The organism is Ornithinimicrobium humiphilum (assembly GCF_006716885.1).
Taxonomy (GTDB): Bacteria; Actinomycetota; Actinomycetes; order Actinomycetales; family Dermatophilaceae; genus Ornithinicoccus; species Ornithinicoccus humiphilus.
The window spans coordinates 461374-516853 of the sequence record NZ_VFPU01000001.1 but is presented as its reverse complement, the minus strand read 5'-3'; the positions used below and the strand labels follow the sequence as shown (position 1 = coordinate 516853).

At 74.0% G+C, this 55480-nt stretch carries 58 protein-coding genes (2 of these 58 running past the window's edge); 17 read left to right on the top strand and 41 right to left on the bottom strand.

Going from position 1 to position 55480, the window contains the following annotated elements; translation table 11 throughout:
- The 3 genes from FB476_RS02350 to FB476_RS02340 form a co-directional block, all read right to left on the bottom strand.
- Window positions 1-86: the 5' end (the start) of an MFS transporter gene (locus FB476_RS02350; RefSeq protein WP_238329516.1), read on the bottom strand. Its footprint begins 1210 nt before the window's first position; only the first 86 of its 1296 coding nucleotides appear in the window; the start codon lies at window positions 84-86; the stop codon falls past the left edge of the window.
- Entirely contained in the window at window positions 83-523 is a 441-nt protein-coding gene (locus tag FB476_RS02345; protein WP_141817355.1) for a MarR family winged helix-turn-helix transcriptional regulator, read from the bottom strand. The genes FB476_RS02350 and FB476_RS02345 overlap by 4 nt, the downstream gene beginning before the upstream one ends.
- Before the next feature lie 122 nt (window positions 524-645).
- On the bottom strand, window positions 646-2112 hold the full coding sequence (locus FB476_RS02340) for an NCS2 family permease (RefSeq protein WP_141817354.1): 1467 nt from the start codon (window positions 2110-2112) through the stop codon (window positions 646-648).
- An 18-nt stretch (window positions 2113-2130) separates the two neighbouring features.
- Between FB476_RS02340 and FB476_RS02335 the strand changes: the two genes are divergently transcribed.
- Window positions 2131-2394, top strand: coding sequence for a DUF2530 domain-containing protein (locus FB476_RS02335; protein WP_141817353.1), 264 nt, complete (start codon window positions 2131-2133; stop codon window positions 2392-2394).
- A gap of 27 nt (window positions 2395-2421) precedes the next feature.
- Here the strand turns inward: FB476_RS02335 and FB476_RS02330 are convergent, their stop codons facing one another.
- The 4 genes from FB476_RS02330 to FB476_RS02315 form a co-directional block, all read right to left on the bottom strand.
- Window positions 2422-3168 (bottom strand): DUF3027 domain-containing protein, encoded by a 747-nt coding sequence (locus FB476_RS02330; RefSeq protein ID WP_141817352.1) that lies wholly within the window; start codon window positions 3166-3168, stop codon window positions 2422-2424.
- A gap of 5 nt (window positions 3169-3173) precedes the next feature.
- Window positions 3174-3575: a cold-shock protein gene (locus tag FB476_RS02325; protein WP_141819751.1), complete on the bottom strand. Its 402-nt coding sequence runs from the start codon at window positions 3573-3575 to the stop codon at window positions 3174-3176.
- Between the two features lie 130 nt (window positions 3576-3705).
- Window positions 3706-4497 (bottom strand): helix-hairpin-helix domain-containing protein, encoded by a 792-nt coding sequence (locus tag FB476_RS02320; RefSeq protein ID WP_170233630.1) that lies wholly within the window; start codon window positions 4495-4497, stop codon window positions 3706-3708.
- Window positions 4498-4556: 59 nt separating this feature from the next.
- Entirely contained in the window at window positions 4557-6449 is a 1893-nt protein-coding gene (locus tag FB476_RS02315; protein ID WP_141817350.1) for an ABC transporter ATP-binding protein, read from the bottom strand.
- A 113-nt stretch (window positions 6450-6562) separates the two neighbouring features.
- Here FB476_RS02315 and FB476_RS02310 point away from each other — a divergent pair, with 113 nt between their 5' ends.
- Window positions 6563-7081: a MarR family transcriptional regulator gene (locus tag FB476_RS02310; RefSeq protein WP_141817349.1), complete on the top strand. Its 519-nt coding sequence runs from the start codon at window positions 6563-6565 to the stop codon at window positions 7079-7081.
- 230 nt (window positions 7082-7311) lie between these two features.
- Here FB476_RS02310 and FB476_RS02305 read toward each other — a convergent pair whose 3' ends face one another.
- Together FB476_RS02305 and FB476_RS02300 are read right to left on the bottom strand one after the other, a co-directional pair.
- On the bottom strand, window positions 7312-8583 hold the full coding sequence (locus tag FB476_RS02305) for an ammonium transporter (protein WP_141817348.1): 1272 nt from the start codon (window positions 8581-8583) through the stop codon (window positions 7312-7314).
- Between the two features lie 150 nt (window positions 8584-8733).
- Window positions 8734-9738 (bottom strand): o-succinylbenzoate synthase, encoded by a 1005-nt coding sequence (locus tag FB476_RS02300; protein WP_141817347.1) that lies wholly within the window; start codon window positions 9736-9738, stop codon window positions 8734-8736.
- Between the two features lie 98 nt (window positions 9739-9836).
- On the opposite strand from FB476_RS02300, the gene FB476_RS02295 reads away from it, so the two are divergent.
- From FB476_RS02295 to FB476_RS02270, 6 genes are all read left to right on the top strand, one after another.
- Window positions 9837-10247: a VOC family protein gene (locus FB476_RS02295; RefSeq protein ID WP_141817346.1), complete on the top strand. Its 411-nt coding sequence runs from the start codon at window positions 9837-9839 to the stop codon at window positions 10245-10247.
- Window positions 10248-10310: 63 nt separating this feature from the next.
- Window positions 10311-11249, top strand: coding sequence for a 1,4-dihydroxy-2-naphthoyl-CoA synthase (locus FB476_RS02290; RefSeq protein ID WP_141817345.1), 939 nt, complete (start codon window positions 10311-10313; stop codon window positions 11247-11249).
- Window positions 11250-11322: 73 nt separating this feature from the next.
- Entirely contained in the window at window positions 11323-11970 is a 648-nt protein-coding gene (locus FB476_RS16335) for a hypothetical protein (RefSeq protein WP_170233503.1), read from the top strand.
- Complete coding sequence (locus FB476_RS02280; protein ID WP_238329515.1) at window positions 11967-13088, top strand: AMP-binding protein; 1122 nt, start codon at window positions 11967-11969, stop codon at window positions 13086-13088. Before FB476_RS16335 ends, FB476_RS02280 begins: the two co-directional genes overlap by 4 nt.
- A gap of 115 nt (window positions 13089-13203) precedes the next feature.
- The gene (locus FB476_RS02275; RefSeq protein WP_141817344.1) at window positions 13204-13476 is read left to right on the top strand and encodes a PLDc N-terminal domain-containing protein; all 273 of its coding nucleotides are present in this window, start codon (window positions 13204-13206) and stop codon (window positions 13474-13476) included.
- A 12-nt stretch (window positions 13477-13488) separates the two neighbouring features.
- Complete coding sequence (locus FB476_RS02270; protein ID WP_141817343.1) at window positions 13489-14373, top strand: 1,4-dihydroxy-2-naphthoate polyprenyltransferase; 885 nt, start codon at window positions 13489-13491, stop codon at window positions 14371-14373.
- 9 nt (window positions 14374-14382) lie between these two features.
- Here the strand turns inward: FB476_RS02270 and FB476_RS02265 are convergent, their stop codons facing one another.
- The 7 genes from FB476_RS02265 to hemL form a co-directional block, all read right to left on the bottom strand.
- A complete protein-coding gene (locus tag FB476_RS02265) occupies window positions 14383-14631 on the bottom strand; it encodes a DUF4229 domain-containing protein (protein ID WP_202876875.1) in 249 nt (82 codons plus the stop codon).
- A complete protein-coding gene (ccsB, locus tag FB476_RS02260) occupies window positions 14628-15602 on the bottom strand; it encodes a c-type cytochrome biogenesis protein CcsB (protein WP_141817342.1) in 975 nt (324 codons plus the stop codon). Before ccsB ends, FB476_RS02265 begins: the two co-directional genes overlap by 4 nt.
- Window positions 15599-17245: a cytochrome c biogenesis protein ResB gene (resB, locus tag FB476_RS02255; protein ID WP_141817341.1), complete on the bottom strand. Its 1647-nt coding sequence runs from the start codon at window positions 17243-17245 to the stop codon at window positions 15599-15601. The genes ccsB and resB overlap by 4 nt, the downstream gene beginning before the upstream one ends.
- A gap of 1 nt (window position 17246) precedes the next feature.
- Window positions 17247-17981: a cytochrome c biogenesis CcdA family protein gene (locus FB476_RS02250; RefSeq protein ID WP_141817340.1), complete on the bottom strand. Its 735-nt coding sequence runs from the start codon at window positions 17979-17981 to the stop codon at window positions 17247-17249.
- Window positions 17978-18583 (bottom strand): TlpA family protein disulfide reductase, encoded by a 606-nt coding sequence (locus FB476_RS02245; protein ID WP_141817339.1) that lies wholly within the window; start codon window positions 18581-18583, stop codon window positions 17978-17980. Before FB476_RS02245 ends, FB476_RS02250 begins: the two co-directional genes overlap by 4 nt.
- Window positions 18580-19275, bottom strand: a complete 696-nt coding sequence (locus tag FB476_RS02240; RefSeq protein ID WP_141817338.1) for a histidine phosphatase family protein — start codon at window positions 19273-19275, stop codon at window positions 18580-18582. Before FB476_RS02240 ends, FB476_RS02245 begins: the two co-directional genes overlap by 4 nt.
- Before the next feature lie 63 nt (window positions 19276-19338).
- Window positions 19339-20664 (bottom strand): glutamate-1-semialdehyde 2,1-aminomutase, encoded by a 1326-nt coding sequence (gene hemL / locus FB476_RS02235; protein ID WP_141817337.1) that lies wholly within the window; start codon window positions 20662-20664, stop codon window positions 19339-19341.
- A 183-nt stretch (window positions 20665-20847) separates the two neighbouring features.
- On the opposite strand from hemL, the gene FB476_RS02230 reads away from it, so the two are divergent.
- Window positions 20848-21474, top strand: coding sequence for a hemerythrin domain-containing protein (locus FB476_RS02230; RefSeq protein WP_238329514.1), 627 nt, complete (start codon window positions 20848-20850; stop codon window positions 21472-21474).
- A 3-nt stretch (window positions 21475-21477) separates the two neighbouring features.
- On the opposite strand, the gene FB476_RS02225 is transcribed toward FB476_RS02230, so the two are convergent.
- The 15 genes from FB476_RS02225 to FB476_RS02155 all read right to left on the bottom strand — a co-directional run bounded on the left by FB476_RS02225 (window position 21478) and on the right by FB476_RS02155 (window position 34621).
- Complete coding sequence (locus FB476_RS02225) at window positions 21478-21960, bottom strand: MarR family winged helix-turn-helix transcriptional regulator (protein WP_141817335.1); 483 nt, start codon at window positions 21958-21960, stop codon at window positions 21478-21480.
- Window positions 21957-22976 (bottom strand): porphobilinogen synthase, encoded by a 1020-nt coding sequence (gene hemB, locus FB476_RS02220; protein ID WP_141817334.1) that lies wholly within the window; start codon window positions 22974-22976, stop codon window positions 21957-21959. The genes FB476_RS02225 and hemB overlap by 4 nt, the downstream gene beginning before the upstream one ends.
- Window positions 22973-24616, bottom strand: a complete 1644-nt coding sequence (locus FB476_RS02215) for a bifunctional uroporphyrinogen-III C-methyltransferase/uroporphyrinogen-III synthase (protein WP_141817333.1) — start codon at window positions 24614-24616, stop codon at window positions 22973-22975. The genes hemB and FB476_RS02215 overlap by 4 nt, the downstream gene beginning before the upstream one ends.
- Window positions 24617-24621: 5 nt before the next feature.
- A complete protein-coding gene (gene hemC / locus FB476_RS02210; protein WP_141819745.1) occupies window positions 24622-25668 on the bottom strand; it encodes a hydroxymethylbilane synthase in 1047 nt (348 codons plus the stop codon).
- 38 nt (window positions 25669-25706) lie between these two features.
- Window positions 25707-27098, bottom strand: coding sequence for a glutamyl-tRNA reductase (locus tag FB476_RS02205; RefSeq protein WP_141817332.1), 1392 nt, complete (start codon window positions 27096-27098; stop codon window positions 25707-25709).
- Window positions 27095-27757 carry a redox-sensing transcriptional repressor Rex gene (locus FB476_RS02200; RefSeq protein WP_141819743.1) on the bottom strand — a complete coding sequence of 221 codons (663 nt, stop codon included), beginning with the start codon at window positions 27755-27757 and terminating at the stop codon, window positions 27095-27097. Before FB476_RS02200 ends, FB476_RS02205 begins: the two co-directional genes overlap by 4 nt.
- A gap of 175 nt (window positions 27758-27932) precedes the next feature.
- Window positions 27933-28244, bottom strand: a complete 312-nt coding sequence (locus tag FB476_RS02195; protein ID WP_141817331.1) for a glutaredoxin family protein — start codon at window positions 28242-28244, stop codon at window positions 27933-27935.
- A gap of 120 nt (window positions 28245-28364) precedes the next feature.
- Window positions 28365-28463 carry a 30S ribosomal protein bS22 gene (locus tag FB476_RS02190; RefSeq protein WP_003792170.1) on the bottom strand — a complete coding sequence of 33 codons (99 nt, stop codon included), beginning with the start codon at window positions 28461-28463 and terminating at the stop codon, window positions 28365-28367.
- A 231-nt stretch (window positions 28464-28694) separates the two neighbouring features.
- Window positions 28695-28895: a helix-turn-helix domain-containing protein gene (locus FB476_RS02185; protein WP_022920885.1), complete on the bottom strand. Its 201-nt coding sequence runs from the start codon at window positions 28893-28895 to the stop codon at window positions 28695-28697.
- 220 nt (window positions 28896-29115) lie between these two features.
- A complete protein-coding gene (locus FB476_RS02180) occupies window positions 29116-30303 on the bottom strand; it encodes an acetoin utilization protein AcuC (RefSeq protein WP_141817330.1) in 1188 nt (395 codons plus the stop codon).
- 91 nt (window positions 30304-30394) lie between these two features.
- The gene (locus FB476_RS02175; protein ID WP_141817329.1) at window positions 30395-30934 is read right to left on the bottom strand and encodes a GNAT family N-acetyltransferase; all 540 of its coding nucleotides are present in this window, start codon (window positions 30932-30934) and stop codon (window positions 30395-30397) included.
- A 92-nt stretch (window positions 30935-31026) separates the two neighbouring features.
- The gene (gene proC / locus FB476_RS02170) at window positions 31027-31830 is read right to left on the bottom strand and encodes a pyrroline-5-carboxylate reductase (RefSeq protein ID WP_141817328.1); all 804 of its coding nucleotides are present in this window, start codon (window positions 31828-31830) and stop codon (window positions 31027-31029) included.
- Between the two features lie 5 nt (window positions 31831-31835).
- Window positions 31836-32801: a proline dehydrogenase family protein gene (locus tag FB476_RS02165; RefSeq protein WP_141817327.1), complete on the bottom strand. Its 966-nt coding sequence runs from the start codon at window positions 32799-32801 to the stop codon at window positions 31836-31838.
- Between the two features lie 78 nt (window positions 32802-32879).
- Window positions 32880-33698 (bottom strand): sugar phosphate isomerase/epimerase family protein, encoded by an 819-nt coding sequence (locus FB476_RS02160; RefSeq protein ID WP_141817326.1) that lies wholly within the window; start codon window positions 33696-33698, stop codon window positions 32880-32882.
- Window positions 33695-34621, bottom strand: coding sequence for a Ppx/GppA family phosphatase (locus FB476_RS02155; RefSeq protein ID WP_141817325.1), 927 nt, complete (start codon window positions 34619-34621; stop codon window positions 33695-33697). The genes FB476_RS02160 and FB476_RS02155 overlap by 4 nt, the downstream gene beginning before the upstream one ends.
- 31 nt (window positions 34622-34652) lie before the next feature.
- On the opposite strand from FB476_RS02155, the gene FB476_RS02150 reads away from it, so the two are divergent.
- The 4 genes from FB476_RS02150 to FB476_RS02135 all read left to right on the top strand — a co-directional run bounded on the left by FB476_RS02150 (window position 34653) and on the right by FB476_RS02135 (window position 39015).
- Window positions 34653-35465 (top strand): DUF3109 family protein, encoded by an 813-nt coding sequence (locus tag FB476_RS02150; RefSeq protein ID WP_141817324.1) that lies wholly within the window; start codon window positions 34653-34655, stop codon window positions 35463-35465.
- A gap of 72 nt (window positions 35466-35537) precedes the next feature.
- A complete protein-coding gene (gene radA, locus FB476_RS02145) occupies window positions 35538-36941 on the top strand; it encodes a DNA repair protein RadA (protein WP_141817323.1) in 1404 nt (467 codons plus the stop codon).
- Window positions 36942-37069: 128 nt separating this feature from the next.
- Window positions 37070-38128: a DNA integrity scanning diadenylate cyclase DisA gene (gene disA / locus FB476_RS02140; protein WP_141819741.1), complete on the top strand. Its 1059-nt coding sequence runs from the start codon at window positions 37070-37072 to the stop codon at window positions 38126-38128.
- Window positions 38128-39015, top strand: coding sequence for an HhH-GPD family protein (locus FB476_RS02135; protein WP_141817322.1), 888 nt, complete (start codon window positions 38128-38130; stop codon window positions 39013-39015). The genes disA and FB476_RS02135 overlap by 1 nt, the downstream gene beginning before the upstream one ends.
- 45 nt (window positions 39016-39060) lie before the next feature.
- On the opposite strand, the gene FB476_RS02130 is transcribed toward FB476_RS02135, so the two are convergent.
- Both FB476_RS02130 and FB476_RS02125 read right to left on the bottom strand, forming a co-directional pair.
- Window positions 39061-40164, bottom strand: coding sequence for a lipid II:glycine glycyltransferase FemX (locus tag FB476_RS02130; RefSeq protein ID WP_141817321.1), 1104 nt, complete (start codon window positions 40162-40164; stop codon window positions 39061-39063).
- A 19-nt stretch (window positions 40165-40183) separates the two neighbouring features.
- Window positions 40184-41371, bottom strand: coding sequence for a DegT/DnrJ/EryC1/StrS family aminotransferase (locus tag FB476_RS02125; protein ID WP_170233500.1), 1188 nt, complete (start codon window positions 41369-41371; stop codon window positions 40184-40186).
- 63 nt (window positions 41372-41434) lie between these two features.
- Between FB476_RS02125 and FB476_RS02120 the strand changes: the two genes are divergently transcribed.
- Complete coding sequence (locus FB476_RS02120) at window positions 41435-42481, top strand: lipid II:glycine glycyltransferase FemX (protein ID WP_141817319.1); 1047 nt, start codon at window positions 41435-41437, stop codon at window positions 42479-42481.
- Between the two features lie 7 nt (window positions 42482-42488).
- Here the strand turns inward: FB476_RS02120 and hrpB are convergent, their stop codons facing one another.
- From hrpB to FB476_RS02105, 3 genes are all read right to left on the bottom strand, one after another.
- Window positions 42489-45086 (bottom strand): ATP-dependent helicase HrpB, encoded by a 2598-nt coding sequence (gene hrpB, locus FB476_RS02115; RefSeq protein WP_141817318.1) that lies wholly within the window; start codon window positions 45084-45086, stop codon window positions 42489-42491.
- A gap of 28 nt (window positions 45087-45114) precedes the next feature.
- A complete protein-coding gene (locus tag FB476_RS02110) occupies window positions 45115-46161 on the bottom strand; it encodes a lipid II:glycine glycyltransferase FemX (RefSeq protein ID WP_141817317.1) in 1047 nt (348 codons plus the stop codon).
- A gap of 84 nt (window positions 46162-46245) precedes the next feature.
- Window positions 46246-48807 carry an ATP-dependent Clp protease ATP-binding subunit gene (locus FB476_RS02105; protein ID WP_141817316.1) on the bottom strand — a complete coding sequence of 854 codons (2562 nt, stop codon included), beginning with the start codon at window positions 48805-48807 and terminating at the stop codon, window positions 46246-46248.
- A gap of 275 nt (window positions 48808-49082) precedes the next feature.
- Between FB476_RS02105 and FB476_RS02100 the strand changes: the two genes are divergently transcribed.
- Complete coding sequence (locus FB476_RS02100; RefSeq protein WP_141817315.1) at window positions 49083-49727, top strand: hypothetical protein; 645 nt, start codon at window positions 49083-49085, stop codon at window positions 49725-49727.
- A 29-nt stretch (window positions 49728-49756) separates the two neighbouring features.
- On the opposite strand, the gene ku is transcribed toward FB476_RS02100, so the two are convergent.
- On the bottom strand, window positions 49757-50740 hold the full coding sequence (gene ku / locus FB476_RS02095; protein ID WP_141817314.1) for a non-homologous end joining protein Ku: 984 nt from the start codon (window positions 50738-50740) through the stop codon (window positions 49757-49759).
- Window positions 50741-50757: 17 nt separating this feature from the next.
- Here ku and FB476_RS02090 point away from each other — a divergent pair, with 17 nt between their 5' ends.
- Window positions 50758-51738 (top strand): ATP-dependent DNA ligase, encoded by a 981-nt coding sequence (locus FB476_RS02090; protein ID WP_141817313.1) that lies wholly within the window; start codon window positions 50758-50760, stop codon window positions 51736-51738.
- A gap of 11 nt (window positions 51739-51749) precedes the next feature.
- Complete coding sequence (gene ligD, locus FB476_RS02085; protein WP_238329513.1) at window positions 51750-52583, top strand: non-homologous end-joining DNA ligase; 834 nt, start codon at window positions 51750-51752, stop codon at window positions 52581-52583.
- 60 nt (window positions 52584-52643) lie between these two features.
- Here ligD and FB476_RS02080 read toward each other — a convergent pair whose 3' ends face one another.
- The 4 genes from FB476_RS02080 to FB476_RS02065 form a co-directional block, all read right to left on the bottom strand.
- Window positions 52644-52994 (bottom strand): histone-like nucleoid-structuring protein Lsr2, encoded by a 351-nt coding sequence (locus FB476_RS02080; RefSeq protein WP_141817311.1) that lies wholly within the window; start codon window positions 52992-52994, stop codon window positions 52644-52646.
- A gap of 190 nt (window positions 52995-53184) precedes the next feature.
- A complete protein-coding gene (locus FB476_RS02075; protein WP_238329512.1) occupies window positions 53185-53415 on the bottom strand; it encodes a hypothetical protein in 231 nt (76 codons plus the stop codon).
- Window positions 53415-54944 (bottom strand): lysine--tRNA ligase, encoded by a 1530-nt coding sequence (lysS, locus tag FB476_RS02070; protein ID WP_141817310.1) that lies wholly within the window; start codon window positions 54942-54944, stop codon window positions 53415-53417. The genes FB476_RS02075 and lysS overlap by 1 nt, the downstream gene beginning before the upstream one ends.
- Before the next feature lie 103 nt (window positions 54945-55047).
- Window positions 55048-55480: the 3' portion of a methylated-DNA--[protein]-cysteine S-methyltransferase gene (locus FB476_RS02065; RefSeq protein WP_141817309.1), read on the bottom strand. Its footprint extends 89 nt past the window's final position; the window shows 433 of its 522 coding nt (coding positions 90-522); its start codon lies beyond the right edge, outside the window — the gene reads right to left on this strand; the stop codon is at window positions 55048-55050.

Here is a 55480-nt window from a genome sequence, read left to right as displayed (position 1 = left end):
ATCCAGGTGCCGGTGTTGGAGACCAGGGCACCCGCCGCGTAGATCCGGTAGTTCTTGACCGAGAGCGCGCTGAACATCGCGCTCATCGGGCGACCAGCTCCTCGAGGAGCTCGGCGGCCCGGGCCAGCAGGACCTGGTCCTCGTCGGACAGCTTCTCCAGGCGCTCGGTGAACCAGCGGTCGCGGCGCTCCCGCTCGCCCCGCACGGTCTGCTCGCCCAGCTCGGTGATGGCCAGACGCACCAGCCGGCCGTCGTGCTCGTCGGCCATGCGGGTGACGTAGCCGCCCTCGCAGAGCTGGGCCACGGTGCGGCTCATGCTCGGCGCGCTGACCTGCTCGATGGTCGCCAGCTCGCCGACGGTCCGGGCCTCGGAGCCGAGCTGGGCGAGCACGCTGAACAGGTGGGGGGCGACCGTGCCGCCCGACTCGTAGCGGACGCGGCGCGCGACGCGCATGCACGCCATACGGAGGGTGTGCGCGAGCTCGGGGACGGGGATCTGAGGGGCGGAGGCTGGTGCAGGCATCGGTCGTTAGTCTATCTCATTACCTTGGCTAACGACTTTCCGGAAGCGCCCCCGCCCGGGGCACGTCGACGGCCCGCCCCCGGTCGGGGACGGGCCGTCGTGCGAGGTCTGCCGTGGCGAGGTCAGGAGGCGCCCAGCCACCCCTTGATCGGGTCGATCGCGAAGTAGATGACGAAGAGCACGGCGACGATCCACAGCAGCAGGTGGATCTCACGGGCCTTGCCCCGCACGATCTTGAGGGCGACGTAGGCGACGAAGCCCGCGCCGATGCCCGCGGCGATCGAGTAGGTGAACGGCATGACGACGATCGTGAGGAATGCCGGGATGCCGATCTCGAGGTCCTCCCAGTCGATGCCGGTGACCTGCTGCATCATCAGGAAGCCGACGATGATGAGCGCCGGGGTCGCCGCCTCGTGGGGCACGATCGCCACGAGCGGGGCGAGGAAGGTCGCCAGCAGGAACATGACGCCGGTGACGACCGAGGCCAGACCGGTGCGCGCACCCTCGCCGACACCGGCGGTCGACTCGATGTAGGAGGTGTTGCTGCTGACGCCCGCGGCGCCACCGGCGGCGGCCGCGATGGAGTCGACGACGAGGATGCGGCGGGTGTTGGGCGGGTTGCCCTCCTCGTCGAGCAGGCCGGCCTCGGCACCGACGGCGACCATGGTGCCCATGGTGTCGAAGAAGTCGGCCAGCATGAGCGTGAAGATCAGCAGGAAGACGGCGGTGGCGCCGATCGCGCTGAAGGAGCCCAGCAGGTTGAAGTGGCCCAGCAGCCCGAAGTCGGGGACCTGGACGACCTGGTCGGGCAGCGCCGGGACGTTGAGGCCCCAGCCGGTCGGGTTGGAGCCGTCCTGCGCCTGCGGGCCGATCTTGAAGATCGCCTCCACGATGATGGCCAGGACGGTCGCGCTGATGATGCCGTAGAGGATCGCGCCCTTGACGCGCAGCGTGAGCAGCGCGGCGATGAGGAACAGGCCGATCACGAAGACGAGCGTCGGCCAGCCGGCGAGGAAGCCGCCGACACCGAGCTCCACGGGCACCGGACCGGAGGCCGGGCGGCGGACGACGCCCGCGTCGACGAGACCGATGATCGTGATGAAGAGGCCGATTCCGACGCTGATGGCGGTCTTGAGCTGGGCCGGGATCGCCCTGAAGACCGCCTCGCGGAAGCCGGTGAGGACGAGCACGAGGATGATGAGGCCCTCGAGGACCACGAGACCCATCGCGTCGGCCCACGTCATGCCGGGGAGGCTGGCGATGCCGTAGGCGACGAAGGCGTTGAGGCCGAGGCCGGTCGCCAGCGCCAGCGGGTAGTTGGCGACGGCACCCATGAGGATCGTCATCAGACCGGCGACGAGCGCGGTGCAGGCGGCGATCACCTGGAGGTTGCCGTCGGCGAGGAAGCCACCGGTGCCGTCGGGGACGGTGCCGATGATCAGGGGGTTGAGGACCACGATGTAGGCCATCGTGAAGAAGGTGGCCAGACCACCACGGATCTCCTGGGTCACCGTCGACCCACGCTCGGTGATCCGGAAGTAGCGGTCCACGGCGGTCAGGTCACCACGGGACGGGGCAGGTGCGGACATGCGCGGTAGCGTAGCGGCGTGCCCAGCGATGCCCGCCCCGACCCGCAGGAACCGGCCGAACCGGCTCCCGTGAGCGTGCCGGACCCCGGCCTGCGCACCATCGGCCTGGTGCGCTGGGGCGTCGTCGCCTGGCTGGTCGTGCTGGCCGTGGTCCTCGCCGTGCCCTCGCTGCGCACCGGGGACCGCGCCTGGTGGGTCTGGGTGCCGGTGGCCGGGGCGCTGCTGGGGGCGCTGGGCCACGGCTACCTCGCGCGGGGTCGCGGCAACGCCCGCGACGCCTAGGGACGCCCGCCCGGTGGCGAGGGACCGTCAGCGGTCGACGAACTCGATCTCGGCCTCGTCGTCGAGCACCGGCGGGTCCACCCGCTCGGGAGCCCGACGCTCGACGTCGACCTCGCTGTGCGCGCCGCAGCCGAAGTCCAGCGCGACGACGGAGCCGTCGGCCGGCGACCACTCGTTGGCGCAGACGCCGAAGACCGAGCGCAGCGCACCGGCCATCGGCACGAAGTAGCCGCAGGTCGAGCACGGGGCGGGAGCCTTGCGCGCGATCTCGCTGCGCGGACCGTGGTCGCCGTCGTGCCAACGCCTGGCGGCCGCGTCCCGGCCCTCGGCCGAGAGCACGCGTGGGCGGCCCAGACCGAGCTCCCAGATCGCGAGACGGTCGACCTCCTCCTCGCCCGTGGCCTCGAAGCCGGGCTCGAGGTTGGGGTCGTCCTCGACGTAGGGGGTGCGGTCCTCGGGACCGATGTCGCCGGGGGCGAGCCGCTCGGCGTAGGGGACCCACTCCGGGGAGAGCAGCGCGCCCTCGCCGGGCAGCAGGTGCACCTCGCTGACGGTGGCGCGACGGGCCCGGGGCGCGCGGGAGAGCGTGACGGCCCAGCGCCAGCCCGGGTAGGCGGGCGCGGTGCACGCGAAGCTGTGGGTCGTCAGCCGGTCGGCCTCGGTGACGGCACCGAGGTGCTCGCCGACCGTGCCGGGCTCGGCGATCTCCATCGCGGCAGCACGCGCCACCTCGACCGCGGGGGTGAGGACGGCGTCGGGCTTGAGGGTCGCCACCGGGGTCAGCTCCCCGCCTCGAACTGGTCGGCGACGGCGCGCAGGGCCTTGGCCACGGCGGCACCCTGGCGACGGTCGGGGTAGTGCCCCTTGCGCAGCGAGGTGGAGGCGCTGTCGAGCAGGGCGATGAGGTCCTCGACCACGACCACCATCTCCTCGGCCGGCTTGCGGTCGCGCAGCGAGAGGCCGCGGCTGACCGACGGAGGCGGGTCGAGCAGGCGCACCGAGAGGGCCTGGTCGCCGCGCTTGCCGGCCACGATGTCGAACTCCACACGGGTGCCGCGCTTGAGCGACTCGACGCCCTGGGGCAGGGCGGAGCGCGGGACGTAGACGTCGTGTCCCTCGTCGCTGGACAGGAAGCCGAAGCCCTTGTCCTCGTCGTAGAACCTGACCTTGCCGGTCGGCACGCGGCACCTCACGAAGTAGTAGGGGTAGTGCGGTCCGACGAGGATATCGTCCCGCACCGACGGCGCCTAACGCGTTCTTCCCGCGCAGGTATGCGGTTCGCCGGGGGGCGCCCGGCTCCCGGCGGGGGCCTCACCCCGGGCGGAACGCCATACCCCGCTCGGCGAGGGCCTCGCCCAGGCGCTCGACGGCGATCGGGCCGACACCGTGCAGCGCGCGCAGCTCCTCGGGGGTCCGCTCCGCGACCTGCTCCAGGGTGGTGATGCCCTCGGCCAGCAGGCCCCGGGTGGCGGGTGCCCCGATGGTGCGCGGCAGGGCGGTCCCGGAAGGGCGTGGCGCCCGCTCGCGGGGCGGTCCGCCCGCGTCGACCACGGCTTCGCCGCGCGGCGAGAGCCGGTAGCCGATCGCCAGCGACTCGGTCAGGCCCTTCTCCTTGAGCTTGCGCACGTCGGCCTTCCACGAGAGGGTCTCGCGGCCCAGCTCGGCGGCGAGCTCGGGCGCCCGCACGCCGGGCGAGCGGTCGATCAGCGCCAGTGTTGCGCGGGTCCACGGGCCGTGCGGGGAGGCGGCGTCGAGGCGGTCCAGCCAGGCCCGGATCCGCGCGATCTCGGCGGCGTCGGGGATCTGCTCGCGCAGCTGCTCGCGGGGGTCCGGGCCGGCCCAGCGCAGCCCGACCCGGTAGACGGCCCGGCCGGGGCGGCCCGACAGGACCTCCCGCAGCGCCTGGACCGAGGCCGCCCCGGCCCGCCGGGCGTCCTGGGCGCGCAGGGCCGAGAGCGCGACCCGCTCGACCTCGGTGACCTCGACGAGACCCACCGCGGTGCGCATGCGGGTGCCGACCCGCACGCGAGGCCGGTCCCAGGCCCGGAACGCGAGATCGAGCTCGCCGCGACGGATGGCGGCGAGCTCGTGCGGTCGGATCATCACGGGGCCAGTCCACCACGGGAGGACCGGCCCCTGCACGGGTCGGTGGGGGCCGCGGCTCAGGCGGCGAGCGCCACCCGGGCGTCGGCCTGCACGTCGACCGGGGCCCGGTCACCGGCGGCGACGAGCTCGGCGTAGCGACCACCGCGGGCGAGCAGCTCGGCGTGCGAGCCCTGCTCGACGACGCGGCCCTGGTCCATCACGACGATGAGGTCGGCGTGGCGGACGGTGGAGAGGCGGTGGGCGATCGTCACGACCGTCCGACCCTCCCCGACCCGTTCGAGGGCCTGCTGGATGGCGGCCTCGGTGCGGGTGTCGAGGGCGCTGGTCGCCTCGTCGAGGACGAGCACCCGGGGGTCGCGCAGCAGCGTGCGGGCCAGGGCCAGGCGCTGCTGCTCGCCACCGGAGAAGCGGTGGCCGCGGGCGCCGACCATGGTGTCGTAGCCGTCGGGCAGCGAGGCGACGAGGTCGTGGATCTGCGCGTCACGGGCCGCCTGCTCGATCTGGGCGTCGGTGGCGTCCGGGTTGGCGAAGCGCAGGTTCTCGCGGATCGTCGCGTGCAGCAGGTAGGTCTCCTGGGAGACGACCCCGATGACCGCGGCGCGCTCGGCCGAGGGCAGCTCGCGCAGGTCGATCCCGTCGAGGGTGACACGACCCCGGGTGGGGTCGTCGAGGCGGGTCAGGAGCGAGGCCAGGGTGCTCTTGCCGGAGCCGGTGGAACCGACGAGCGCGACGGTGGCACCCGCGGGGATCTCGAGGTCGACCTCGCTCAGGGCGTCGCGGTCGGCGTCGGGGTAGCGGTAGCTCACACCCTCGAGCCGCAGCTCGCCACGGGCGGTGGCGGGGTCGAGGTGGCGCGCCCGCTCCGGCTCGGGCTCGGCGACCTCGACCGGCAGGTCGAGGTACTCGAAGATCCGGCTGAAGAGCGCCATCGAGGCCGTGACCTGGACGCCGACGGAGAGCAGGCCCATGACCGGGCGGAAGATACCGGCCTGCAGGGCGGTGAAGGCGACGAGCGTGCCGATCGAGATGCCGGCGCCGGTGACGGGCAGGCCCGCGACGAGGTAGAGGGCGGCCGGGACGATCGCGAAGACGATGCCCATCGTGGCGGTGCGCCAGCGACCGGCGATCTGGGCGGCGACCTCGAGGTCGAGCAGGCCGGCGCTGGAGCCGGTGAACCGGTCGGCCAGCTGCTGGCTCGCGCCGAGCGTCTTGCTCAGCCGGGCGCCGCTGACGGACAGCGACTCCTCGACCTGGGCGTGGAGGCCGGCGAGCGCCTTCTGGCGCTTGTCGGTGGCGTCGCGGCGCAGGCGGGCGACGGAGCGGGTCACGAGGACCGCCGGCGGGATGACCACCAGCGAGAGCAGGGCGAGCGTCGGGCTCAGGGCGAGCATCGCGACGAGCGTGCCGATGACGGTGGCGACGTTGCCCGCGAGCGAGGTCGCGGTCGAGGTGACCACGCCCTGCAGGCCGGAGACGTCGTGGGTCAGGCGGGACTGCACCTCGCCGGAGCGGGTGCGGGTGAAGAAGGACAGCGGCTGGCGCTGCAGGTGGGTGAAGAGGTCGGTCCGGAGCCGGTGCATGATGCGCTGGCCCATGGCGGTGCTGATCCAGGTCTGGACCACGCCGAGGACCGCGCTCACCACCGCGACGCCGACCATGGCGCCGACGAGCATCAGCAGCAGGCGGACGTCCTGGTCGGGGATCGCCACGTCGACGATCTCGCGGACGAGGAAGGGCGACACCAGGCCGAGGGCCGAGCTGGTGACGATGAGCGCCAGCACGGTCGCGATGGACCAGCGGTGCGCGCGGAAGAGCGCGAGCACGCGGCGGGCGCTGACGGGGTGGGCGGCGAGCTGGGCGCGGTCCTTGGGGTCCGGCCGGGCGCCGGCGCCGCGGGACCCGCGGTCGCCACGGTCGCCGCCGTGCGAGAGGTTCGAGAAGCCGTCCATGCGGTTCTCCTTCCAGGGGGCGGCCGGTCGAGCCGGCCGAAGTCTTGTGTCTGTCGAACGCTTCAACTTGCGGAGGTTACCTCTTTATTCCGGCACCTCGCTAAGATGGGGGTATGACGTCTCCCGCCACCCCCGCGCCCGGCACCGGCGACGGGGCCACCGAGGTCGACCTGCTGCTCCGCCTGGCGCGCCGCTGGCGCTCCCTCGGGGCCGACGAGGAGGGCGACCCGCCGCTGTCGCCCCACCAACAGCGGGCGCTGCTCGCCGTCGCCCGGTTGTCCCGCGGGGTCGGCCAGCGAGTCACGGCCGGCGCCGCCGGGGGTCCCACCGGCACGGACGACGCCACCGGGCCCTCGGGCGTCCGCGTCTCCGCGCTGGCCGCCCATCTCGGTATCGCGCCCCGCTCGGCGACCGAGGTCGCCGACGCCCTGGAGGCGGCCGGCCTGCTCACCCGGGCGCCCGACCCGACCGACCGCCGGGCGGTGCTGCTCTCACTGACCGAGCGCGGACGCCATACCGTCGCCGCCGTGCGCGAGCGTCGTCGCGCCGCCGCGGACGCCGCGGTCCGCACCCTCTCCCCCGCCGACCGCGCCGAGCTGCGCCGGCTGCTCGAGCTGCTGCTCGACGCCTGACCCGGCCGGGCCGCGCGGCCCCGGCACGGCAGAACGCCCCGGGAGACGGGTCTCCGTCTCCCGGGGCGCTTTCCTCCCCTGCCAGGGCCGTGGGACGACGGCCCTGAGCTCTTCGTGCTGCTGTTGGGGCGGGGCACCTCCCGTGGACCGTCCTGGGAGGCACCCCGCCCCTGCTCGCGTTGGCTCTCGTCCGGCCGCGCCACGGGCAGCCGGCCACCGAGCCGACCAGCTCAGACGCGAGCGTCCTCGGCGAGGGATTCGTAGGAGGCAGACTCCTCGCCGAAGGTGTAGGCGGACTCGCTGTGCTCCGAGAGGTCGACGCCGCGCGCCTCGTCCTCGGGGCTGACCCGGAAGCCCAGGGTCTTGTGGATCGCGAGCCCGATGAGGGCGGTCATGACGCCGGTGAAGATCACGGTGAAGACCGTCGCCGCGATCTGGGCGACCAGCTGGGAGAAGCCGCCGCCGTAGAAGAGGCCGCCACCCTCGCCGTCGACCGGCAGGGCCAGGAAACCCAGGGCGACGGTGCCGATGATGCCGGCGACCAGGTGGACACCGACCACGTCGAGGGCGTCGTCGTAGCCGAACTTGTACTTCCAGCCCACCGCGACGGCGGAGCCGAGACCGGCGAGGACACCGATGACCAGGGCGCCGATCGGCGAGACGTTGGCGCAGGCCGGGGTGATCGCGACCAGACCGGCGACGACGCCGGAGGCGGCACCGATGGAGGTCGGGCGGCCGTCACGGATGCGCTCGACGAGCATCCAGGCCAGCATCGCGGCGGCCGGGGCGGCCAGGGTGTTGACCCAGATCAGGCCACCCTCCTCGACGGAGCCGGCGGCGCCGCCGTTGAAGCCGAACCAGCCGAACCACAGCATCGCGGTGCCCAGCATGACCAGCGGCACGTTGTGCGGGCGGTGGTAGCCCTTGGTCTTACCGAAGTCGGCGCGGGAGCCGATGATGTAGACGAGCACCAGGGCGGCGAGGCCGGCATTGATGTGCACGACCGTGCCACCGGCGAAGTCGATCGCCTCGCCGAAGACCTTGCCGATCGCGCCGTCCGCGGAGAGGAGGCCGCCGCCCCACACCATGAAGGCCAGGGGGCAGTAGACCAGGGTCACCCAGATCGTGACGAAGAGCGTCCAGGCGCCGAACTTGGTGCGGTCGGCGACCGCGCCCGAGATGAGCGCCACGGTGATGATCGCGAAGGTGGCGCCGAAGCCGATGCCGACCAGGTCGCCGGAGCCCACGTGCTCCATCAGGCCGAAGTCCGCCACCGGGTTGCCGACGAGCCCGCCGAGGATCCCGGGTGCCGCCGTCATGCCGTAGCCCCAGAGGACCCAGACGACGCCGACGATGCCGACGGCCACGAAGCTCATCATGATCATGTTGAGGGCCGCCTTGGCCCGCGCCATGCCGCCGTAGAAGAACGCCAGTCCGGGCGTCATCAGCAGCACCAGCGCCGCTGACACCATCACCCAGACGTCACCTGCGGTGAGTTCCATTTCCTGCCTCCTTGTGAGTGCCTCCTGGCGATCCGCTCCGCACCACGCCCTCGGGGCGAGGAGCGGATCGTGGGGTCGAGTCAACGGCAGGGATGTTTCGGGAGACGTCGCCTGGGTGTTAATTCCTCGTTGCCGGGTGTTACGGCTCGGTTAAATCCCGCTGAGGTGGGCAAAAGCCCTGGTCAGACGCTCGCGCCACCAGGTCTCGCGCTCCGGGTCGCTCCGGTGTGCCGTCAGCAGGGCGGGGTCGACCGCCTCGCGGGCCGCGTCGGCACGGTCGGTCGTCAGCCCGCCGGCCCGCGGCACGAGCGGGTCGGCGACGACGTCGGCGGCCAGCAGCGCGGCGGTGCCGAGGCCGCAGTCGTGGTCGAGGTCGGGCAGCGCAGCGGCGAGGCGGACGCCCACGGCGAGGCCGACGGAGGTGTCCAGGGCGGAGGAGACGACCGCGGGCAGACCGCACTCCTGCACGATCTCGACCGCCCGGGCCACCCCGCCGAGGGGGGCCACCTTGACCACGACGAGGTCGGCGGCGTGCTCGCGGGCGACGCGCAGCGGGTCCTCCGCCCGGCGCACCGACTCGTCGGCGGCGACGGGCACGTCGACGCCGGCCCGGGCCAGGGCGACGCGCAGGGCCGCGAGCTCCTCCACGGTGGCGCACGGCTGCTCGGCGTACTCCAGGCCCAGGGGCGCGAGGGTGCGGAGGGCCTCGAGCGCGTCGTCCTGCGACCAGGCTCCGTTGGCGTCGACGCGGAGGCGGGCGCCCGGGCCGAGCACCCGGCGCACCTCGGTCACGCGGGCGAGGTCGTCGGCCAGCGTCTGGCCGCGCTCGGCGACCTTGATCTTGGCGGTGCGCGTGACGTCGTAGCGGGCGAGGACGGACCCGACCTGCTCCGCCGGCACCGCGGGGACCGTGGCGTTGACCCCGACCGCGCCCCGCACCGGCGACGGCAGCCTCCCCCAGCCCGCCTCGACGGCCGCGGCGAGCCACCGGGCGGCGTCGGCGTCGTCGTACTCGACGAAGGGCGCCCACTCCGCCCAGCCGGAGGGCCCGTGCAGCAGCACGGCCTCCCGGGCGGTCACCCCGCGGAAGCGGACCCGCATCGGCAGGGTCACGACGGAGGCGGCGTCGAGCAGCTCGGGCAGGTCGGGCGTCATCCGGCCAGGGTAGGAGACCGGATCCCTGCGGACGGGAGCTGTCCTCGACGGGCCGCGGGACGCTGCGCCGGACCCGTCGGGTCCGCCAGGGTGGCCGCATGGCACTCAAGTGGTACACCGTCGTCGTCGACAGCATCGACCCGCAGGCCCAGGCGCGCTGGTGGGCGGAGGTGCTCGACTGGGTCAGCGTCTACGACACCCCGGAGGAGGCGGTCATCGTCCCCCGCGAGGCGCTCGAGGGGCCGGAGCGCGCGGCGTCCCTCGAGGAGTGGATGCGCCGCGGGCAGGGGCTGGTCTTCGTCTCCGTCCCCGAGCGCAGGTCCGGTAAGAACCGGCTGCACCTCGACCTCGCGCCCCACACCTCCCAGGACCGGGACGCCGAGATCCAGCGGCTGCTCGACCTCGGGGCCACCCGCGCCGACGTGGGCCAGGGCGAGGAGGTCTCCTGGACCGTGCTCACCGACCCCGAGGGCAACGAGTTCTGCGTGCTGTCCAGCCGCGACCAGTAGGACGGGGGGCCGTGCGCCCGACCACCGGGCGCACGGCATACCCGCCTCACCTAGGCTGACCGCGTGAGCGAGCAGCACCGGACCGCAGAGCCGTCGCCCGACCCGTTCGACCCCGCACAGTGGCGCGAGGTGGAGGGCTTCGACCTCACCGACATCACCTACCACCGGCACGTCGAGCTGGGCTGCGTGCGGATCGCCTTCGACCGGCCCGAGGTGCGCAACGCCTTCCGGCCGCACACGGTCGACGAGCTCTACCGCACGCTCGACCACGCGCGGATGACCCCCGACGTCGGTGTCGTGCTGCTCACCGGCAACGGCCCGTCCCCCAAGGACGGCGGCTGGGCCTTCTGCTCCGGCGGCGACCAGCGCATCCGGGGCCGCAGCGGCTACCAGTACGCCCAGGGCGAGACCTCCGACACCGTCGACACCGCACGCGTGAAGGCCGAGGGCGGCCGGCTCCACATCCTCGAGGTGCAGCGCCTCATCCGCACCATGCCCAAGGTCGTCATCGCCGTCGTCAACGGCTGGGCCGCGGGCGGCGGGCACAGCCTCCACGTGATCTGCGACATGACCATCGCCTCGCGCCAGCACGCGCGCTTCAAGCAGACCGACGCCGACGTGGGCTCCTTCGACGCCGGCTACGGCTCGGCCTACCTCGCCAAGCAGGTCGGGCAGAAGTTCGCGCGCGAGATCTTCTTCCTCGGCCGACCCTACGACGCCGAGACCATGCAGCGGATGGGCGCGGTCAACATCGTGGCCGACCACGCCGAGCTCGAGACCGAGGCGATCCAGGTCGCACGGGAGATCCTCGGCAAGAGCCCGACGGCGCAGCGCATGCTCAAGTTCGCCTTCAACCTCACCGACGACGGGCTCATGGGCCAGCAGGTGTTCGCCGGCGAGGCGACCCGCCTGGCCTACATGACCGACGAGGCGGTCGAGGGCAAGGAGGCCTTCCTGGAGAAGCGCGACCCCGACTGGTCGCCCTACCCCTGGTACTTCTGAGCACCCGCACCCCCGCCCACGACGGGCGGGCCGTGCGAGACTGGCCCTGGGAGCACCGCACGGGGAGGACAGCATGAGACACACACTTGTCGCGGCCGTCGCCGGCGCCGGGCTCGCGCTCGCCGGCTGCGGGGGCGACGCCACGTCCTCGACCCAGACCCCCGCCACCGGCGCCACCGGGCAGGCCGCGCCCGACGACGCCCTCCGGACCGGGGCGGGCGACGACGTCGCGGCCACGGCCGACGCGGCGCCGACGACCGGCGCCCAGGGGGACGTCGACGTCGCGGCTGCCGACGAGCCGGTGGAGGACGAGGTCGAGGGCGGCGAGGACGGGCAGGCCGCCGCCGACGTGGCCGCCGCCTTCCTGGTCGCGATGGTCCACGCTGACCCGGAGGCCTGCGACCACCTGCTCTCCTTCACCGACCTCGAGCGGCCCATGACCGCCGTCGCCTCCGACCACGAGATGTGCACCGAGCTGCTGCCCGAGGTGCTCAGGGCCGAGACCGAGGCCCAGGGCATCGACGAGGCCACGCTGGCGCAGCTCGAGGGTCTGGTCATCAACGGCGCCGACGTCGACGGCGACACCGCGGTCGTCGACGCCGACAACTACCCGCCCGACCTGGCGAGCTCGATGGGCGACGCGGCGATCACGCTCAAGCGCGTCGACGACGGCTGGTACGTCGACCTCGACAACTCCTTCGTGGTCCCGACCGCCCCGTGAGCGGGCCGGTCCCCGCGGCCGGGATCCGGCCCGACGACCTGGTCGTGCCTCCCGGCGCGACCTGGCAGCAGCTGGCTCCGGAGCTCACCGCGCTGCTGAGGGGCACGGAGGGCGGGCCGTCGGCCGTGGTGCTGGCGACCTCGGGCTCGTCCGGCACCCCCAAGCGGGTGCGGATCGGCGCCGCCGCGCTCCGGGCGTCCGGCGAGGCGACCGCCCAGGTCCTCGGCGGCTCCGGCCGCTGGGTCCTCGCACTGCCCACCCATCACGTCGCGGGCCTGCAGGTGCTGGCACGCTCGGCCCTCGCCGGCACCGAGCCGGCGGTCGTCACCACCGCCCCGGGTATGCCGTTCGCCGCGCCGGCCTTCGCCGAGGCCGTCGCGCGGCTCGGCGCCGGCAGCGGGCTGCGGCTCACCTCGCTCGTGCCGACCATGCTGTCGCGCCTGCTGGACGACCCCGTCGGGGTCGCGGCGCTGCGCACGCTGGACGTGGTGCTGCTCGGCGGTGCGGCCGCCGACCCCGGCCTGCTCGAGCGCGCCCGGGAGGTCACCCGGGTGGTGACGACCTACGGGATGAGCGAGACCGCGGGCGGCTGCGTCTACGACGGCGTCCCGCTGCCGGGCGTCCGGGTGCGGCTCGACCCCGACGACGGCCGGTTGAGCCTCGGCGGCCCGGTCGTGGCCGAGGGCTACGTGGGCGACGAGGGGCTCACCGCGTCCCGCTTCTCCCCCGACGGTGGAGACCGGTGGTTCCTCACCGACGACCGCGGCGCGTGGCGCGACGACCGGCTGCACGTGCTCGGCCGGGTCGACGACGTGATCAACACCGGTGGCCACAAGGTGGAGCCGCGCGACGTGGAGCACGCCCTGCGCCGCCTCGACGCGGTCGCCGACGCGCTCGTCGTCGGGGTGCCTGACCCGGAGTGGGGCTCGGTCGTGGCCGCCGTGCTCGTCCCCCGCGACCCCGCCGTCACGCCCTCGCTGGCGGAGGTCCGCTCGGCCCTGACCGACCTGATCCCCGCGCACGCCCGGCCGCGCCGGCTCGTCTGGCGCGACGCCATACCCCTGCTCGGGCCGGGCAAGCCCGACCGCGCCGCCGCCCGCGCCGAGCTGGCCCGGTGACGGCGGCCGGCCTGCCGGGCGGAGCCGACGCGATGACCGGGGACGACGCGGGCCGGACCACCCCCTCGACGGTGGCAGAATGGACGCAGCCGCCCCGTCCGGAGGAGGAGTGCCCGTGCCCCGCGTGATCGCTGCCGTCGCGCTGCTCGCCTTCACGATCTACTGCGTCGTCGACGCCGTGCAGACGGACGACTCCGAGGTCCGGGGCATCCCGAAGCCGCTCTGGCTCGTCATGATCCTGCTCTTCCCGCTCGTGGGAGGCGGGGCGTGGCTCATCGCCGGGCGGCCCGTCAGCATCCTGGAGACCATCTTCCGTCCCCGTCGCGGCGGTCCCCCGCGCGGGCCGCTCGGCCCGGACGACGACCCGGACTTCCTCAAGGGCCTGTAAAGGACTCACGACTTGGCAACCCTCGCCCAGTGGATCGAGGGGGCGCGTCCCCGCACGCTCCCCGCCGCCGTCACCCCCGTGCTCGTGGGCACCGCCTCCGCGCACGCCCTCGGCCGCTCCAACCTCGCCCTCGGCCTCCTCGCGCTCGTCGTGGCGCTGGGCTTCCAGGTCGGGGTCAACTACGCCAACGACTACTCCGACGGCATCCGCGGCACCGACGAGGACCGCGTCGGGCCGGTGCGGCTCGTCGGGCAGCAGCTGGCCGATCCGGCCAACGTCAAGGCCGCGGCCTTCGCCTGCTTCTTCGCGGCCTCGGTGGCGGGTCTGGCGCTGGTGGCGCTCTCGGGCACCTGGCTCCTGCTGCTCGTCGGTCTCGCCTCGCTGTGGGCGGCCTGGCACTACACCGGCGGCGAGAACCCCTACGGCTACCGGGGCCTCGGCGAGGTCATGGTCTTCGTCTTCTTCGGCCTGGTCGCCGTGCTCGGCACGACGTGGACCCAGGCGCACGCCGTGGACCTCGCCACGATCGCCGGCGCGGTGGCCATGGGCCTGCTGCCCTGCGCGATCCTCGTGACCAACAACCTGCGTGACATCGACGGCGACCGCGAGGTCGGCAAGCGCACGCTGGCCGTGCGGCTGGGTGCGCAGCGGACCCGCGCGCTCTACACCGGGCTGGTCGTCGGCGCGTTCGTCCTCGTGCTCGTGGCCGCGATCGCGCACTGGACCGCGCTGCTCGGCCTGCTGGCCGCCCCGCTCGCGCTGCGCCCGCTCAAGGTCGTCCGTGGCGGAGCCATGGGGCGCGCGCTCATCCCGGCGCTCGTGCAGACCGGCCTGCTGCAGCTCGCCTTCGGCGTCCTCCTGTCGGTGGGCCTGGCGGTCGCGCCGGCCGTCGCCTGACGGGCCCCCTTACTCCTCCTCGGCGATCCGCTCCTCCTCCAGCCGCGCGCGGCGGCGGGCGGTGCGGGCCTCGACCCGGCGCTCCAACCCCGCGGCGATCTGGTCGCGGTCGCGCGCGAGCAGGAAGTAGGAGACGACCATCGACAGCAGCGCGCCGCCGACGACCGCCCACGGCACCGGCACCCGGACCAGCATGAGGACCGCGACGAAGCCGGCGAAGATCATCAGCCGCATCACGGTGTAGCGGAACGCGATCACGAGCTGACCCCGGAGTAGCTGTGCAGGCCGGTCATGAGCAGGTTGACGACGGTGTAGTTGATGATGATGCAGGCGAAGCCCGCCAGCGCGACCCACGTGGAACGACGGGTCGACCAGCCGGTCGTGGCGCGGGCGTGCAGGTAGCCGGCGTAGACGGCCCAGATGACGAAGCTCCAGGTCTCCTTGGGGTCCCAGCCCCAGTAGCGGCCCCAGGCCTGCTCGGCCCAGATGGCGCCCGCGATGACCGTGAAGGTCCACAGCGGGAAGGCCACGATGTGGATGCCGTAGGTCAGCTGCTCCAGGCTGCGGGCCGGCGGCAGGGCCCGCAACCAGCGCAGCTCGCGGCCGCCCTGCTCGGAGCTGTCCTTGGCCAGGTAGGCGACACCGATCGCGGCGCCGATGGTGAAGAGCGCGACGGAGAGCGTGGCGACGACGACGTGGATGACCAGCCAGATGCTGTTGAGCGCCGGCATGAGCTGCGAGGCCTCGGTGTACCACGCCAGCTTGGCGGCGCCGAGGAAGACGAGGGAGGGCAGCACCACGAAGGCACCCAGCCACAGCCGGTCCTTGCGCAGGCTCCACACCGAGAAGACGACGAGCACGAAGGACACGGTGAAGAGCGTGAACTCGTACATGTTGCCCAGCGGCGCGCGCCCGACGGACAGGCCGCGCAGCGCCGTGGCCCCGACGACCGCCAGGGTGGCCAGCCAGGTCAGCTGCAGCCCGATCACACCCCAGCGCCGGGTCGGGGTGCGACCGGCCGGCACGTCGTCGACGGACGGGTCGTCCGTCGCAGGAGCAGGAGCGCCGGCGCCGACCGCCACCGGGGTGCGCTCGCGGTCGACGCGGCGTTCGCGCGTGGCACCCGTGACCGCCAGGTGCGCCGAGAAGGCCACCATGGCGAGGGCCAGCACGACCATCGCGGCCCAGGCGAAGTAGTCGGAGGCCATGGCGAGCGTGGTGTTCGTCATTCGTCGTCCTTGTCTGTTCCGGTGCGCCCGCCGCAGGCGGCCGCCGTCCGTGCGAGGACCTGCTCGACGAGCTCCTCGAGCCCGGGGTCGGTGCCCTTGGGCAGGCCTGCGACGGTCACTTCAGTATGACGTGCGCCGGCGCCGTCCGCGTCCGCGGTGCCCGGGGCCACCCGGACGAAGACGCGGCGGCGACGGACGCCGAGCATGAGGCCCAGGCCGAGCAGCGCGATGCCGGCGAAGGCGAGCGCCGGCAACCGGCCAGGGTCGTGGCGGACCATCAGGCCGCCCCAGCGGATCACGGTCTCGAGCTCGATCGAGCCGCGGTCGCCCGCGAGCTCCAGCTCGTCGCCGGGACGGATGAGCAGGCTGACCGGGGTGCCGTCGTCCTGCATCACCTGCTCCATCGAGTCGGTGTCGAGCGAGAAGACCGACTGCGGCCGGCCCTCGGGGTAGAGGTCGCCCTCGAAGACCGCCAGCACGAGGGCCGGGTCGACGAGGCCGGGGAAGGAGGAGGTCGGGCCGATCTCGGGGTCGAAGGTCAGCGTGGGCAGGAAGCCGCCGACGAAGCCCAGCGAGGGGTCGGCGCCCGGCACCTTGATGACGCCCTCGGAGGAGTAGACGTTGTCCTGCGGCAGGAAGGTGACGGCGTCGCTGAAGAGGATCTCGCCCTCGGCGTCGCGCACGGTGACCACGGGCGCGTAGCCGTTGCCGAGCAGGAAGATCGAGGTGCCGCCGACGTGCAGCGGGTCGTTGACCGCGAAGTCGACGGTGCGGACCGCGCCGTCGAGGCCCTCCTGCACGGTGGCGACGCCCTCGAAGACCCGCGGCTGGCCGAACTGCGCGCCCTCGGCCACGGCCTCGAACTGCACGTCGAGGTCGTTCAGGCGGAGGGAGAAGACCGGGATGTCGTCGGGGTCGACGAGCGGGCCGAGGTGCAGGGTGTCGAAGGCGCTGGCCCCGGTGGTGACGGTCTCGCCCTCCTTGACGATGATCTCGCCGCGCCAGCCGAAGAGGTGGCCGACCGCGACCGAGACGATCACGCCGAGGATCGCCAGGTGGAAGAGCAGGTTGCCGGTCTCCTTGAGGTAGCCCTTCTCCCCCGAGACGACCAGCTCGCCGTCGTCCTCGGCCCGCAACCGGAAGCGGCGGCGGCCCAGCTCGGCGCGGGCCGCGGCCACCACCTCCGCCGGGTCGGCGTCGACGACGGCGGTGCGGTGCACCGGCATCCGCGTCAGCCGGGAGGGGGCCTTCGGCGGCTCGGCCCGCATCGCGTCCAGGTGCTGGCGGCTGCGGGGCAGGATGCAGCCGACGAGGCTGATCATCAGCAGCAGGTAGATGGAGGCGAACCACGGCGAGGAGTAGACGTCGAACATCCCGATCCGGTCGAGCCACGGCCCGACGTCGGGGTTGTCCTCGAGGTAGCGCCGCACGCGCACGGGGTCGACGCCGCGCTGCGGGAAGATCGAGCCGGGGATCGCCGCGACCGCCAGCAGCAGGAGGAGGGCGAGCGCGGTGCGCATGCTGGTGAGCTGGCGCCAGATCCAGCGGAGCCAGCCGACGAGGCCGAGCCGCGGCCCGCCGAGGGCGGTGCGGTCCTTGGGATAGCTGGGCTCGATGCGCTCGGGCGTGCGGGTCTCGGCCATGTCAGATCACCGTCGTGAAGTTGTCGGTCAGGCGGGTCTGCACCCACGCGGTCGCCTCGGCCCACACGCCGAGCAGCATGAGCAGGCCGAGGAGCACGAGCAGGCCGCCCCCGACGCGCTGCACGACGAGGTAGTGGTCGCGCAGCCAGCGCGAGGCGCGGGTCACCCAGCCCAGCCCGGCGGCCACGAGGAGGAAGGGGAGCCCCAGGCCCAGGCTGTATGCCGTGCCCAGCACGAGCGCCCGCCACAGCTGGTCGTCGCCCGGCAGGATCGAGGTGCCCAGCGTCTGGATCGCGGCGAGCGCCGGGCCGGTGCAGGCGCTGAAGCCGAGGCCGAAGGCGACCCCGAGCAGCGGGGCCCCGGCCAGGCCGGCGGCGGGGCGCCAGCGCACCTGCCACCGGGCACCGGGCTGCAGGAGCATGACCAGGCCCAGGGCGATCACGACGCCGCCGGCGACGCGCAGCAGCAGGCCCTGGTGCTCGGTCAGCGCCAGGCCGACGGAGGAGATGGCCACGCTCATGAGCAGGAAGACGACGGTGAAGCCGAGCACGAACAGCAACGCGCCCCCGACGAGGCGGCGGCGCGAGGAGGTGCCGGTGGACGTCATACCCCCGACGTAGCCGAGGAAGCCCGGCACGAGGGGCAGCACGCACGGGGATGCGAAGGAGACCAGCCCCGCGAGGGCGGCGACGAGGACCGCCCCGAGCAGCGGCCCCGAGAGGACGAGCTCGCTCACCGGGCCCCGTCCCCGGCGAGCACGTCCTCGACGAGCCCACGCAGCGTCGAGGCCTCGACCGGGCCGCTCACGCGCGCGGCCAGGCGGCCCTCGGGATCGAGCACCATCGTCGTCGGCGTCGCGACCGCGAGCCCCTCCAGCTGGGCGCGGGTGCGGCCGCCGTCGTCCTGGAGGGAGGGGTAGGAGACGTCGTACTTCTGCTGGAAGGCCAGCGCGCTGGGCACCGAGTCGCGGCTGTTGACGCCGATGAACTGCACCGGCTCGCCGGCCTCGGCGAAGGCGGTGGCGACCTCCTCCAGGTCGGGCGTCTCCTGGATGCAGGGCCCGCACCAGGAGCCCCAGACGTTGATGACGACGACCTCGCCGAGGTGGTCGGTGGAGGACCAGGGCTCGTCCTCGAGCGTCGTGCCCTCGAGGGTGAGGACGGTCGTGCGTTCGTCCGGGGCGAGCGCCTGGACGGTGCCGTCACCCGCGACGTAGCCCTTCTGGTCGCCCGAGCGCATCTGGTCGTTGATGGAGTCGCCGTCGCCGCCGCAGCCGGCGAGGAGCAGCGCGGAGGCGGCGAGCGCGCCGACGGTGCGGCGCCACGCGGAGGTGGTCACCCGATCACCTCGGTGGAGGTGCCGGTGACGTCGAGGGCGCCGGGCAGCAGGTGCGCGGCGGGCTCGGCGTAGGAGATGTCGACCGGGGTGGGGCCGTGGAAGAGCACGCTGGTCACCGACGCGAGGGTGCACTCGCGGTGGCGGGGGTGGTGCCAGAGCCGCTTGCGCTCCAGGGCACGGCGCAGCGTCCAGACCGGCAGCTGGTGGCTGACGAGCACGGCCTCGTGCCCCTCGGCGCCGGCCCGGGCGTCCTCGAGCGCCGCGAGCATGCGCTCGGCGATCTGCGCGTAGGGCTCGCCCCAGGAGGGGGTGAAGGGGTTGGTGTAGGCCTTCCAGTGGCGGGGACGCCACAGCGCCCCCTCCCCCTGGCCGACCGACAGGCCCTCGAAGTGGTTGGCGGACTCGACGAGGCGGTCGTCGACGCCGACCTCGAGACCGTGGGCGGCCGCGATGGGGGCCGCGGTCTCCTGGGCACGCTCGAGCGGCGAGGCCACGACGGCGACGATGTCACGGTCGGTGAGGGAGTCGGCGGTGGCCTGCGCCATCTGACGGCCGCGCTCGGAGAGGCGGTAGCCGGGCAGGCGGCCGTAGAGCACGCCGCCGGGGTTGTGGACCTCCCCGTGCCGGATGACGTGCACGACGGTCACCGGGGTGCCGTCCGGGAGGGCCTGCGGCTCACGGGCGGGGGACATGCCCTCGATTGTCCCATGCGCCGGCTGTGACCTCCCTGGGCCGTCCTGGGCCCCCGGGGCACCTCAGGCGATCTCGGCGGCCGACTCCTCGATGGCCCGCACCGTGGCCTCCACGGCCGCGTCGTCGTGCGCGGCGGAGACGAACCACACCTCGTAGCAGGAGGGCGGCAGGTGCACGCCGCGACGCAGCATCGCGTGGAAGAAGCGGCCGAACCGCTCGGCGTCCTGCTGCCGGGCGTCGTCGTAGTCGCGCACCTCGCCCTCGCGGAAGAAGACGCTGAACATCGAGCCCACGCGCTGGACGCGGTGGGCGATGCCGTGTCGCCCGAAGGACTCGGTCACCGCTGCGGTCAGGGCGTCGGCGACGACGTCGAGGCGCGCGTAGACCTCGGGGGTGCAGGCCCGCAGGGTCGCCAGGCCGGCGGCGGCCGCCACGGGGTTCCCGGACAGGGTGCCGGCCTGGTATACGGGGCCCTCGGGGGCGAGCATCGCCATCACGTCGGCCCGGCCGCCGAAGGCCGCGGCCGGGAAGCCGCCGCCCATGACCTTGCCGAAGGTGAACAGGTCGGGGGCCCCGGAGGCCGGCACGCCCTCGAGCCCCAGCCACCCGGCCGCGGAGGCGCGGAAGCCGGTCATGACCTCGTCGCTGACCAGCAGCGCCCCGTGCTCGGCGGTGATCCGCCGCAGGCCCTCGGTGAAGCCCGGCGCGGGCGGGACGACGCCCATGTTGCCCGGGGCCGCCTCGGTGATGACGGCGGCGATCTCCGATCCCCGCTCGGCGAAGGCGCGCTCCACGGCGGCCAGGTCGTTGTAGGGCAGCACGATCGTCTCGGCGGCGGCGCTGGCCGGCACCCCGGGGCTGTCGGGCAGCCCGAAGGTGGCCACGCCCGAGCCGGCCGAGGCCAGCAGGGCGTCGACGTGGCCGTGGTAGCAGCCGGCGAACTTCACGACGACCGAGCGGCCGGTGTAGCCGCGGGCCAGGCGGATCGCGCTCATCGTGGCCTCGGTGCCGGAGCTGACGAGGCGGACCCTCTCGACCGGCTCCACCCGGGAGACGATCTCCTCGGCGAGGAGCACCTCGCGCTCGGTCGGCATGCCGAAGGAGAAGCCCTCCGCCGCCGCCCCGGCGACGGCCTCGCGCACCTGCGGGTGCCCGTGCCCGAGGATCATCGGCCCCCAGGAGCAGACGAGGTCGACGTAGCGCCGTCCGTCGGCGTCGACGACGTAAGGACCCTCCCCGCGCGCGATGAAGCGCGGCGTCCCCCCGACCGACCCGTAGGCCCGCACCGGGGAGTTGACCCCTCCCGGCACGACCGCCCGGGCCCGCTCGAGCAGGGCGGCGGAGGCGGGGGCGTCGGCGGGGAACGGCTGCGCGGCATCGGAGGTCATGTCCTCCAGCCTGCCACGCGGGGCCTCTTGCCACGCGGCCCGCCCCGGCCCTACGGTCGCAGGAGCGGCACTCCTCTCCAGGACGGAGCAGACATGGGCGGGGCACCTGATCGGGAGGCACCAGGACGCGGCAGCCCGGGGGCGGGCGGCGGGCGTGGGCCCGGGCTGTGCGACGCCAGCGGCATGATCGAGATCCATCGGATGTTCCGGGCCGGCTTCGGCGAGGGACCGGCGCTGGTCGCCGGGGTGGCCGACGGCGACGCCGCCCACGCGGACACCGTCGGCGACCACCTCGCCATGCTGTCGACGAGCCTGCACGCCCACCACGAGTTCGAGGACTCGCGGCTGTGGGACACCCTCGACGCGCGCGCCCCGGCCTGCGCGCTGCACGTCGGGCGCATGAAGGAGCAGCACGCCCGCATGCTCGTGCACCTCGAGGAGCTCGACGCGGCGCTGCCGGCCTGGCGGGCGGGCGGACGCGCGTCCGACGCGGCCGCCGTGACGACGGCCCTCGAGGGCATCGACGCCGCGCTGGCCGAGCACCTCCCCGACGAGGAGGAGCACATCGTGCCGGTGATGGAGCGGGTGCTCACCCAGGACGAGATCGACGAGGGCAGCCGGCACGGGCGCGCCGCCACCCCGAGGGGCAAGACGTGGGCCCAGCTGGGCGCCATCCTCGCCGCCCAGCCCGACGGCGGGGCCCAGTGGCAGCGCAAGCACCTGCCGGCGCCGGTCCGCCTGCTCTGGCGCCTGGTCGGACGGTCCCGCTACGAGGCCGGCCGGGCCGCCCTCGTGGGACCTCGCGGGTAGGCGTCAGCGGACGTCGGAGGCCTGGTCCTGCCCACGGGTGGCCCGGACGACGCGCGCCATGAGCCGGCCGTAGGCCAGGAACTCGTCGCGGGTGATGTGGTCGAGCAGCGCCGTGCGCACGCTCTCCACGTGCACCGGGGCCAGCTCGGCGATCATCCGCCGGCCCTCGTCGGTGAGGACGAGGACGACCCCGCGGCCGTCGTCGGTCGAGCGGTCGCGGCGCGCCCAGCCACGCTGCTCCAGGCGGGTCGCGGTGTGGCTGACCCGGCTGCGCGACTGCACGACGAGGTCGGCGAGCGCCGACATCCGCATCCGGGCCCCGGGCGCCTCGGAGACCATGGAGAGCAGCTCGTACTCGCCCATGCTGACCCCGTGCTCGTCGAGGGCGTTCTCCATCGCGACCCGCAGCAGGTGGGAGGCGCGCAGGACCGAGCGCCAGGCCTGCTGCTCCTCCTCGTCCAACCACCGGACCTCGTCCGTGCTCATCGGCCCTCCCCGAGAAGGCGTGCGGCGTGCACCGCGTAGTAGGTGAGCACCACCTGGGCCCCGGCCCGACGGATCGAGGTGAGGGTCTCCAGGACGGTGCGGTCCCTGTCGAGCCATCCTCGCTCGACAGCGGCCTCGATCATGGAGTACTCGCCGCTGACCTGGTAGGCGGCGACGGGCACGTCGGCGACCTCCGCGACGTCCGAGAGGACGTCGAGGTAGGGCAGGGCGGGCTTGACCATGACCATGTCCGCGCCCTCGGCGAGGTCCAGACGCAGCTCGCGCAGGCTCTCGGTCCGGTTCGCGGGGTCCTGCTGGTAGGTCGCCCGGTCGCCCTGCAGGGTGGAGGCGACCGCCTCGCGGAACGGGCCGTAGAAGGCGGAGGCGTACTTGGCGGTGTAGGCGAGCACGGCGACGTCCTCGTGCCCGGCGCCGTCGAGCGCCTCGCGCACGACGCGGACCTGGCCGTCCATCATGCCGCTCGGGCCGACCACGTGGGCCCCGGCCCGGGCCTGGGCGACCGCCATCTCGGCGTAGCGCGCGAGGGTGGCGTCGTTGTCCACGGTCCCCGCGGCGTCGAGGGCGCCGCAGTGGCCGTGGTCGGTGAACTCGTCGAGGCACAGGTCGCTCATGAGCACCGTGGTGCTCCCGAGCTCCTCGCGCAGCCGGGCCAGCGCCCGGTTGAGGATGCCGTCGGGGTCGGTGCCAGCGCTCCCGTCGGCGTCCTTGTCCTCGTCGCGCGGCACGCCGAAGACCATGATCCCGCCCACCCCGGCGGCCACCGCCTCGCGCGCGGCGACGACGAGGCTGTCGAGGGTGTGCTGGACCACGCCCGGCATCGAGCCGATGGGCTGCGGCTCGTCGATGCCGTCGCGGACGAAGACCGGCAGCACGAGGTCGGCCGGGTGCAGCCGGGTCTGCGCCACGAGGCGCCGGACCGCGGGGGTGGTGCGCAGGCGCCGGGGCCGCTCGTGCGGGACGGCGACGACCGGTCCCCGGGCGCCGTCCGCGCTCATCGTCGTGCCCGGGCCCGACGCCCGGCGGCGCGCTGCTGGCTGGGACGCAGGACGGGCCGGCCCTCGGCCTGGGCGGCCGCGGCGACGGCGCGGGCGTGCTGGGCCAGCGCGTCGACGACGGCCAGCGCGCTGGCCTCCGGTGCGACGACGTCGACCCGGAGCCCGTGCTCCTCGGCGGTGCGGGCCGTAGCCGGGCCGATGCAGGCCACCACGGTCGTCGGGTGCGGCTTGCCCGCGATGCCGACGAGGTTGCGCACCGTGGACGAGGAGGTGAAGCACACCGCGTCGAAGGCACCGCCCTTGATGGCCTCGCGGACCGGGGCGGGCGGCGGGGCGGCGCGGACGGTGCGGTAGGCCGTGACGTCGTCGACCTCCCAGCCGTTCTCCTGCAGGCCCGCGACGAGGGTGTCGGTGGCGATGTCGGCGCGGGGCAGCAGTACGCGGTTGATCGGGTCGAGGACCTCGTCGAAGGGCGGCCAGACCTCGAGCAGCCCGAGCGCCGACTGCTCGCCGGTCGGGACCAGGTCGGGCTCCAGGCCCCAGGCGCGCAGCGCCTCGGCGGTGACGCCGCCCACGGCGGCGATCTTGAGGCCGGAGAAGGCGCGGGCGTCGAGACCGAGGGCCTCGAACTTCTCGCGGACGGCCTTGACGGCGTTGACCGAGGTGAAGCCGACCCACTCGTAGCGACCGGTGACCAGCCCCTTGACCGCGCGGTCCATCTGCTGCGGGGTGCGCGGCGGCTCGACCGAGATGGTCGGGACCACGGAGGCGGTCGCGCCGTAGGAGGCGATCCGCTCGGTCATCGGCTCGGCCTGCTCCTTGGTGCGGGGCACCAGGATCGACCAGCCGAAGAGCGGCTTGGTCTCGAACCAGGACAGCTCGGCGCGGCGCTCGACCTGCGGCCCGACGACGGCCACCGAGGCCTCGGGGCACTCGCTGCGGCCCGAGGCGAGCGCGGCGATGGCGGCCTCGAGCGTGGTGACGGAGGTGTGCTGGGCGATCGTGGTGCCGTGCTGGGTGAGCGCGACGGGCGTCTGCGGGGCGCGACCGGCCTCGGCGAGCGAGCGGAGGGCGCGCACCAGGTGCTCTCCGGAGCCGAGCACCACGACGGTCACGTCGTCGCGGGCCGAGAGGCTCCAGTCGACCTGCGGGTCGAGGGAGGAGACCATGTGCAGCGATCCGGTGCTCTCGGTGGCGCTCAGCGGGACACCGGCGTAGGCGGGCACGGACCAGGCGGTCGAGACGCCGGGCACGATCTCGAAGGGGACGCCGGCCTCGCGGCAGGACAGCGCCTCGGTGGCGAGCCCGCCGAAGCCGGTCGGGTCGCCGTCGACGAGGCGGACGACCAGGTGCGAGGGGGCGGCGAACCGGCGCGCGGCCCGCACGACCGGGTCGGCCGAGGCGTCCTCGTCGGGGCCGGCGGGCGCGGAGGCGACGACCAGGTGGACGTCCTCGCGGGTCCAGGCGCGGAGGTGCTCGGCCTGGTCGGCGGAGTCGACCACCACGGCGTCGGCCGCCAGGAGGTAGTCGCGCGCTCGGACGGTGAGCAACCCCGGGTCGCCGGGGCCCGCCCCGACGAAGGCCACCCTCGCGGTGGTGGCGGGAGGGGGCAGGGGCAGGGACGCGACGTGGGTGCTCACGGGGATCACGCTCCGGTGGTGTGTGACCCGGGGTCGTCCACGGCGACGGCGCGCGCGGGGTTCCCGGGGTCGAGACGGTTCAACAGGGTGTCGGCCACGGTGTGGCCCAGGTGGACCGGGTCGGTCCCGGTCCGCTCCATGCGCTGCGGGGAGTCCTGCAGCGCCACGAAGACAGCGAGGGTCAGCGGCGGGACGTGGGGCTCCGCCGTGAAGGGGTCGCCCGTGGGGGCGGGGTAGGGCGACGCCGGGGCGGCGTAGGCGCCGATGGGGGCCGTGCAGCCGGCCTCCAGCCGGGCCAGCACGGCACGCTCGGCCGTGACGGCCGCCCGGGTCGGGGCGTGCTCGAGGGTCTCGACCAGCAGGCGTGCCAGGTCGGCGTCGGTGAACTCCGCCGCGGGGTCGAGGTCGGGGAACGGTCGGTCGCCGTCGCGGCACTCGACGGCCAGGGCGCCCTGGCCGGCGGCGGGCAGCATGGTGGTGAGCTCGAGCCGGTCGGTGGCCTCGTCGAGCCGCCCGAGGCGGGACAGCCCCGCGCAGGCGAGGACGACGGCGTCGAGCTCGCCGTTGCGGACGTAGTCGATGCGGGTGCCGACGTTGCCGCGGATGTCACGCACCTCGAGGTCGGGACGCAGCTCGGCGAGCTGGGCGGCGCGGCGGGGCGACCCGGTGCCGACGACCGAGCCGGCGGGCAACTCGGCCAGGGTGAGGCCGTCGCGGGCGACGAGGGCGTCGCGCGGGTCCTCCCGCTCGGGGACCGCGGCCACGACCAGGCCGGGGGCCGGGGCGGTGGGGAGGTCCTTGAGGGAGTGGACGGCCAGGTCGATGCGGCCCTCGTGGAGCGCGTCGCGCAGCGCCGAGGCGAAGACACCGGTGCCCCCGATCTCGGAGAGGCTGGCGCGCGAGACGTCGCCCTCGGTGCGCACCAGGACGAGCTCGACCTCGTGCCCGGCGGCGCGGAGGCGGTCGGCCACCCACTCCGACTGGCTGGTGGCCAGCGCGCTGGCCCGGGTGCCCAGGCGCAGCGGACGCCCGACGTGGGCCACCCACGGCATGCGCTCGGGGGTGGCGTCGGGACGCAGCGAGCCGACGCTCATCGCGCACCTCCGGCCGGGGCGGGGTCGGAGACCGCGGCGACACCGGGCACGTCGAGCGGCGGAGCCTGCGCGGCCGCGACGTCATGGGGGTCGAGGTCGAAGAGCTCGCGCAGCGCGGTGGCGTAGTCGCCGGGCTCGCGGACCTCGCCCCTCTGCAGCTCCTTGACGCGGACGGTCGGGGTGTGGAGCAGCTTGTCGACGACCCGCTGCACGGTCCGCCGGACCTCGACGCGCTCGTCGTCGGGCAGGTGCGGGACGCGCTGGTCGAGGCGGGCCATCTCGGCGTCCACCACGCGGGCCGCCTGGGCGCGCAGCGCGGCGAGGGTCGGGCCGAGACGGGCGGCGCGGCGCTCCGCGAGGAAGCCGGCCACCTCTGCGCCGACGAGACCGCGGACCGCGTCGACGGCGTCGTCCTGGGCGGTGCGCCGCCCGTCGGTGCGGGAGGCCCGCTCGGTGGCCTCGATCTCGTCACGCAGCTCGGCGAGGCCCCACAGGTGCACGCCGGCGAGGCTGGTGACCTCGGGGGCGACGTCGCGGGGCAGCGCGAGGTCGAGGAGCACCATCGGGGCACCGCTGCGGCCCTGCTCGGTCCGCGCGCGGGCGAGCAGGTCGGCCTCGACGACGTGGCCGAGCGCGCCGGTGCAGGTCAGCACCAGGTCGGCGGTGCCCACGAGGCGCGGCAGGTCGACCCAGTCGCCGGCGCGGGCGCCGTGCTGCTCGGCGAGCCGGTCGGCCTTCTCACGGGTGCGGTTGACGATCGTCAGGTCGCTCACGCCGGCGCGGGCCAGGGTGGCGACGGCCAGGCCGGACATCGCCCCGGCCCCGACGACGACCGCCTTCACCCTGCCCAGGTCGGGCAGCACGCCGCGGGCGAGGTCGAGCCCGGCCGACACGAGGGAGCGGGAGACGTGGTCGATCGCGGTCTCGGAGTGCGCGCGCTTGCCCACGCGCAGAGCCTGCTGCAGCAGCGGGTTGAGGCTGGCGCCCAGCCGGCCGTCCTGCTGGGCCGCGGCGAGGGCGTCGCGCAGCTGGCCGAGGATCTGGCTCTCCCCCACCGCGAGGGAGTCGAGGCCGCAGGCCAGCTCGAAGAGGTGGGCCACGGCGCGCTCGTCGTAGTGCACGTAGAGGTGGGAGGAGAGGTCGTCCCGCGTCAGCCCCGTGACCTCGCACAGGGCCTCGCCGACCGCCGACACGGCACCGTGGAAGGTCTCGGCCTCCACGACCACCTCGAGGCGGTTGCAGGTGGCCAGGACGAGGGACTCGGCGACGTGCTCCCGGGCGTGCACGCGGGCCGCGAGGTCGCGGGCACCCTCGGCCCCGAGCGCGGCGCGCTCGAGGAGCTCGAGAGGTGCCGTGTGGTGCGACAGCCCGACGACCAGGACACTCATCCGACCTCGTTCCCCCTTGCGTCTGCCAGCAGCCGCTGGTGCTCGTGGAATGCCAGGATCTGCAGCTCGGTGGCCAGGTCGACCGCGCGGACGTGGACGTCCTCGGGGACCCGGAGCACCACCGGTGCGAAGTTGAGGATGGACCGCACGCCGAGGCCGACGAGGGTGTCGGCGACCTCCTGCGCCGCGGACGCGGGCGTGGTGATGACGCCCACCGCGACCGGGGTGCGGACGGGGTCGAGCCCCTCGAGCGTGCCGACGGTCAGGCCCTCGATCTCGGTGCCGACCAGGCGCGGGTCGTTGTCGACGAGGGCGACGACCTGGAAGCCGCGGGGCGCGAGCCCGTCGTAGGCGGCGAGGGCGCGACCCAGGTTGCCCATCCCGACGATGACGACGGGGCGCTCCTGGGCCAGACCGAGCTCGGCCGCGATCTGCTCGGAGACCCGGGCGACGTCGTAGCCGACGCCGCGCACGCCGTAGGAGCCGAGCGTGGAGAGGTCCTTGCGCACCTGGGCCGAGCGGATGCCGAGGAGGTCGGCGAGCTCGTCGCTGGAGACCGAGGCGCGTCCGCGCTCCGCCAGCTCCGTGAGAGCCCGGAGGTAGCCGGGGAGCCGTCCGACGGTGGCGTCCGGCACCCCGCGTCGGGTCGACTCGGCCATCATCGCGGGACCGGCTCCTTCCATCGGCGAGCGTCGAGGGGGCGGCCTTATATCAGACGCGCTACCGGGCACGACGCGGACCCCCACACTGTAGGCATCAGTTCCCGTTTCAACCAAAACGGCGGTGGGTGACCTCGGTCACCAGTTGACGCAGCGTCCGCCCGGACGCCGGGCGTCACCTCCGCAGGGCCTCGCGGACCTCGTCCGCGGACACCCGCCAGCGGGCGACCTCGCGGCCGTCGACGAGCAGCACCGGGACCTGCGTCGTCCACCGCTGCAGGGCCTGCGGGTCCTCCCGGCCGAGCTCGTCCAGGTCGAGGACGCGCAGCCGTCCGGCGCGCGCCCCGCGGGCGGGCGAGGCGAGCACGCCGGCGACCACCTGCTCCATCTCGGAGCACAGGTGGCAGCCCCGCCGGGACACGACGACGACGTCGGCCTCGGGGACGTCCCGCCGGGACGCTCCGCGCAGCCGGGACAGCCACGTCATACCCGCTCCTTCGTGGGAGCCTGCGCACCGACCCGGACCCGCCCCCACGGGTCCCGGACGCGCCGAAGGCGCCGATCCCCGGTCGGGTCGGCGCCTTCCGCGGTGCTCCGGCTCAGCCGGTCACTTCTTGTTGCGACGCTGGTGACGCGTCTTGCGCAGCAGCTTGCGGTGCTTCTTCTTGGCCATCCGCTTGCGGCGCTTCTTGATCACAGAGCCCATGGGCTGCCCTTCGTCTCGTTGGTCGTGGTCGTGCTCAGGCGTCGTGCAGGCGCACGGTGACCGCGCTGGACGGATCACCTGCGGGTGGCCCGGGGGCGCTCTCCGCGGCATCGCTGCCACGCCTCTCGAGCACGACGAACCCGCCAAGACTAGCGCGGTCGCGCGTCGTCGCCCAAACGGAAGCAGGTCGTCCGTGGCCGGCCCTCACGGGCTGGGCCGCCCCGGGGCCGGTCAGGCAGTGCCGTGGTAGGACTCGTCGAGGTAGTCGTGCACGGCCTTCTCGGGGACCCTGAACGACCGGCCGACACGGACGGCCGGAAGCTCGCCGGAGTGCACCAGGCGGTACACGGTCATCTTGGACACGCGCATCACCGCGGCCACCTCGGCCACGGTCATGAACGTCATCTCGGCGAGCTGGCGCTCTTCTGCCATAGGACGCATCCCGTCTCTCGTTGCGCTGGAGACGGTCGCGGCTTCCCCTCCGGCCCGTCTCCACCTTCTGTTGTCGGGGCAACACTAGGGGCAGTTGGGGTGTTTGCGAAAGCGGTGACGACGAATTGTCCAGCGCGACACGCGGAACGGGACGAGCTGGACGGGTGGGACGGATGTGGTTCCTGTGCCGTACGGCCCCGCATCGCCCCTGCTCAGACACCTAGTCGAGGTAGGGGTCGAGCCCCCATCCCGGGAAGATGGCGCGGCGGGTGGCCATGATCGCCGAGTCCACGGGGTCCTCGGGCTGGTAGCCGTCGGCCCAGTCGCCGTAGCGGATGGGGCGGCCGTCACGGTCGCCCATGAGCTCGGGCCCCGCACGGCCGTAGGTGCGCAGCACGTGGTCGAGCCACTCCTGCGGCACGGGCGTGGCCGGGTCGACCGGCCGACCGGTCGCGACACCGATGAGGTGGGTCCAGGCGCGGGGCACGACGTCGACGAGCTCGTAGCCACCGCCCCCGAGGGCGACCCAGCGACCGCCCGCGACGTCCTCGGCCAGGTCGCGGACCCAGGCGTAGGTGGTGGCCATCGCCTCCATGGACACGCTCAGGTGGGCCAGCGGGTCGGAGTAGTGGCAGTCGCAGCCGTGCTGGCTCACGACCACGTCGGGGCCGAAGGTGCGGGCGATCGTGGGGACCACGGCCTGGTAGGCGCGCAGCCACCCCTCGTCACCGGTGCCGGGCGGCAGCGCCACGTTGACGGCGGAGTCGGCCGCGCGAGGGCCCCCGGTGTCGCCCGGGAAGCCGGTGCCGGGGAAGAGGGCGCGGCCGGTCTCGTGCAGGGAGACCGTCATGACGCGCTCCTCGTCCCAGAAGGCGCGCTCCACCCCGTCGCCGTGGTGGACGTCCAGGTCGAGGTAGAGCACCTTGCGGGCGCCGAGCTCGAGGAGCCGGTGGATCGCCACGGCGGCGTCGTTGTAGACGCAGAACCCGCTGGCGGAGGTGGGCATCGCGTGGTGCAGGCCGCCACCGATGTTGACCGCGTGGCGGGCGCGGCCCGCCCACACCGCCTCGGCGGCCACGAGCGTGCCGCCGACCGCCAGCGCCGAGGCCTCGTGCATGCCCCGGAAGGCGGGGGTGTCCTCGGTGCCCACGCCGTGCCGGCCGGTGGCCGCGGCGGGATCGGCGGAGGCGGCCTTCACGGCCTCGATCATCTCCGGGCTGTGGACCGTGAGCAGCTGCTCGTCGGTCGCGGGCTCCACCGGACGGACCTCGACGTCGTCGTGGTCGAGCAGCCCCAGGGCGTCGGCCAGCCGGTGCGTGAGGTCCAGACGCGAGGGGTGCATGGGGTGCCCCGGCCCGAAGTCGTAGGCCGTGTAGCGCTCGTCCCACATCACCCAGGTGGCGGTCATGAGGCCACGGTATCCGTGCGACGGCCTGTCGTGGACAGGGGTCCGGCCCCGCGGGCGCTGCCTGCGGGGCCGGGAAGGTCGTGCCCGACGGTCAGAGGGAGGTCGGGACGCCGCCGGTGTCGGTCAACGGGTAGACCATCATCATCTCCTCGCCGTCGGCGTCCTCCTCGTCGACGCCGCGGATGCGCATCGGGCGGCGGTCGTCGGTCGGGCGGAAGCCGAAGCTCGAGGCGAACGCCACGGCGCGGCCGTTGTCGGTGCCCACCCAGTAGACGAGTTGCTTGAGGCCCACCTCACGGCCGACCTTGGCGGCCTTCTCCATGAGCTTGCGGGCCACGCCGGTGCCGCGGCGGGGCGGGTCGACCCAGAGACCGAAGAGCTCACCGGCGCCCGGGATGCCGGTGCGGTGGCCGGTGCCCACGCTCACGACGCCGACGACCTCGTCGCCGTCCAGCGCCAGCACCCGACGGGACCGCTTCATGCGCTCCTGCCAGACCTCGTCCGCGAAGGCCTCCTCCTCCTCGGCCGAGGCGACGAAGGCTTCCGGTGATTCACGCAGGGCCCTGAGGCGGACGTCCCGGTAGGTGGCCCACTCGTCCTGGTCGAGGACGCGCACGTGAATCTCGCTCATGCCCCTACTCTGTCACACGGGCGGGAACCGTTGCGAGGCACTCTCGGGCGATCATGGCGACGGCGTCGGGTCGCCCCGGGGTGGTCCTCCGGTCAGTCCGAGGGCGGGGTCAGCTGGCGCGAACGCGTCGCGGCGGCCTCCATCGCGGTGAGGAAGGCGGCCCGCACCTTGTGGTCCTCCAGCGCGCGCAGCGCCGAGACGCTCGTGCCACCGGGGCTGGAGACCTGCTCGCGCAGGACGGTGGGATGGGCCCCGGTCTCGCGGATCATCGTGGCGGCGCCGTAGAGCGTCTGGACGACCAGCTCGGTGGCGGTGTCGCGCGGCAGCCCCAGCAGGACGCCGGCCTCGATCATCGCCTCGACCACGTAGAAGATGTAGGCCGGGCCGCTGCCGCTGATCGCGGTCACGGCGTCCTGGTGGGACTCGTCGAGGACGATGACCCGCCCGACGCTGGCCATCAGGGTGCGCGCCTGCTCGAGCTGCTCGGGGGTGCAGTGGCTGCCCGGGCTCATGCCCGACATGCCCTGGTCGACCAGCGCGGGGGTGTTGGGCATGACCCGCACGACGGAGGTGCCCTCGGGCAGGCGCCGCTCCAGCCAGTCGGTGGTGATCGCGGCCGCGATCGAGACCACCAGCGTCCCGGGCCGGACGTGGTCGTGGATCTGCTCGATGAGCTCGGCCATGTCCTGCGGCTTCACCGCGAGCACGACGACGTCGGCCGCGGCCACGGCGTCCGGCGCGGAGGCGGCACGGGCGCCGTGCTGGTCGGCGACCTGCCCGGCCCGCTCGGGCGACTTGTCGGCCACCACGAGGTCGGCGGGGTCGTGGCCGGAGCGCGCGAGGGCGGCCAGCAGCGTGCTGCCCATGACCCCTGCGCCCAGGAGCGCGATCGTCATACCGCTCATCCCTTGGTCGCCAGGCCGCGGAGGAAGAAGCCGAGGTTGGCCGGGCGCTCGGCCATCCGGCGCATGAGGTAGCCGTACCACTCGTCGCCGTAGGGCACGTAGACGCGCATCTTCGCGCCGATGGCGGCCAGCCGCAGCTGCTCCTCGGGGCGGATGCCCAGCAGCATCTGGAACTCGAAGGAGTCCGCGTCGCGGTCGGCCTTGTCGGCCAGCACGGTGGCGATCTCGACCAGACGGGGGTCGTGGGTGGCCACCATCGGGTAGCCGTCGCCCTCCATGAGGATCTTGAGGCAGCGCACGTAGGACTTGTCGACGTCGGTCTTGTCCTGGAAGGCGACCGACTCGGGCTCCTTGTAGGTGCCCTTGCAGAGACGCACGCGCGAGCCTTCGGTGGCGAGGTCGCGGCAGTCCTGCTCGGTCCGGTAGAGGTAGCTCTGGAGCACGGCGCCGACCCACGGCCAGTCCTGGCGCAGGTCGTGCAGCACCGACAGCGTCAGGTCGGTGGTGGTGTGGTCCTCCATGTCGAGGGTGACCGTGGTGCCGACGTTGGCCGCCGCCTGGCAGATGGCGCGGGCGTTGTCGAGGGCGATCTTGTTGCCGTCGCGCCCGAGGGCCTGGCCGAGGGCGCTGAGCTTGAGGCTGACCTCGACGGTGCCGTCCTGGGTCAGGCCGGCCTCGGCCATCCGGGCGAGGATCTCGAGGTAGGCGTCCCGGGTGTGCTCGGCCATCTGGGGGTCGACGGTGTCCTCGCCCAGGTAGTCGACGGTGACCAGGCGGTGGGTGTCGACCAGCTCGGTGGCCACGCGCAGGGCCTCCTCGGTGGTGGCGCCGCCCACGAAGCGGTGCACCACGTCACGGCTGAACGGCGCCTTCTCGATGACCTGCCGCAGCTGGTCGTTTCGGCTCATCCCGAGCAGGGTCTGCCGCATGAGGGCGGACGGGTTGAGGTCGGCAAGATCCATGGGGGCAAGGCTACGCCGGTCCGGTCCGCGGCCCGCGACCGAGACGGTCGCGCGTGCCCGACCGTCCCCGGGGCCGGCTCAGACGCGTGAGCGGGCGCCCGGGCGGTCGTGCTGGCCCAGGTGCTCGCGGGCGAAGGCCAGCGACTCGGCGAGCGCCTCCTCCCGGTCGTCGGTGCGCATCTTGCGCGTGCCGACCTCGAGGGTGACGACGCCGCCGAAGTTGCTCCGCACGAGGTGCTGGAGCACCTCCGCGCAGGGCTGGCTGCCGCGGCCGGGCACGAGGTGCTCGTCCATGAACGAGCCGAAGGAGTCGCCCAGGTGCACGTGCGTGACGCGGTCGCCGAGGTCCTCCGCCAGCTGCACGGCGTCGACGCCCGCGGTCGCGGCGTGGGAGATGTCGAGCGTGACCGAGGTGTAGGGGAAGTCGCGGGGGTCGGGCCCGGGCAGGTAGGCCTGCATGGCCCGGGCGCCGGAGCGCCACGGGAACATGTTCTCGACCGCGAGCGGGATGCCCCAGCGGGCCTGCCGCTCGGCGACGCCCTCGACGAAGCCCTCCGCGTAGCCGCGCTGCCACCGGAACGGCGGGTGGACGACGACGCACTGCGCGCCCACCTCCCCGGCGAGGTCGAGCGCACGCTCGATCTTGCCCCACGGGTCCCACCCCCAGAGCCGCTGGGCGAGCAGCAGGGTGGGGGCGTGGATGGCGCCGATCTGCAGCTCGTGCAGCTCGGCGAGCGCCTTGAGCGCACCGGCCTCCTGGGTGACCGGGTCGGTCCACACCATGACCTCGACGCCGTCGTAGCCGAGGCGCTGGGCGAGGTCGAAGCAGTAGGCGGCGTTCTCGGGGTAGACCGAGGACGAGGAGAGGTGCACCGGGATGGAAGTGCTGTCTGTCATTCGGGTAGTCCGTCCAGGAAACGCAGGATGAGGCCCTCCCGGAGGGCCCACGGGCAGATGGTGAGAGTGTCCACCCCGAGGAGGTCGAGCGCAGCCTCGACGACGACGGCCCCGGCCAGCAGCTGCGGAGCGCGCGCCTCCGAGACCCCCGGAAGGTCCGCCCGCTCAGCCGCACCCATGCGTGACAGGCGGGGCACGAGGTCGGTCAGGTCCTCCCGGCTCAGGGTGCGGGGCGCATAGGGCCCCTCGGCCCGCGGGGCCGCGCCGCAGATGCGGGCCAGCGAGCGGATCGTCTTGCTGGTGCCGACCGCCAGCTGCGGCTCCCCGGCGCGGGCCAGCGTGGGCTGGACGGTCGCGATCTCGGAGCGGACCCGGCGGCGCAGGTCCTTGAGCTGGGCCGCGTCCGGCGGGTCGCCGCGCAGCTCGCGCGTGAGACGGCCGGCGCCCAGCGGCAGGGACACCGCCACGTCGGGCTCCTCGTCCAGGCCCACCGCCATCTCCAGGGAGCCGCCGCCGATGTCGACCAGGAGCAGGCGCCCGGCCGACCAGCCGAACCAGCGGCGGGCGGCGAGGAAGGTCACCCGCGCCTCGTCGTCGCCGGGCAGCACCTGCAGGTCGACCCCGGAACGGGAGGCCACCTGGGCCAGGACCTCCTCGGTGTTGCCCGCGTCGCGGATCGCGCTGGTCGCGAAGCCCATGAGCTCGGCCACCCCGCGGCTCTCCGCGACCTCCGTGCAGTCGGTGACGAAGCGGGCGAGGATGTCGGCACCCTCGGACGAGATGTCGCCCTCCGGGGTCAGGTGCTCGGCGAGCCGGAGCGTCACGCTGTGTGAGTAGTCAGGCCGCGGGTGGGCGCCCGGGTGCGCGTCGACCACCAGCAGGTGCACGGTGTTGGAGCCGACGTCGATCACACCGAGGCGCATGTCATCAAGTATCCCACCTACGCTGGCGCCCGTGACCGAGACGCCGCTCGACATCCCCCGGGCCTGGGCCGAGGTGGTCGACCCCGCCGAGCCCGGCCAGCGGCTGCGCCTGGACCTGACCTGGCTGACCTCGCGCTGGCGGTGCATCTTCGGTGCCGGGTGCCCGGGGATCGACGCCGCCGAGCCCGACGCGGGCTGCTGCGTCCTGGGGGCGCACTTCACCGACGACGACGACGTGGAGCGGGTCGCGGCCGTCGTCGAGCGCCTCGGGCCGGACGAGTGGCAGCAGCACGACGAGGGGCGGGCCGAGGGGTGGATCGTGGAGCTCGAGGACGACGACGCGGAGAGCGGCACGGCCCGGGCCACGCGGGTCGTCGACGGGGCCTGCATCTTCCTCAACCGCCCGGGCTTCCCGGCCGGGGAGGGCTGCGCCCTGCACCGCCACGCGCTCGCCGAGGGCCTCGAGCCGCTCACGACCAAGCCCGACGTCTGCTGGCAGCTGCCGCTGCGGCGCACCTACCGCGACGTCGAGCTGCCCGACGGCACCTCCTACCTCGAGGTGACGATCACCGAGTACGACCGCCGCGCCTGGGGCCCCGGCGGGCACGACCTCGACTGGTACTGCACCGGCGCGCCCGAGGCCCACACCGGGGCCGAGCCGGTCTACCTCTCGATGCGCGCCGAGCTCGTCGAGCTCCTCGGGCCGCAGGGGTATGCCGTGCTGGTGCGGCTCTGCGAGGAGCACCTGGCCGCGGTCGCGGCGCTGACGGGCGGTGCCGGGCCGGGCGGCCGGCCGCTGCTGCCGCTGCTCGTGCACCCGGCCACGCGCGCGGCGGGCGGCTAGACCTCCTTCGGCCCGCCCCTCCCCCCGCGGACCCGGTCCCCGCTGTCGGTGGCACGGCATACCCTCGGGGCCGTGGCGAAGAACGGGAGCAGACCGGCCTACCGGTGCAGCGAGTGCGGCTGGACGACCGTCAAGTGGGTCGGCCGCTGCGGCGAGTGCCAGGCGTGGGGCACGGTCGAGGAGGTCGGTGGGGCGTCCGCGGTGCGCACCAGCGCCGTGTCCCCCGCGCGCCCCGCGGTGCCGATCGGCGAGGTCGACGCCCAGACCGCCCGCGCCCGCTCCACCGGGGTGGCCGAGTTCGACCGGGTGCTGGGCGGCGGCATCGTCCCCGGCGCGGTCGTGCTCATGGCCGGCGAGCCGGGCATCGGCAAGTCCACGCTGGCCCTCGACGTGGCGGCGCGCGCGGCCCGCACCGGCCGGTCGGTCCTCTACGTCTCGGGCGAGGAGTCGGCGGCCCAGGTCAAGCTGCGGGCCGAGCGGATCGGCGCGGTGGCGGACACCCTCTACCTCGCGTCCGAGACCGACCTCGGCACCGTGCTGGGCCAGATCGAGCAGACCGGTCCCGACCTGCTCGTCGTCGACTCCGTGCAGACCATCGCCTCGGCCGACGTCGAGGGCGCCCCCGGCAACGTCGGCCAGGTGCGCGAGGTCGCCGGGGCGCTCATCCAGGCCGCCAAGTCGCGCAGCACCGCCGCGATCCTCATCGGCCACGTCACCAAGGACGGCGCGATCGCCGGGCCGCGGGTGCTCGAGCACCTGGTCGACGTCGTCGTGCAGTTCGAGGGCGAGCGCCACTCGCGGCTGCGGCTGGTGCGGGCGGTGAAGAACCGCTTCGGCCCGACCGACGAGGTCGGCTGCTTCGACCTCGGCGACTCCGGCATCAACGGGCTGGCCGACCCCAGCGGGCTCTTCCTCACCAGCCGCGACCGGCCGGTGCCGGGCACCTGCGTGACGGTGACCCTGGAGGGGCGTCGCCCGCTCGTGGCCGAGCTGCAGGCGCTCGTGACGCAGTCCTCCGCCGGCTCGGCCCGGCGGACGACGAGCGGGCTCGACTCCTCCCGGCTGGCCATGGTGCTCGCGGTGCTCGGCCAGCGCGCCGGGGTGCCGGTGGCCGACCAGGACTGCTACGCCTCCACCGTCGGCGGGGTGCGGCTGACCGAGCCGGCCGCCGACCTGGCGCTCGCCCTCGCCCTGACGAGCGCCCGCGCGGGCGTGGCCCTGCGGACGGGCACGATCGCCGTCGGCGAGGTGGGGCTGGCCGGTGACCTGCGGCCCGTGACGGGGCTGCCGCGCCGGCTCGCCGAGGCCGCCCGGATCGGCTTCACCGAAGCGATCGTGCCCAGCGGCTCCCTGAGCGAGGGCGCGCCCCCGAGGGGCATGCGGGTGCACGAGGTGCCGACCCTTGCCGACGCCGTCCTGGTCGTGGTGCAGGCCACCGAGGCCCGCGGCGCCGCGCCCGTGGTCACGAACGCGTAAAGATCTCCGGGAGGCCGTGGGGCTCCCCGCCTCGTCCCCTACGATCACCCCCAAGGGAACTAGGCGGGCCGTCGACGGCCGCCGGGAGGAAGGCCGGAACTCACGTGGTCGAACGCTCCGACGAGGAGATGCTGCGCGGCACGCTGGCCGCTGTGGCTCCCGGCACCGACCTCCACGACGGGCTCGAACGCATCCTGCGCGGGCGCACCGGCGCCCTCGTCGTCCTGGGCAGCGACCGCACGGTCGAGTCGATCTGCACCGGCGGCTTCGAGCTCGACGTCGAGTTCTCCGCCACCCGGCTGCGCGAGCTGGCCAAGATGGACGGCGCCATCGTCCTCAACCGCGAGGGCACCCGCATCCTGCGGGCCGCGACCCAGCTGGTGCCCGACCCCACGATCGAGACCGTCGAGAGCGGCACCCGGCACCGCACCGCCGAGCGCGTGGCCAAGCAGACCGGTATGCCGGTGATCTCGGTGAGCCAGTCGATGGCGATCATCGCCGTCTACGTCCGCTCGATCCGCCACGTCCTCCAGCCGCGCACCCAGGTGCTGGCCCAGGCCAACCAGGCGCTGCAGACGCTGGAGCGCTACCGCGCCCGCCTCGACGAGGTCACCTCCTCGCTGTCCGCCCTCGAGATCGAGGACCTGGTCACCATCCGCGAGGTCGCCGCCGTCCTGCAGCGCCTCGAGATGGTGCGCCGGATCAGCGGCGAGATCGAGCAGTACGTCGTCGAGCTCGGCGTCGACGGACGCCTGGTCAACCTGCAGCTCGAGGAGCTCACCGGCGGCATCGGCCGCGACCGCGAGCTCGTCATCCGCGACTACGCGGCGGCGGCCGACGCGACCCGCGACCCCGCCGATGTCCTCGACTCCCTGGCGGCCCTCGACGGAGCCGAGCTGCTCGACCTCGGCGCGGTCGCCCGCTGCCTGGGCATCACGGTCATCGGCGACGGCATGGACCACCACAGCCTCACCCCCTCGGGCTACCGGCTGCTGCACCGCATCCCCCGCCTGCCGGGGGCGATCGTCGACCGGCTCGTCGAGCACTTCGGCAACTTCCAGGCGCTCCTGTCGGCCGGGCTCGACGAGCTCATGGAGGTCGACGGCGTCGGCGAGGCCCGTGCCAAGGCGGTCCGCGAGGGCCTGTCGCGGCTCGCCGAGTCCTCGATCCTGGAGCGCTACTCCTAGTGCGGCCCGCCCCGACGGCCGGGGTGCTGCACGAGCTCGTGCTGCCCTGGTACGCCGAGCAGCAGCGCGACCTCCCCTGGCGCCGCCCCGACCGCTCCCCGTGGGGCGTGCTCGTCTCCGAGGTGATGCTCCAGCAGACCCCGGTCGCGCGCGTGCTGCCCGTCTGGGAGCGCTGGATGGAGCTGTGGCCCGCCCCCGCCGACCTCGCCGCAGCCTCCCCCGGCGACGCCGTCCGCGAGTGGGGCCGCCTGGGCTACCCGCGCCGGGCGCTGCGGCTGCACGCCGCGGCCACCGCGATCCGCGACCTCCACGGCGGCGCGGTCCCCGACGCGGAGGAGACGCTGCGCACCCTGCCGGGCGTCGGCGACTACACCGCGGCCGCCGTCGCCGCCTTCGCCTTCGGCCGCCGCGCCACCGTCGTCGACACGAACGTGCGCCGGGTCCACGCCCGGGCCGTCACCGGTGCGGCGCTCCCCGCACCCTCGCTCACCCGGGCCGAGGTGGCGCTCGCGACCTCGCTGCTGCCGGACGACGACGCGGAGGCGGCGGTCTGGCACGTCGCGGTCATGGAGCTCGGCGCACTGGTCTGCACCGCGCGGGCCCCGCGCTGCGGCGCGTGCCCGGTGGCGACGGTCTGCGCCTGGCGCCTGGCCGGCTCCCCCGCCCACGACGGCCCGCCGCGTCGGGGGCAGCGCTGGGAGGGCACCGACCGGCAGTGCCGCGGGCGGATGGTGCAGCTGCTGCGCGAGGCTCCGGGACCGGTCGAGGGCGAGCGGCTGCGGGCGGTCTGGCCCGACGAGGCGCAGCGCGACCGCTGCCTGGACGCCCTCGTGGCCGACGGACTGGTCGAGCCCCTCGAGGGCGACCGCTACCGGCTGCCGGTCTAGCTCTCCTGGCGCGTCCCGGTCGGCCTCCCGGCGGGCGGCGGCCGGTCAGCCCTCCTGGGAGGAGCGGCGCTTGCGCAGCCGCGAGAGGCGACCGGCGACGTCGCGGCGGGCGCGCTGGACGCGGGGCACGAGCCGCGCGAGCACGGCATACAGGGCCTGGTTGTGGACCACATCCACCTCGCCGATGAACTCCGTCGCCCCGCCGTCGGCCTTGCAGAAGGCCTTCTTGAAGAGGTAGAGCCCGTCGGAGTTGTCGAGCTCGAAGACGCCGCCCATGTCGTAGGACTCGGCGCCGCGCTCCAGCCCCCACACCATGAGCTCGTGGTTCATGACCTGGTTGGGCGCCAGGTTGCGCTTGAGGTCGTTGGAGCCGGCGTAGAGGTAGTAGAGCTTGCCCTCGTAGTCGACCGTGACCGACGCCGCCAGCACGTCGTCCTCGTGGCGGGCCAGCGTGACCCGCATCCGGTCGCCGAAGGCCTCGCGCATCCGGTGGAAGTAGGGCAGCTGCCGCGCCGTGATCTCGTTGCGTCGCGCCATGTAGGAGTAGATCTCGTGGAAGGTGCGCAGGCCCTGCTCGGTGTCGTCCGCGTAGGTGACGACCCCCTTCTTGCGACCGGTGCGCACCCGGTTGCGGGCCTTGCCGTCGTACTTGGCGAGCAGCGCCTCCTCCTCGAGCTGGGCGCCGTCGGCGTCCCGCAGCGAGACGATCATGCAGTAGCGCGGCTGGACGAGGTCGTCCTTGCCGGCGCCGACGTTCTTGACGACCCAGCCGGGCTGGTCGCGCAGCCAGCGGTCGAGCTCGGGGGTGAAAGGCACCTCCGGGTCGAACTTCGTCATCACGGCCCGGTGCCTGCGCACGAGCGGGCGCGCCTCCTCGAGCAGGCGGTGGACCATCGCGGGGTCGGACCAGTCGACGAGCGGCCCGCGCGGGGCGTAGAGCACCGAGAAGCCCCCGGGGAGCCGGCGGACGAGCAGCGTCATGGCGGCGACGATCTGCCCGCCCTCCTCGACGTAGACGGCCTCCTGGCCCCAGTCGTCCTTGACGATGCCCCACCGCAGGTCCTGGGTGATGGACCGGTGCGGGTGGCTGCGCACGAACGCGCTGTAGCGGTCGACGGCGGCGGGGTCGGCGAGGTCGAGGACGGGCACGGTCGTTACCGTACCCGGCTCACAGGCAGCCCCGGACCACGTCGACGGCCCGCTGCGCGGCCTCCGCAGTGACGAAGGTCGCGGTCTGCAGGTTGAGCACGCGGGCCGCCGCGTCCTCGGCCACCGGGCTGGTCCCCGGCTCGTAGGCGAAGTCGCGCGGGTCGCGCGCGCCGGGGAAGAGCACCGGGCGGTACCACCGGCCCGGCACCAGGCCCTGCGCCTGCAGCGCGGCGAAGGCCGCCTCGGCCCGGCCGGGGGTCGAGAGCAGCATCGGGTAGCGCACCAGCGTCAGGGCGGGGTCGTCGAGCAGACGCGGCACGGTGACCTCCGCGACGCCCGCCAGCCCCGACCGGTAGATCGCGGCCGTCCGCCGGCGGTGCTCGGCGATCCGCTCCAGATCGGGCAGGGCGCGCGCCACGTCGCGCAGGGCGGCCCGGGCGAGCGCGGTCGGCTCGCCCGCCACCCGTCCGGCCCGCTCCGACGGCATGATCGCGAGGTCGACGAGGCCGAGGTTGGCGGCGACGTCGAGCGCCCGGGCGCCGGGACCGCCGAGCCGGCCGGCGACCCGCCGGGCGGGCATGCCGGCCGTGCGCGCGAAGCCTTCGCGGCGACCGGGGGCGGGCAGGCCCGCGAGCGCCGCGACGAGCACGGCGTGCCGGTCGGTGCCGCGCAGGGCGGGATTGACCCAGACCGCCCCGCCGGAGCGGGTCGGCAGCATCTTCTCCACACCGAAGCTGTGGACGGAGACGTCGGCCGCGGGCACGCCGTCGGCGTCGCGACCCAGCTCGCCCAGGCAGTGCGCCGAGTCCTCGACGAGGAGCGCACCCTCGGGCGTGAGGTCGCGCAGCCGGGCCACGCGGGCGGCCCGTCCGAAGGTGTGCTGGGCGATGACGGCCCGCGTGCGGTCGGACAGCGCCGCGTGGACGCTGGCCGGGTCGAGGGCCATCGTGTCGGGGTCGAGGTCGGCGTAGCGCGGCCGCAGCCCGGCGGTGACGATCGGGGCGACCGCGGTGGCGCAGGTGAACGGCTGGGTCACGACCTCGCCGGGACCGGCGTGGCGGGCCACCGCGCGGAGCACCACGAGCAGCGCGTGCCGCGCCTTGCTCACGAGGAACCAGTCGTCGGCGTCGGTGCCGGAGACCCGGGCGAGGGCGCCGCGGACGGCGGCGTCCTCGGAGGTCGGGGTCCCGGAAGGAGGTGCGCTCACGGCTCCCGAGTCTAGGCGTCGGTCCAGTTGGGGGGCCGGGTGACTGACCGTAAGGTGAGCGCCATGGCCCTGACGTTCGTGACCTCGCCCACCTCCGAGGAGTGGGACGACCGCATCGCCGCGACCCCCGCCGGCGGCAACATCTTCCAGAGCCACGAGCTCGGCGAGGTCAAGCGGATGGCCCGCTGGGTGCCGCGCTACGCCGAGGCCGAGGGGGTGGCGATGACGATCCACGAGAAGTCCGCCCCGGGCTTCGGCAAGGTCTGGTACGTCCCCAAGGGCCCGTGCGTCGACGCCGTCGACCAGCTGGCTCCCCTGCTGCCGCACCTGCGCGAGAGCGCCCGCGCCGAGGGCGTGCTCTTCGTGCGCATGGAGCCCGAGATCGTCGAGACCGAGGACAACCTCGCCGCCCTGCGCGGCCTGGGTCTGGTCGCCTCCACGGCGGTCCAGCCGCACACCTCCACGGTCGTCTTCCCGCTCCCCGAGGACGAGGACGGGCTGCTCCCGGCCTATCCCTCGAAGACGCGCAACATGGTGCGCCGCGCGATGCGCGACGGCGTGACGATCGAGCGCGCCCCGGACGCCCCGGAGACCTACGAGACCATGTGGGAGCTGTGGCAGGACGTCGTGCGCGACCAGGGGCTGGGCGTGCGCAGCAAGGACTACCACGTCAACAACTGGCGGATCCTGGCGCGCGGCGGCCACGCGCAGGTGCTCATCGCCCGCACCGCCGACGGCACGCCGGTGGCCTCGGCGCTGGTCAGCTGCATCGGCGACCACGCGGAATACAAGGAGGGCGCCAGCCTGCGCGACCGCCCGGTCCCCGGCGCCAGCCAGCTCGTGCAGTACGAGGGCATGCGCTGGGCGCTCGAGCGCGGCGCCCGCACCTACGACCTCGTCGGTGTGCCCCACTCCAGCCAGCTCGACGACACCAGCCACCCCCGGCACGGGATCGGCAAGTTCAAGCGCGGGTTCACCAAGGAGGTCACCGACTGGGTGGGCGCCTGGGACCTCGTGCTGCGCCCCCGCCGGTATGCCGTGTGGCAGCGGGTCGGCGAGCGCGTCGTCGGCCGGATCCAGCGCCGGGAGCCGGGCGACGCCTTCTGGTGAGCCCCGGTCAGGCGCGCCGGTTGGTGCGCGCGGTCGCCGGGGCGGTCCACGGGTCCTCGGGCCACGGGTGCCTCGGGTAGCGGCCGCGCATCTCGGCCCGCACCTGGGCGTAGGGGCCTGACCAGAAGGACGCCAGGTCGTCGGTCACCGCGAGGGGGCGGCGGGCCGGGCTGAGCAGGTGGAAGAGCACCGGCACGCGCCCGTCGACGAGCCGGGGCGTCTCGGCGAGCCCGAAGCACTCCTGGAGCTTGACCGGCACCACGGGCCGGGCGTCCGGATCGTCGTGGGGCGGGTAGTCGACCTGCACCCGCGACCCGCTGGGCACGGGGAGCCGCTCCGGCACCAGCTCGTCGAGGCGGACGGCCTCGGGCCAGGGCAGCAGCCGGCGGAGGGCCGGGGCGACGTCCAGCCGGTCCACGGGGGTCCCGGAGGCCAGGGCCCGCAGCTCGGGCCCGAGCCACTCCTCGGCCCGGGAGGCCAGGGCGGCGTCGGAGACGTCGGGCCACGGGTCGCCGAGCACCCGGTGCAGCAGGGCCAGGCGTCGCCGCAGCAGGTCGGGGGCGCCCGACCAGGGCAGGAGGCCGGTCCCCTCCCGGGCGAGGGCCTGCGCGACGGCACGCGCACCGGCCTCCGGCGAGGGACGCACGGGTGTGGCCGACAGCTCGATGGCTCCGACGGCGTCGACCTCGCGCGCCACGACCCGGCCGCCGGAGAAGGTCGCCCGCACCTCGCGGGTCCGCAGCGACGCGGTCGCGATCTCGACCGCGTCGTCGTCGAGCGCCGCGGCCAGCCGCACCACGGCGCCGGTGCCGGCGGCGGCACGGCCCTCGGCGCGCGTGACGTCGGCCACGGCGATCCAGCGGGCGGAGCGCAGCGGGCTGCCCGGCGGCAGCGCGGCCCTCGTCCCGGACGCGAGCAGCCAGGTGTCCCCGTCGCGGCGGGCGACGCGGGAGGGGTGGGCCAGGGCGGTGACGAGGCCGGCCACGGAGGACGCCGACACCGGGATGTGCCGGCCCGGCACGTGGGCCTCCGCACCGCTCCTGCGGCCCCCGGTGTCGTCGCGGGTGCCCGTGCCCCCGCCGTCGCCGGCCACCAGACGCTCCAGGCGGCGGACCTCCGAGCGCCACCGCTCCGCGCCCGGAACCCGCCCGGCCCGCAACCCGGCGAGCAGGCCGGCGAGGTCGCCGTCCGGGGCGCGGTGGTCGCCGGCGAGCGCCGCGACCACCTCGGCCGCGGCACGGGCGCCGACGAGCGGGGCGCCCGCCAGCAGGGCGCGAGCCTCCCGGGGGTCGGCGGGGACCGCGGCCACCCGCACGCCGAGGTGGGTGATGCGTCCGTCGTCGTCGACCAGGCCCAGGTCGTGCAACGCCGTCTCGGCCGCACGGACCGCCGCGGGCGGCGGCGCGGTGAGGAGCGCCATACCCTCCCCGCGGGGCGAGCCCCAGGCCGCGAGCGTGAGCAGGGCACCCGCGAGGTCGGCCGAGGTGATCTCCGCGGGGGCGTGCTGCGGGGCACCCGCCCAGGCCGCCTCGTCGAGCAGGCGGACGACGGTGCCCGGCCCGGTGCGCGCCGCGCGGCCCGCCCGCTGCGTCATCGCCGCCCGCGACGCCTGCACCGTGACCAGCCCGGACATGTCGCGGCGCAGGTCGCGCCGAGGCTCGCGCGACAGCCCGGCGTCGACGACGAGACGGACCCCGGGGACCGTCAGCGAGGACTCCGCGAGCGAGGTCGAGACGACGACCCGGGGCGGATCGCCGGGGCCGCGGCCGGAGACGGCGCGCTCCTGGGTGCGCAGGTCGAGGCGCCCGTGCAGGGGCAGCACCTCGGTGCCGGGCGCCAGCCGCGCCAGCTGCTCGACGACGCGGTCGACCTCGCGGGCGCCCGGCAGGAAGACGAGGGCGTCGGCGGAGCGGTCGGCGGCGAGCGCCTCGGCGTGGTGGGCGGCCGTGGTCCGGGCGGCGTGGGCGAGCAGCTCGTCGGTCACCCCGCGGGCGTCCAGCCGCGGGCCGGCGGACGGCGCCCAGACCACCTCGAGGGGGTGGTGGGCGGCGGTGTGCTCGACCAGCGGGGCGGGGCCGTCCTCGCCACCCAGGACCTCGGTGAGCGCGGGCACGTCGAGGGTCGCCGACATCGCGACGAGGACCAGGTCGGGGCGCAGCGCCCTCGCCTCGCCCAGCATGCCGACGAGCAGGTCGGTGTCGAGACCACGCTCGTGCACCTCGTCGAGCACCACGGCACCGGTCCCGGCCAGCTCGGGGTCGGCGAGCAGGCGCCGGACGAGCACGCCGGCGGTCACGAACTCCACCCGCGTCCTCGGGCTGACGTGCCGCTCGCCGCGGACCGTGCTCCCGACGAGGTCGCCGACCCGGGTGCCGGCCAGCGACGCCAACCGGCGGGCCGCCGCCTGCACGACGACGCGACGGGGGGCTGTGACCACCACCCGGCCCTCGACCAGGTCCGCGACCAGCGGCGGCACGAGGGTGGTCTTGCCGGTGCCCGGGGCCGCCTGCACGACGGCGGTCCCACGCTCCTCCAGCCGGCGCCGGAGCTCGGGGAGGGCGTCGGCGAAGGGCAGTCCGGCGCCGATCCGGGCGAGGTCGAGCATGCGCGCGCGAGCCTGCTGGGGCGTCCGCTCAGTAGAAGAGCGGGTTGGCCTTCGCGGTCAGCCGGCGGTAGACCGGCATGCCGACGCGGTCCCAGGCCCGGAAGACGCGCGGCCGCAGCACGAGCTGGACCGTGCCGACCTGGTCGACGATCGGGGCGAAGGCGGTCTTGAACTGCACGAGCGGGTGGAGCTTGTGCGATTCGTCCTCGGCGGCCCAGCTCGGCGGGGCGCCGTACATGTCGTAGGTGGTGGCGCCGTGCTCCTTGCACCAGCGCATCGCCTCCCACTGGACGCGGTACTGCAGGCCGTTGCTGTCGCGGGTGCGCAGCGAGCCGCCGTCCTTGTAGTAGCCGAGCTCTCCCCGGTGGATGATGAACGCGCCGGCCTCGACGCCGCCGCCCTCGCGTGGGCGGGCCAGCACGAAGTGGCCCTGGCCGGCGTCGACGTAGCGGCGCCAGATGCCCTGGTGGTACTCCTTCGAACGGCGCTCGACACCGGCGCGCTCCATGGTCTCGGCGTAGAGGCCCCACATGGTCTCGAAGGCCTCGTCGTCGGTGCGGTGCTCGACCACGGCGTCGGCGGTCTTGCGGATGTGCCGGCGGGCGCGCTGGCGGAAGGAGGCGAAGATCTCGTCCTCCTCCGGCCGCAGGTCGACCAGCACCGTGTGCTGGCCCTGCTGGAGGTCGGGGTGGTCGCGCAGACCCGGCACCGAGGCGAGCAGCTGCTCGCGATCCTCCGGCCCCTGGGCGGGCACCGACGGCTCGAGCACGATCGCGAAGGCGCGGCCGTCGGCCCGCAGGTCCTCCATGCACGCCCGGGCGTGGTCGGCGTCGGCCACGCGGGGGCCCATCGGGCAGTACCAGAGCTCCCCGAAGGGCGGCACCTTCCGGTAGAGGTAGAGCGCGTAGACCGGAGGACGACCCTCGTGCTCGTGGACGAGGTGGCGGGCCCGCCAGACCGGCGCCTTGATGTCGGCGTAGGACTGCAGCTGGTAGAGCTCCGGGCCGCCCGGGTTGCCCCACACCAGGTCGTCCCAGGCGGAGCGTTCGTCAGGGGTGGCCTCGCGCAGCGTCATACCCGAACCCTAACCGCCGAGAGGGCGCCCACCGAGATCGGTGGGCGCCCTCTGGTCGGGTGCGCTCGGTGGCGCGGGCCGGGATCAGCCGGCCTGCTCGCCGCCCTCCTGCGTGCCGGTGCCGGCGACGCCGGCCTCGGCGATCGGCAGGGTGTCGGGCACCTCGGACGGCTTGGGCTGGCCGCGGAAGGTGAACACCTTGTCGCCGGTCCGGCCCTGGCCGCCGGTGTCCTCCACGTCCACGAGGATGATCTGGCCCGGGCCGATCTCGCCGAAGAGGATCTTCTCGGAGAGCTGGTCCTCGATCTCGCGCTGGATCGCGCGGCGCAGCGGTCGGGCGCCCAGCACGGGGTCGTAGCCCCGCTTGGCGAGGAGCTCCTTGGCCGCGGGCGTGAGCTCGATGGCCATGTCCTTGTCCTTGAGGCGCTCGTCCAGGCGGGCGACCATCAGGTCGACGATCTGGACGATCTCGTCCTGGGACAGCTGCGGGAAGACGATGACGTCGTCCACGCGGTTGAGGAACTCGGGGCGGAAGTGCTGCTTGAGCTCGTCCTGCACCTTGTTCTTCATGCGCTCGTAGCTGCTCTGGGTGTCCGGCCCGGCCGAGAAGCCGAGCGAGACGCCCTTGGAGATGTCCCGGGTGCCCAGGTTGGTCGTCATGATGATGACGGTGTTCTTGAAGTCCACGACCCGACCCTGGGAGTCGGTCAGGCGACCGTCCTCCAGGATCTGCAGCAGGCTGTTGAAGATGTCGGGGTGGGCCTTCTCGACCTCGTCGAAGAGCACGACCGAGAACGGCTTGCGCCGCACCTTCTCGGTCAGCTGGCCGCCCTCCTCGTAGCCGACGTAGCCGGGGGGCGAGCCGAACATCCGCGAGACGGTGTGCTTCTCGGAGAACTCGGACATGTCGAGCGTGATGAGCGCGTCCTCGTCGCCGAAGAGGAACTCCGCGAGCGTCTTGGCCAGCTCGGTCTTGCCGACGCCCGTGGGGCCGGCGAAGATGAACGAGCCGCCCGGACGACGCGGGTCCTTGAGGCCGGCGCGGGTGCGACGGATCGCCTGGGACAGCGCCGAGATGGCGTCGTCCATGCCGATGATCCGCTTGTGCAGCTCGTCCTCCATGTGGAGCAGCCGCTGGGACTCCTCCTCGGTGAGCTTGAAGACCGGGATGCCGGTCGCCGCGGCCAGGACCTCGGCGATCAGCTCGTCGTCCACCTCGGCGACGACGTCCATGTCACCGTTCTTCCACTCCTTCTCCCGCTCGGCGCGCGCCTGGGTGAGCTTGTGCTCCTCGTCGCGCAGCCGGGCCGCCTTCTCGAAGTCCTGCGCGTCGATCGCGGACTCCTTCTCGCGCTTGGCGTGCGCGATCTTCTCGTCGAACTCGCGCAGGTCCGGCGGAGCCGTCATCCGGCGGATGCGCAGTCGCGCGCCCGCCTCGTCGATGAGGTCGATCGCCTTGTCCGGGAGGAAGCGGTCGTTGATGTAGCGGTCGGCCATCGTCGCCGCGGCCACGAGGGCCCCGTCGGTGATGGACACCCGGTGGTGGGCCTCGTAGCGGTCGCGCAGGCCCTTGAGGATCTCGATCGCGTGGGCGAGCGTGGGCTCGTTGACCTGGATCGGCTGGAAGCGGCGCTCGAGCGCGGCGTCCTTCTCGATGTGCTTGCGGTACTCGTCGAGGGTCGTCGCACCGATCGTCTGCAGCTCGCCACGGGCCAGCATCGGCTTGAGGATGCTCGCCGCGTCGATCGCGCCCTCGGCGGCACCCGCCCCGACGAGGGTGTGGATCTCGTCGATGAACAGGATGATGTCGCCGCGGGTGCGGATCTCCTTGAGGACCTTCTTCAGGCGCTCCTCGAAGTCACCGCGGTAGCGGCTGCCGGCGACCAGCGCGCCGAGGTCGAGGGTGTAGAGCTGCTTGTCCTTGAGCGTCTCGGGGACCTCGCCGCGGACGATGTCCTGGGCCAGGCCCTCGACGACGGCGGTCTTGCCGACGCCGGGCTCGCCGATCAGCACGGGGTTGTTCTTGGTGCGGCGGGACAGCACCTGCATGACCCGCTCGATCTCCTTCTCGCGCCCGATGACCGGGTCGAGCTTGCCCTCGCGGGCGGCCTGGGTCAGGTTGCGGCCGAACTGGTCGAGCACCAGCGAGCCGGCCTGCTGGCCCTCGGTGGCGCTGGGACCGACGCCGGCGGCGGCGGTCTCCTTGCCCTGGTAGCCCGAGAGCAGCTGGATGACCTGCTGGCGGACCCGGTTGAGGTCGGCGCCCAGCTTGACCAGCACCTGGGCCGCCACGCCCTCGCCCTCACGGATGAGGCCGAGGAGCAGGTGCTCGGTGCCGATGTAGTTGTGGCCCAACTGCAGCCCCTCGCGCAGCGAGAGCTCGAGGACCTTCTTCGCTCGCGGGGTGAAGGGGATGTGGCCGGTCGGCGACTGCTGGCCCTGGCCGATGATCTCCTGGACCTGCTCGCGCACGGCGTCCAGCGAGATCCCCAGGGACTCCAGCGCCTTCGCGGCGACGCCCTCGCCCTCGTGGATGAGGCCGAGCAGGAGGTGCTCGGTCCCGATGTAGTTGTGGTTGAGCAGGCGCGCCTCTTCCTGGGCGAGCACCACCACCCGCCTTGCGCGGTCGGTGAACCGTTCGAACATCGTCACTCCTTGACTTCCGTCGTGGCACGCGGTCGGTGGGCCTGCACGTCCGTGCCCACGTGCGCGCGGGCGTACATCCACTCTACGGTGCGTCTGAGAGGGCCAACGCGCCCGAGCGCCCCCGGTGTTCCGCTCCGGAGACGTGTTCGCCCCCGGCATAACGACCCCCGCGCGCGGGGGTCGTGTGCTAGCCGGCGCGACCGACCCGCGGGCCGGTCGCCTGCCGGGCGGCGCCGTCTAGGAGTTCTCCAGCAAGCGCACCTACCATTCCCGCCATGCGCACCCGCACCCTGACCGTCCCGGCCCTGATCGCCGGGCTGGCACTCTCCCTGAGCGCCTGCACCTCCGAGTCGGCCGACCCCGTGCCCGGCGACGACGCCGCGGCCTCGACGCCGGACGACGGGCTGGAGGGCGAGGAGGGCAACAACGGCTGGATGTGCCAGTACGTCAGCCCCACCGCCGTCGAGCTCGCGAACGGTGGCGAGCCCGAGACCCCACGCTCCCTCGTGACCGAGGACGACGAGGACACCTGGACCTGCGACGTCCTCGTCGGCGGCAAGGGCGCCCAGGAGCCGGTGATCCGGCTCGGCATCCACCTCGGCGAGGAGGCCCGCGACGAGGCCCGCGCCCGCGCCGAGGCGGCCGAGGGCGTCGAGCCCGGGCCCGATCACCTCGGGGTCTCCTTCGTCTCCCCGGGCCTGGTCACCGGCCTGACCATGTGCACCGCCCCGAACGCGACGACGGCCAACGACAAGATCCCCTACTCGCTGGTCATCGAGTCCCTCGGCGAGACGGACGCCGAGACGACCGAGCACCTGCAGCGGGCCCTGACCGAGACCGCCAAGGGCCTGGACGGCAGCGTCGGCTGCAGCCCGCGCATGGCCGTCTCCGAGGACGCCGGAGCCACCTCCGCCCCCTGACCGGGGAACGGCCGGGCGACGACGGCCGGTCAGCCGGCCTTCTTCGCCGTCCGGCTCGAGGCGGTCTTCTTCGCGGCCGTCTTCTTGGCGGCGGTCTTGCTCGCCGCCTTCTTCGCCGTGCCCTTCGAGCCCGAGGACGTCGACGAGCTCTTCGACGACCCCGAGCTCTTCGCGGTGCTCTTCTTCGGGTCGTCGGCGTCCTCGGCGTCGTCGTCGGTCTTCTCGCCGCGGCCCTTCTTCGCCCGGTCGACCGAGCGCTGGAGGGCCGCCAGCAGGTCGACGACCTCGCCGGAGTCGGCCTCCTCCTCGGACTCGGGGGCCTCGGTGACGTCGCCGCCCTCGATCTTGCTCTGCACCAGCGCGTCGAGGGCTTCCTTGAAGTCGTCCACGTGGCCCTCCGGCTCGAAGTCGCCGGCCATCGACTCCACGAGCATCTTGGCCATGGAGATCTCGGCCTTCTTGGGCTCGCTCACCTGGTCGAGGTTGTCCAGGCGGGAGGCGTCGCGCACCTCGTCGGGCCACAGGAGGGTCTGCAGGACGATGACGTCGTCGACGACGCGCAGCACGGCCATGGTCATGCGGGTGCGCAGCGAGACCGTGACCACGGCGACGCGCTCGGACTCGCGCAGCGCCTCGCGGAGCAGGCCGTAGGCCTTGGCACCCATGGCGTCGGGCTCCACGAAGTAGGCCTTGTCGTAGAGGATCGGGTCGATCTGGTCGACCGGGACGAAGCGCTCGACCTCGATCTCCTTGCTGGAGCGGTTGGGCAGGCTGGCCAGGTCCTCGTCGGTGAGGACCACGGTCTTGCCGTCCTCGGTCTCGTAGGCCTTGGCGATCTCCTTGTAGGGGACCTCCTCGCCGTCGGCCTGCGCGACACGCTTGTAGCGGATCCGGCTGCCGTCGCTGGCCCGCACCTGGTGCAGGCTGACGTCGTGGTTCTCGGTCGCGGAGTAGAGCCGGACCGGCACGTTGACCAGCCCGAACGACACCGCGCCCTTCCAGATCGCTCGCATTGGACAAGGATGGACCCATGCGCCCCATGCTCGCCACCCACGGCGACCCGAGGTCCGGCCCGCCGGTCGGTCCCGCGTGGGCGCACGAGATCAAGTGGGACGGCATCCGGCTGCTGGCCGACGTCGTCGACGGCCGGCTCCGGCTGCTCACGCGCAGCGGGCGCGACATCGCGGTGGCGCTCCCCGAGCTGCGGGCCCTCGCGGACCTCGGCGCGGACGTGCTGCTGGACGGCGAGGCCGTCGCCATGGTCGGCGGCCGCCCGTCCTTCTCGCACGTCGTCGACCGGGTCCACACCGCCTCGGCCGCCGCGGCGGAGCGGCTCGCGCGCACCCGGCCCGTGACCTACCTGGCCTTCGACCTGCTGCGTCTGGACGGCCTCGACCTGACGGGGCTGCCCTGGTCGGCCCGGCGGGCCGCGCTCGAGGACCTCGTCGACGGGGTCCCGGGGGTGCAGGTCTCCCCCGTCTACGAGGACGGCCGCGGGCTGCTGGCGGCGACCGCCGACCAGGGCCTGGAGGGCGTGGTCAGCAAACGGCGCTCGGCCCCCTACGCACCGGGCGTCCGCAGCGGCGACTGGCTGAAGTTCCCGCACCGCGACGTCCGCAGCGTGGTCGTCGGCGGCTGGCGGCCCCAGGCCGGGTCCGGCTCGCGACTGGGCGCGGTGCACGTCGGCGTCCCCGTGGACGACGGGAGCGGGCGCCCCCTGGTCGACGGCTCGGGCCGGCTGGTGCTGGCCTACCGCGGGCGGGTGGGCAGCGGGCTGGCCGGGCGGGCCGGCGTTGCGCTGCTGGAGCGTCTCGAGGCCCTGCCGGTCGTCCCCTACCCGTTCACCACCGACATCCCCCGCCCGGAGGCGGCCGGCTCCACGTGGGTCGAGCCGCGGGTCGTCCTCGACGTCGCCGCGCTCGGCGTCACCGCGGACGGCCGCCTGCGCCAGCCCTCCTACCAGGGCGTGCGGCCCGACCTGACCCCCGAGGACCTCCTGGAGGACGTGTGAGCAGCCAGTCCGTGAGCGTCGCCGGACGCACCCTGAAGGTGAGCAACCTGGACAAGGTGCTCTATCCTGCGACAGGCACGACGAAGGGTGAGGTGCTCAACTACTACGTCACCCACGCCGACCAGATCCTGCCCGAGCTGCGCGACCGACCGGTGACCCGTATCCGCTTTCCCGAGGGTGTCGCCGCCAATTCCTTCTTCGAGAAGAACCTTCCTCCCGGCGCCCCGTCGTGGCTGCCACGGGTGACGGTTCCCACGCCCGGCTCTTCGCGCGGCCGGGACACCCTCACCTTTCCGTTGGTCCCCGATCTCGCGGCCCTCGTCTACCTCGTCAACCTCGGCAGCCTGGAATTGCACGTGCCGCAGTGGCGCGTGGACGACGACGGAAATCCGCTGCCGCCCGACCGCCTGGTCGTCGACCTCGATCCCGGCCCCGGAGCGGGCCTGGAGGAATGTGCCCGGGTGGCGCTGCTGGTGCGCGAGCGGCTGGCCGCCGTGGGGCTGGAGACCCGCCCGGTCACCAGCGGCAGCAAGGGTATGCAGCTCTACGCGCCGCTCGAGGGCATCCGCACCTCCGACGAGGTGAGCGCCGTGGCGAAGTCGCTGGCCGAGCGGCTCGAGGAGGATCATCCCTCCCTGATCACCTCGCGCATGACCAAGGCGCTGCGGCCGGGCAAGATCTTCCTCGACTGGAGCCAGAACAACGCCGCCAAGACCACGATCTGCCCGTGGTCGCTGCGCGGCCGGGAGCGGCCGCAGGTCGCGCTGCCGCGCACCTGGGACGAGGTCGAGGCGGCCGCGGAGGGCGAGGAGCCCCTCACCCAGCGCACGATCGACGAGGTCTGAGCGCACGACGGGCCGGCCCCGAAGGACCGGCCCGTCGTGCGCGCCCCGGAGGGCGGGAGATCAGTGCGCGGCGGCGTAGGCGTCGCGCAGCTCCTGCGAGACGCGACCGCGGGAGCTCACCTTGAAGCCGTTGGCACGGCCCCACTCGCGGATCTGGGCCAGCTCGTCCGAGCGACCGGCGCCGCCGCCGTTCGAGGACGACGACCCACCGCTGCGGCGGCGGGTCTGGCGGCGACCACCGGAGCGGCGGGCCTCGGCGATCCACGGCGCAAGGGTCTCGCGCAGCTTGGTGGCGTTCTCGTCGTTCAGGTCGATTTCATAGCTGACGCCGTCGAGCGCGAACTCCACGGTCTCGCTGGCCTCGCCACCGGTCATGTCATCCTCAAGGATGACCTGAACACGCTGAACCATGCATGCCTCCAGATTGTTTGTCCCGTACACGACCCTCTAGGTAAATGGTTCGTGCTACGGAACAGGAAACCATACTCGGCGGAGGAATGCACAACTCTGCGGGGATTCACTCTTCGAGAAACGATTCGTGATCCGGAGGAATGCCTTCAGAGCATTCTCAGGAATTCCTGCACCGTCCTGCACGCGCGGGTCAGACGCGGTCGTCGTCCGCGGCGCCGGAACCCGTCGCGGACGTGCCGCGGTCGGCCGCGGCGGCGCGCTCGGCGGCGTCCTGCTCGGCCTCCCAGCGGCGGATCGCGGCGCGCTCGCGCCGGTCGCCCTCGATGAGGTGCTTGAGGATCACCCAGAAGAGGAAGAGCAGGCCGATCGAGGGGATCAGCGCCGCCAGGATCATCCAGCCCTCGTGGAGCAGGTCACCCATCACGCCTCCGGCTTGAGGAAGGGGAAGAGGATCGTCTCGCGGATGCCGGTGCCCGTCAGCAGCATGAGCAGCCGGTCCAGCCCGAGACCGAGACCGCCCATCGGGGGCGCGGCATACTCGAGCGCCCGCAGGAAGTCCTCGTCGACGACCATCGCCTCCGGGTCACCACCGGCCGCGAGCAGCGACTGCTCGACGAGGCGGGCGCGCTGGATCTCGGGGTCGATGAGCTCGCTGAAGGCCGTGCCGCGCTCGACGCCGGCGATGATGAGGTCCCAGGCCTCGACGAGGCCCTCGGTCTCGCGGTGGGTGCGGGCGAGCGGCTGGGCGATCTCGGGGTAGTCGCACACGTAGGTCGGCTGGAGCAGCGTCGGCTCGACGACGTCGCCGAAGATCTCCATCGCGATCTTGCCGGCGTTCCACTCCGGCTTGACCGGCACGCCGTGCGCCTCCGCCAGCTCGACGAGCTCCTCGCGCGAGGTGGTGACGTCGACCGTCCGGCCGACGGCACGGGAGAGGCCCTCGTAGAAGGGCAGCCAGACCCACTCGCCGTCCAGGTCGACGGTGCCCATCGGCGTCTCGACCTGGCGGCTCCCGACGGCGTCGGCGGCCGCCAGGATCAGGCGCCTGATGAGCTCGGCCATCGTGTACTGGTCGCCGTAGGCCTGGTAGGCCTCGACCATCGTGAACTCGGGGCTGTGCGAGGAGTCGATGCCCTCGTTGCGGAAGATGCGCCCGATCTCGTAGACCCGCTCGACGCCGCCCACGACCGCGCGCTTGAGGTGCAGCTCGAGCGCGATGCGCAGCGTCATCGGCAGGTCGAAGGCGTTGAGGTGGGTCCTGAACGGCCGGGCCGCGGCGCCGCCGTGGACGGTCTGCAGGACGGGCGTCTCGATCTCGACGTAGCCGTCCGCCTCGAGCACCGAGCGCAGCGCGCGGGTGACCGCGGCGCGGTCGAGGACCATCTGCCGCGCCGCGTCACGGACCACGAGATCGACGTAGCGCTGGCGGACACGCTGCTCCTCGGACATCTCCTTGTGGAGGACGGGCAGCGGCCGCAGCGCCTTGGACGCCATCGCCCAGGAGTCGGCCATGACGGACAGCTCGCCGCGGCGGGAGCAGATCACGCGGCCGTGCACGAAGACGTGGTCGCCCAGGTCCACCCAGGCCTTCCAGCGCGCGAGCGCCTCCTCGCCCACCTCGGCGAGGGAGAGCATCGCCTGCAGGCGGGTGCCATCACCGGCCTGCAGCGTGGCGAAGCAGAGCTTGCCGGTGTTGCGGACGAAGACCACGCGGCCGGCGACGCCGACGACGTCCTGGGTCTCCTCGCCCGTCTCCAGCGAGCCCCACCGCTCGCGGACCTCGGCGAGGGTGTGGGTGATCGGGACGGTGACCGGATAGGGGTCGACCCCGGCGGCCAGCATCGCCTCGCGCTTGGCGCGCCGCACCCGGACCTGCTCGGGCAGGTCGGTGTCGGGGGCGTCGCCCGCCCCGGGGTCCGCGGCGGCAGCGTTCTGGGGGGTCTGGCTCACCCCGACAGGGTATCCGCCGGGGCCGCGGCCGCCCGAACCGGCGGTCGGGGCACCGACCCGCCCCCGGCCGGGGACGGGTCGTGCCCCCTCGGCCCGTCCCCGCTCAGAACAGCGCGGCGCCGGCCGTGCGCCGCTCGAGGTCGAGCAGCTGCTGCTTGCGCTCGACGCCGCCGCCGTAGCCGGTGATGGCGCCGGTCGAGCCGACCACGCGGTGGCAGGGCACGACGATCGAGACGGGATTGCGACCGTTGGCCAGACCCACGGCGCGGGAGGCGCCCGGGCTGCCGAGCTCGGCGGCCAGCTGGCCGTAGGAGCGGGTCTGCCCGTAGGGGATCTCCCGCAGCCTGGCCCAGACGCGGTGCTGGAAGTCCGTGCCGGTGGCCGCCACGGGCAGGTCGAAGTCGGTGCGCGTGCCGGCGAAGTACTCCTCCAGCTGCTGCGCGGTCTCGACGAGCACGGCGGGCGCGTCCTGGCGGTCCACGGCGCGCCCGACGTCGCCGGGGGCGTGCCGGTGCTCGGCGAAGTAGAGCCCCACC

Bases quoted from the DNA above. Each gene is read 5' to 3' on its own strand.
- FB476_RS02205 (WP_141817332.1), bottom strand. From the start codon at position 27,098: ATGAGTGTCCTGGTCGTCGGGCTGTCGCACCACACGGCACCTCTCGAG.
- FB476_RS02315 (WP_141817350.1), bottom strand. From the start codon at position 6,449: ATGGACGGCTTCTCGAACCTCTCGCACGGCGGCGACCGTGGCGACCGC.
- FB476_RS02240 (WP_141817338.1), bottom strand. From the start codon at position 19,275: ATGTCCCCCGCCCGTGAGCCGCAGGCCCTCCCGGACGGCACCCCGGTG.
- FB476_RS02165 (WP_141817327.1), bottom strand. From the start codon at position 32,801: ATGGATCTTGCCGACCTCAACCCGTCCGCCCTCATGCGGCAGACCCTG.
- FB476_RS02110 (WP_141817317.1), bottom strand. From the start codon at position 46,161: ATGACGCTGCGCGAGGCCACCCCTGACGAACGCTCCGCCTGGGACGAC.
- FB476_RS02230 (WP_238329514.1), top strand. From the start codon at position 20,848: ATGATCGAGATCCATCGGATGTTCCGGGCCGGCTTCGGCGAGGGACCG.
- disA (WP_141819741.1), top strand. From the start codon at position 37,070: ATGCTGCGCGGCACGCTGGCCGCTGTGGCTCCCGGCACCGACCTCCAC.
- FB476_RS02340 (WP_141817354.1), bottom strand. From the start codon at position 2,112: ATGTCCGCACCTGCCCCGTCCCGTGGTGACCTGACCGCCGTGGACCGC.
- hemB (WP_141817334.1), bottom strand. From the start codon at position 22,976: ATGAGCGCGGACGGCGCCCGGGGACCGGTCGTCGCCGTCCCGCACGAG.
- ccsB (WP_141817342.1), bottom strand. From the start codon at position 15,602: ATGACGAACACCACGCTCGCCATGGCCTCCGACTACTTCGCCTGGGCC.
- FB476_RS02225 (WP_141817335.1), bottom strand. From the start codon at position 21,960: ATGAGCACGGACGAGGTCCGGTGGTTGGACGAGGAGGAGCAGCAGGCC.
- FB476_RS02300 (WP_141817347.1), bottom strand. From the start codon at position 9,738: ATGACGCCCGACCTGCCCGAGCTGCTCGACGCCGCCTCCGTCGTGACC.
- FB476_RS02320 (WP_170233630.1), bottom strand. From the start codon at position 4,497: ATGATCCGACCGCACGAGCTCGCCGCCATCCGTCGCGGCGAGCTCGAT.
- FB476_RS02185 (WP_022920885.1), bottom strand. From the start codon at position 28,895: ATGGCAGAAGAGCGCCAGCTCGCCGAGATGACGTTCATGACCGTGGCC.
- FB476_RS02080 (WP_141817311.1), bottom strand. From the start codon at position 52,994: ATGGTTCAGCGTGTTCAGGTCATCCTTGAGGATGACATGACCGGTGGC.
- hrpB (WP_141817318.1), bottom strand. From the start codon at position 45,086: ATGCTCGACCTCGCCCGGATCGGCGCCGGACTGCCCTTCGCCGACGCC.
- FB476_RS02345 (WP_141817355.1), bottom strand. From the start codon at position 523: ATGCCTGCACCAGCCTCCGCCCCTCAGATCCCCGTCCCCGAGCTCGCG.
- FB476_RS02195 (WP_141817331.1), bottom strand. From the start codon at position 28,244: ATGACGTGGCTGTCCCGGCTGCGCGGAGCGTCCCGGCGGGACGTCCCC.
- FB476_RS02155 (WP_141817325.1), bottom strand. From the start codon at position 34,621: ATGCGCCTCGGTGTGATCGACGTCGGCTCCAACACCGTGCACCTGCTG.
- FB476_RS16335 (WP_170233503.1), top strand. From the start codon at position 11,323: ATGAGACACACACTTGTCGCGGCCGTCGCCGGCGCCGGGCTCGCGCTC.
- FB476_RS02200 (WP_141819743.1), bottom strand. From the start codon at position 27,757: ATGGCCGAGTCGACCCGACGCGGGGTGCCGGACGCCACCGTCGGACGG.
- FB476_RS02120 (WP_141817319.1), top strand. From the start codon at position 41,435: ATGGCCCTGACGTTCGTGACCTCGCCCACCTCCGAGGAGTGGGACGAC.
- FB476_RS02090 (WP_141817313.1), top strand. From the start codon at position 50,758: ATGCGCCCCATGCTCGCCACCCACGGCGACCCGAGGTCCGGCCCGCCG.
- hemC (WP_141819745.1), bottom strand. From the start codon at position 25,668: ATGCCGTGGGTGGCCCACGTCGGGCGTCCGCTGCGCCTGGGCACCCGG.
- FB476_RS02295 (WP_141817346.1), top strand. From the start codon at position 9,837: ATGGCACTCAAGTGGTACACCGTCGTCGTCGACAGCATCGACCCGCAG.
- proC (WP_141817328.1), bottom strand. From the start codon at position 31,830: ATGACGATCGCGCTCCTGGGCGCAGGGGTCATGGGCAGCACGCTGCTG.
- FB476_RS02305 (WP_141817348.1), bottom strand. From the start codon at position 8,583: ATGGAACTCACCGCAGGTGACGTCTGGGTGATGGTGTCAGCGGCGCTG.
- FB476_RS02190 (WP_003792170.1), bottom strand. From the start codon at position 28,463: ATGGGCTCTGTGATCAAGAAGCGCCGCAAGCGGATGGCCAAGAAGAAG.
- FB476_RS02310 (WP_141817349.1), top strand. From the start codon at position 6,563: ATGACGTCTCCCGCCACCCCCGCGCCCGGCACCGGCGACGGGGCCACC.
- FB476_RS02100 (WP_141817315.1), top strand. From the start codon at position 49,083: ATGCGCACCCGCACCCTGACCGTCCCGGCCCTGATCGCCGGGCTGGCA.
- FB476_RS02180 (WP_141817330.1), bottom strand. From the start codon at position 30,303: ATGACCGCCACCTGGGTGATGTGGGACGAGCGCTACACGGCCTACGAC.
- resB (WP_141817341.1), bottom strand. From the start codon at position 17,245: ATGGCCGAGACCCGCACGCCCGAGCGCATCGAGCCCAGCTATCCCAAG.
- ku (WP_141817314.1), bottom strand. From the start codon at position 50,740: ATGCGAGCGATCTGGAAGGGCGCGGTGTCGTTCGGGCTGGTCAACGTG.
- hemL (WP_141817337.1), bottom strand. From the start codon at position 20,664: ATGACCTCCGATGCCGCGCAGCCGTTCCCCGCCGACGCCCCCGCCTCC.
- FB476_RS02175 (WP_141817329.1), bottom strand. From the start codon at position 30,934: ATGAGCGAGATTCACGTGCGCGTCCTCGACCAGGACGAGTGGGCCACC.
- FB476_RS02075 (WP_238329512.1), bottom strand. From the start codon at position 53,415: ATGGGTGACCTGCTCCACGAGGGCTGGATGATCCTGGCGGCGCTGATC.
- FB476_RS02160 (WP_141817326.1), bottom strand. From the start codon at position 33,698: ATGACAGACAGCACTTCCATCCCGGTGCACCTCTCCTCGTCCTCGGTC.
- FB476_RS02105 (WP_141817316.1), bottom strand. From the start codon at position 48,807: ATGTTCGAACGGTTCACCGACCGCGCAAGGCGGGTGGTGGTGCTCGCC.